This is a genomic window from Brucella sp. IR068, from assembly GCF_049065885.1.
GTDB lineage: Bacteria > Pseudomonadota > Alphaproteobacteria > Rhizobiales > Rhizobiaceae > Brucella > Brucella intermedia.
Map to the genome: position 1 here is coordinate 1 of NZ_JBAKHE010000021.1, position 44,245 is coordinate 44,245.

Here is a 44,245-nt window from a genome sequence, read left to right on the forward strand (position 1 = left end):
CGCGCCCACAACCGGAGCTTGCGGCAGGATGTAACAAATTCCGACGCTCCCTTTTCATTGTCCAGCGAGATTAGTCCCTCATCCATATCGGGTTCAATGCCCGCCTTTGCCAGTAGCGGCATCGCGCCTGCGGTAAACCCGATAAACTTACAATGGGCAAAGGCGTCGGCAACGAAATCCCGCGCCGCGGCTTCTCTGGTCAATCGATCAGCTGCCTCGTCGGACAGTACAAGTGCGACAGCGTCGAACAAGACGGATGGACCGCCATCGATCATATGATCGGCCTCTATCCAGTCGCCGCTGGAGGCCTCGAAACCTCCGACCGTCGGCGCAACCAGTTCCACCATTGCGCCTTCCTTCTCCGCGGCGTGCCGGATACCCTTGAGCACCTGCGCATCAGTGCCATTGGCAACAAGCACGCCGATCTTTCTGCCGTTGAAGCTGCCGGGTCCGTTCTCAATAATGCTGAGTGCAGGAGACGGAGCAAGATCGTCACGTACGGGCACCATCGCATCCGCAGCTTTCGGCATCTTGCGGATGCCAAGCTTGCCGGCGACCGCTTCCGCAAGGTTGGCATCGATGTTGAGCAGATTAGACACAATACGCTCGCGGATCACAGGCGTTTCCACCTTCGACAGTTCGAAGGTCAGCGCCATCGCTATATGCTTCTGCTCCGTCTCGGTCTGGCTCAGGTAGAACTGGCGCGCCTGGCTGTAATGGTCGGCAAAGCTTTCCGCCCGAAGGCGAACCTTCTGCCCATCTTCCTGCGAGGCCGCCTTCTGGAGATCACGCCAGCTTCCGGCATGACGGTCGATGCAAGCGATGCTCTGATTGCCGCTCTGGCAGCGGGCGCGGGCATTGGAATGTGCGCAACATTCGTCACGGCACCTTATGTGACCCGCGGCGAACTGGTGCCGGTGCTCTCGGACTTTGCTGTCGAGCGCCATAATATTACGGCGCTGTGGCCAGAAAGCCGACGCGCAAATCCTGCTGTCCGCGCGTTTCTCTCGATGCTTCAAGAGGCACTTTGAGAAAAATGATTGAAGCGGGAAAAGGCAGTCATTGGCGGCGGCAGATCTCGGACACGGATTGGCCCGACCAAGATGGCTGGGAAAAAACGGATAGCCATGAGAACTATATCTACTCCATATCCCTCCATGGCACTTCAAATTAGTGCAATTGTCGCATTGCAAATTGGGATGGTTGTTTTGCCTGTCTGCTTTTGGCCGACGAAGCCACGAAGGCGGCCCTGTCCAAGCGCGCCATGCTTCGGTGGTAGACCAGATTATCCGGCTCCTCCGGCTTTAGAGCATCTTCAGCACATTCCGACGCCTTGGGGCCGGTGGACATCATCAGCCAGTAGACCGAGTTTGCCGCATGCCCCTCTCCAAGCCAGATCTGCGGCATCAGACAGCGGCACTCGTGACTGATTCCTCGAGCTTGCCGACAAGCTCTTGTATTTCCAACCCATCCAGGGTCTCCTTCTCCAGCAGGCGGCGGGCGGTGCGCTCGAGCATGTCCCGGCGTTCCGCCAGCAGGCCGACGGTCCGCTCGAACGTCTCGTCGACGATCCGGCGCACCTCCTTGTCGACGGCGGCGGCCGTCTCGTCGGAATAGGTGCGTTCCTGCGGGCCATAATATGGCTGGTCGGTGGCGAGGAACGAGCGCCGGTCCTTCTCCAGTGCGATATGGCCGAGCCTCTCCGACATGCCGTAGCGCGTGACGATGGCACGGGCGATGTCGGTGACCTTGGCGAGGTCGTCCGCGGCGCCGGTGGACAGATGGCCGAACACGATCTTTTCCGCCGCGCGGCCGCCGAGGAGCACCGCCATCTTGTTCTCCAGTTCCTCCAGCGTCATCAGGAAACGGTCCTCCGTCGGCCGCTGGATGGTGTAGCCCAGCGCGCCGATACCGCGCGGGATGATCGAGACCTTGTGGACCGGATCGACGCCCGGCAGCGCCATGGCCACGAGCGCGTGGCCCATCTCGTGATAGGCGACGATCTCGCGCTCCTTCGGGTTGAGCAGCCGGTTGCGCTTTTCGAGACCCGCCACGATGCGCTCCACCGCATTGTTGAAATCCTCCATCGTCACCGCGCCGGCCTTGCGGCGGGTGGCAAGCAGCGTCGCCTCGTTGACGAGATTGGCGAGGTCCGCGCCGGTGAAGCCGGGGGTCAGCGCCGCGATCTTTTCCGGCTCGACGTCCGGCGCGAGCTTCGCCTTCTTCAGTCGCACGTTCAGGATCTGCACGCGGCCTTTTCTGTTCGGGCGGTCGACGAGAACCTGCCGGTCGAAGCGGCCGGCGCGCAGGAGCGCCGGGTCGAGGATTTCCGGCCGGTTCGTGGCGGCGAGCAGCACGAGGCCGGTCGAGGGATCGAAGCCGTCCAGCTCGACAAGGAGCTGGTTGAGCGTCTACTCCTTCTCATCGTGGCCGCCGGCCATGGGGCCGATGCCGCGGGCGCGACCGAGCGCGTCCAGCTCGTCGATGAAGATGATGGCCGGCGCCTTGGCCCGGGCCTGCTCGAAGAGGTCGCGCACGCGCGCTGCGCCGACGCCGACGAACATTTCCACGAACTCGGAGCCCGAGATGGAGAAGAACGGCACGCCGGCCTCGCCCGCCACGGCCCTTGCCAGCAGCGTCTTGCCGGTGCCCGGCGGGCCGACCAACAGCACGCCCTTTGGCATGCGCCCGCCCAGCCGGCCGTAGCCCTGCGGATCCTTGAGGAAGTCGACGATCTCCTTCAACTCGTCCTTGGCCTCGTCGACGCCGGCCACGTCCTTGAAGGTGACGCCGGTGTCAGACTGGACGTAGACCTTCGCCTTCGACTTGCCGATCTGCATGAGCCCGCCGCCGATGCCGCCCCCCATGCGCTTCAGCGCGAACATCCAGATGCTGACGATAAGGAGGACTGGCACGATCCAGGACAGCAGGTCGCGCAGGAAGGTGCTTTCGATCTGACCGGTGACCACCACGCCGCGCTCCTGAAGCTGACGTGCGAGGTCGGGCTCGACGCGGGTGGTGATGAACATTGGCCGGCCGTCGACCGGCTGCTTGAAGGTTCCCTGGATGAAGCGGTCGGATACCGCCACCTCCGCTATCCTGCCCTCGTCAAGGTAGGTCTCGAACTGGCTGTAGGGAATCTGCGTCACCTGGGTGGCGGTGGTGAAGAAATACTGGAACGCCATCAGGAGGAAGAAGGCGGCGATCCAGTACCAGATGTTGAACTGCGTTTTCTTGTTCATTTCCATTGTGGCCGCTCCCGGTTATCTCACGACCAGCAGAAGGCGGCCGCCATCGCGAAACAGTTCCAGCGCTAGGATGGCACGCTGGCGCGCGATCGCGCTGCGCAAATCAGCCAAGGAAGAAACAGGCGACCGGTTGACCGCAACGATCAAGTCGCCCGCTCGAAGGCCAGCACGCGCAGCCGGACTGCTCGGCGTGATGCTTTCAATCAAAATGCCTGGGGCGCCGGCTTGCCGCGCCTCGTTAACGGAAGCGGCGCGCATGTGCGCGCCATCGAGCGGGGTGCCGGATAGATCGGCGGATGCACCAGTTTCTGAAGCGATCTTAGCGCTGACGACCCGCTCGCTACTACCACGCTTGATTGTAAAGCTGATCGTGCTGCCGACTGGCGTGAGGCCGATGCGGTTTCTCAGGTCTGTCGCGCCCTGAACAGCACGCCCGCCGATCGCGGTGACCACATCGCCCACCTGCAAGCCGGCGCGCTGTGCCGGAGAGCCGGGCTCGATGCTGACGATCACAGCTCCGCGCAGTTCGCCAAGCTTGAGCGCCTCCGCGATATCCGGCGTAAGGTCCTGGATACCGACGCCCAGCCTGCCGCGCCGCACTTCACCGTGTTCGATCAACTGCTTCATGACGGTTACGGCCATGTTACTAGGCACCGCGAAGCCGATGCCGATGTTGCCACCCGCAGGCGTAAGGATCGCCGTATTGATGCCGACTAGCGTGCCGTCTAGGGTCACCAGGGCACCGCCGGAATTGCCCGGATTGATTGAGGCGTCAGTCTGAATGAAGTCCTCGTAGCCGTCATTGCTGATGCCGCTGCGACCGAGCGCGCTGACAATACCGGAGGTTACCGTTTGTCCCAGGCCGAAGGGGTTCCCGATCGCGACCACATAGTCGCCGACCTTGAGGCGATCCGAATCGCCGACCTCCTACGCGACGAGATTTCTCCTCTTGACCTTGAGCAGCGCGATGTCCGCTGCTTGATCGGAGCCGACAAGCTCGGCACGCAGGCGTTGCCCGTCCTTCAGTGTGACCGTGATCGTGCGAGCATTGGCCACCACGTGATGATTGGTCAGCACATGACCTTTGGCCGCGTCGACGATCACCCCGGAACCGGCGCTCATGCGCTGTTGCGGAGGCGGCGCATGCGGAAGATCAAAGAAGCGTCGGAAGTAAGGATCGTTGTAGAGTGGATTTGATGCCCCAGGTGTTTCTGAGACAACCGAGATGTTGACGACAGCCGGCGTCACCCGTTCCAGCACGGGGGCAAGGGTGGGAAGCTCTCCCGCAACGCCCGGCACGGCCTGCCCGATTGTCGCGCACGGCAGCCCCGCGAAGGCGAGGATGGCGCATAATGTGATGATGGGCGGACGCAGGGCTATGAGATTCCTGAACATGAGCGATCTCCGTTTGGCCAGTCTGTTGGCTCCTCTGTTCCGCCTGAGGTTAGACGGAGAGTGCAAGAAAATGGCCCGGCGCGTGCCGGGCCACGTTGCAAAATCATGCTGTCGAAAGAGGTCGGTTTGTCGTGGACCACAGGCTGACCGCAGCGAGCACGGCGACGACGAGGCCGGCGACCACATGCACCCACATCGCGGCTGGGAGGGCAGAGAAGCCCAGTGCCCAAGGCGCGATTACGGACCAAAGGCCGAGCGCCACGTTGGTCCATTCCTCGACCTGATGGAATGTGTAGAGCGCAGCGACCGCGATCAGCGTCACGGCAGCACCGACGATCCAGGCATTCCATGCGGCATAGGTTTCAGCCGCATAGCCGAGATACCAGGGCGAGAGCAGAAGACCGAGACCGGCAATGATGTTGACGACATCGAAAGCCGTCCGGTTATAGGAAGACAAAGACTTCAGCATCGTTCATTCCTCCGTGTCGGTTTGCTTGCCTCTTCAATGAACCGTCTTTCGCGAACGGGAGGCGGGTGCGGCGGCGCCTCCGACACCGCCATCACGAAGCTTGGAAGCCGGATCGGGCGGAGGCAAAAGCTGCCTTTCATCCGCCCCAGGCAGAAACGGTGCGAGTTCATCCCGCGTGAACACGCCCGCTGCGATCTCGTGCAGGGCAAGATCGCCCACGCTGCGATCGACTGCGTCGAGCCTCGGTTCCGCGCCCCGGGCGAGCGCCCGGATGCGGGAGGCAGCGGCAAGCGTTAGCGCGAACCGGTTCGGCAGAACCTTCTGGCAATCGAAAACGACATGCGTATCCATCGCCGCACCTCATGCTGCCTTTCGTGTGTCTGAATCATCCCGATCATCCGCAACCTCGCGTTCAAGCGCGAGCAGCGCCTGCTCGACCTCGTAGAGCCGCGACGGCCGGTCGTTCTCGGGCATGCCTTCGTTGGTGGCCTGGTCGATCAGGTACTCGGTCCAGGCCCAGTTCATCAGAATCGCGCGCTTCGCCTCTAGCGTTAGCTTCGGATCGCTGATCACCTTCATGGGCGTCGTCCAGCTTTCAGGACCGGACGGGTCGTTGCGGTTCACCGCGCCGTCGAGCGCACGCCCGTAGGTCTCCTGAAGGGCGGCGAGCCCGAGCCGGTCGAGGGTCGCGTCCGAGAAGGCGTGGGTTGATTTTCCTACATACGCCTGCTTCTCATCGGCGCGCTGGCTGCGGCCATTGCCTGTCTTCTGCCGGGGCGGTGTCTGGACCATATAGGTCAGACCCTGTCGCTCGGCATAGCGGATGGCCGATTGCAATGTCGGGAAGCTCAGCTCGACCTGGGTCAGCGTATCGTCGCCGCCCGTGTAGCCCATCAGCGGCTCAATGAAGGGCGCGGTGCGCCGCTCGAACACAAGTCGCCAGCCCTTCGTGCGGGCCTTGCCGGAGGTCGTCACCGCGCGGGACGGCTTGTAGATACGCGCAACCGCGCCATCCGGGAAGACCGAGCGCCCCATCGAAAGGGGCTTGTGCCGGTTGTCGTTCGACGGCCACTCTTGCGGAATTGAATTTCCAGTTGATCTGTTGATCTGTCTCGTCATCTCCATTGTTCATCCCTCCCTCTCTGGCGAAGGATGCAGCCGACGGCGGCCAGATGGCCCGCCGCCGGCGCCTGCCATGCGTCAGCTCTTGATGGCGATGCGCTTCACCTGCGACTGCGCCTTTTCGCTCTTGGGCAAGGTCACGGTCAGCACGCCGTTTTTGAACCGCGCGTCGACCTGGTCGTCCTTGACCTCGTAGCCGAGCGGGATGCGACGCTCGAAGCGGCCATAGAAGCGCTCGGAGAACTGTCGGTCCTTGTCCTCCGTCTCGGAGCGCTTCTCGCCCCGCAGCGTCAGCACGCCGTCGTCGAGCAGGACCTCGATGTCCTTCTCTTCGAGGCCCGGCACCTCAGCTGTCACCTTGATTTCCTTCTCGCCGTCGGAGATCTCCACGCTCGGCCAGCCGCCGCTGAAGGCGGAAGCTCCCACGATAGAGGGCAGGTTCGAGCCGACGCCGCGGAAGACGTCGTCGAACAGCCTGTTTACCTCGCGATGCAGCGAAAGGAACGGATCACGATCGCCATCGCGCAAGACACTGGGAACCTGATTGCCGCTGCTGCGGCCCCAGGGGATCAGATCACGGACACTCATTATTCTTCTCCTTTCTGTTCGTTCGATTGACAATGCTTTCCGTCGGCGCCCGGAAGTGCCCGGCACCTTGCGCGAATTACGCTGAGAGAGCTACCTCAGGCGGCCTGCTTGTCGGCCTCGATCTGCCTGGTCTCGACCTTGGGCAGTGCCTCGCCGGCCGCGATCTGGATCTTGCGCGGCTTCATCTCTTCGGGAATCTCACGCTTGAGATCAATCGTCAGCAGACCATTGACGAGGCTAGCGCCCACGACCTTCACGTGGTCGGCCAGTTCAAAGCGACGCTGGAATGTGCGCGCGGCAATTCCGCGATGCAGATACTGGCTGTTATCCTCGCCAGCCTTCTGACCGGACACCACGAGCATGTTCTGCTCCTGGGTGATGGTCAGTTCGTCTTGCGAGAAGCCGGCCACCGCCATGGTGATGCGGTAGTCGTCCTCGCCGGTCTTGGCTATGTCATAAGGCGGCCAGTTGTCGATGGTCTCGACACGGCTCGCAGCTTCGAGCGCGTTCAGCATTCGGTCGAAGCCGATGCTCGACCGGAACAGGGGAGTAAAATCGAAAGTGGTTCTCATAGCCACATCCTCCTTGTGAAGCAACATGGGTACAAGTTTCTATTTCCGTCAGCGATGTCATTCATCGTTCGACGGGCCAGACCCCGATGGGCGTCCGGCGACTGCGATTTAGGTTTGGCAATTTGCCTGTTCAAGAGGTCGCCGAGCGCACCTTAACACTTTTTTTCTGTGACCGCGCCGCTTATCTAATAGCCAGGTGAATGATCGGGATAGCACCCGAAATGCAGGAGGTAACTAAATGACGCTGGATGAAATTAGTTCTGTCCTGGGCCCGGTAGACTCCAGTCTTGTTGCGGAAATCAACCGAACCGGCGCGTCAGCGGCTGAACTCGCCGAAGCTTGGGCCTGATTTAATGCTGACGAAGCGTTGGCCAACGAGGGACGATCACTGCCGTCAGGAAGAGTCGCAGAGCTTGTTGGAATCCTGGAAGTGGCAGAATTGGCCGAGGATACCTACGGGGGGAAGGGCGCCGGAAGTTGATAATCTCCTTCGCGATCAGCGCTCGCTGTTTAACTGGGCTACGAGGTTTTTATTCGGCGCCTTTGAAGGCACTGTTACCTTAACCTAAGTGTAAACATCAGTTGCGATAACGGGTGATGACCGAACCTCGTTCTTCGCTTTACCGCCGCCATCGTTATCCATCTGAGATTATTGCAGAGGCGGTGTGGTTGTATTTCCGCTTTCCGCTAAGCTTTCGCATGGTTGAAGACATGCTGGCTTATCGTGGCATCTTCGTCACATATAAGACCGTGTACGAATGGGCGGAGAAATTCGCACGTGCTTATGCCAGTAATATCCGTCGCCGCACACCGCGGCTTGGCGATAAATGGCACCTGGATGAATGTGTAATATCTATCAAAAGTGAGCATCACATTCTTTGGCGAGCAGTTGATCAGGATGGTTTTGTTTTGGATGTTCTGGTCCAGAAACGCCGTAATACCAAGGCCGCCAAGCGCTTCATGCGCAAGCTTCTCTCTGCACAGGGCTGTGCACCCCGGATCATGGTCACCGATAAACTACGATCATATGGCGCTGCCAAACGAACGATGGGACTTAGCGTTTGCGATCATCGCCAGCATAAGGGTTTGAACAATCGGGCAGAGAATTCGCATCAGCCGATCCGACGACGAGAGCGGGTTATGAAGCGCTTTAAATCGGCGCGACATGTGCAAAATTTCACGTCGATACATGATCCGATCTACAACCTAAATTATTTCCCCGGAAACCAATTCAATGCCGCCGATCATCGTGAGTTACGACAAGCCGCCACTGACATGTGGCGCGAAATCACGTGCCTGAAATCCGCATGACAGATGCGCCAAAGAATACGTTACGTCTGCACTCTCGTTAAAGTAACAGTGCCATCTGCAGATGTGATGAAACCCGGTCCGCCTCCATCAGCGGGCAGACCTCCATCTCCTTGTGCGCCGGATCCTCCGGCCCCGTCTGCGCCCCAATTGCCGGAGTCCTGTTGCGTTACGCCATTATTATCGATGTGACTGGAACCGCCCCCTTGGCCATTGCCGACCCCTCCGTCGCCGCTGCGCCCGGGGACACCAAGGCCGCCTGGCGCACCACAGCCCGTAAAATCGCTCGGGCTACATATGCCAGCCCAGGATGGTGTGACCCCACCTGGACTAATAAGCAATACCTGTATGGGGAGGAGGGCAATGAGAAAAACGTTGGGAACAAATGCAGTTGAAGCAAACCAAAATGATTTTCGAGCACGCGGTAAAACCTGGTTTTGCGAAGATCTGGTTTTAGAAAAATTATGCCCCATTACTGGCCCCCTGTTTCGCAGTTAGCTACTACGTTGCAGCTTTATATATCAGCAACGACTTCATTGCCAACCGACCACATAAACAATGCAATATAAACAAGGATAGGACTTGATCATTAAAGTAGATGCATAGCTCTCTGGCGATTAAGCTGCGATGGAGGACTGGGTTTCTCGCGCTAATAGCCTCTACGCCTGTCCGCCGTGCCATTTGGAGATATTGCAATAGTCGAACCTCTCTGCGTATTGGTCGCCGTTGAGCGTTGGTTGCACTACGATGTTTAAGACAAGCCGGAAACCGGGCGGAAAGGCGTTGGCGAAACTGACGCCATTTCACAAGGAAAACCTCTGAGCATGACCAAACGCCCGACACGTTTAAATCTGTTACCTCTCTCCATCTGGGATCAAATGTTTAACTAACAGATGGTCGACACTTCGTTGACGAGCCAGTCGCGAAAAAGCTGCAGCGCCTGGTTGGTGGCAATGTTTTCTTGGGAGCATATAAACTTGTAGGATTCCTCGGGCTCGAAATAGCGCTCGGACACAATACACAGGCTTCCGCGCTCCACGTCGTTTTTGACCAGAGGTCGATGAGAAAAACCGATGCCCTGTCCGGAACGAGCAGCCGCCAACAATGTGTGTTGGTCGTCAAAAAAGAGGTTTGAATTGGCGGTTAGATCATCAAATCCGTGGTGGGATATCCATCTTTTCCAGTCCTTTACGTCCCGATAATGCAAGCGAGGAATGCCAGGGTCCACGAGAAGATCTTCTGGATTTGCCACATTGGCCAGAAGTAAGGGACTGCAGACAGGTACCAGTTTTTCTTTTAGAAGTTCGATGTTGTACATGCCTGCTGGCGGATGCAGACAATATTTTATCTGTGCGTCTTCTGTATCCTGAGCGATGGAATCTATGTCGATATTATTCAGGTGAAGCTGGATGCCTGGATTTTGCTTCAAGAAGCCAGCAATCCTGCTCGCGATCACTTCCATTGCGAAAAAAGGACCGGCGCGAACCCGGAGGATTTTGGTCTTGTTGTCCTGTCCGATCAGCGTCGCAACTGCGCCGATTTCATCAAATGCGCGAGCACAAACCTCCAGCAGCAGCGCGCCTTCTGCGGTAACGGATACACCGCGCGAGCCGCGAATAAGCAACTGACAACCCAACGACTGTTCCAGGAGTTTGATTTGATGGCTCACAGCGCCCTGACTGACTGCAAGCTCTTCTGCGGCGGCAGTGAAGCTTTGGCAATGTGAAACGGCCTCAAAAGCCCTTAAGGCTTTCAAGCTTGGGAGTTTTCGCCGCTTCGCCCTTGAAGTCATATCGTCATGAATTTTTCTAATACCATTGAATAGTTCTTTTGCATTGATCGACCCACGGCACAAGCATAATCGTCAATAAACAAAAAACGCCCTTGGGTATCATTTGGTTCTGGTCTCGCACTTCAGAGAGCATCTCAGATGTACCGGACAACGGCGTATAAAAGGAGAACGAAACGTGCTTACGCAAGCTAAAATGGGAATTGTTGCTGCTCTTGTTGCCGTATGTGGCGCGCTTCCGGCCCACGCTGAAGAAATCCGCATGGGAGCTGAAGGTGCTTATGCCCCCTTCAATTATCTGGACCCGAGCGGGCAGCTCAAAGGCTTTGATATCGACGTCGGCAATGCGATCTGTGAGAAGCTGAAAGCTGATTGCGTATGGAGCGCTAACGAGTGGAGCGGGATTATTCCGGCGCTTCAGTCAAAGAAGTTCGACATCATGGCTTCGTCAATGGCTATTACTGAATCGCGTATGCAGCAGGTCAGCTTCTCCGATCCCTATTATTACAACACCATGCGGTTTGTTGCTTTGAAGGAGCTTGGCCTCAAGGATGTGACGCCGGAAAGTGCCAAGGGAAAGGTCATAGGCACCCAGACAGGCTCTATCGCATTCGATGCTTTGCAGCGCTTTTTCCCCAATAATGAGGTGAAGCTCTATCCGACACTTGAAGAAGCCTTCCTGGATATCGAGAATGGCCGCATTGACCTCTTGCTGGAATCCAAGTTCGCTCTCAGCGATTGGATTAAGAAGGGTGCAGATTGCTGCGAATTTGTCGGCAACGAGTTCCTTCTGGATGGAACTCTGGGTGCCGGAATGGCCTTCCGCAAGGATGACGTTGAACTGCGAACGCGCGTCAACAAGGCGCTTGCGGAGATCATCCGAGACGGTAGCTACGACAAGATCAGTGCCAGGTACTTTGATTTCGACATCAGGGAAAAGCCGAAATTCGCGAGTGAAATCTTCGCGAAGTAGTTTGCTCCCATTGCCACCCAGAGTACCTGATTTGAGACACCACATCAGATCAGGTGCTCACTGCGTGTGGCATTGTCAGGTCAGCCATTTCGTTTCGACCAACACAGAGTGGTCTTCGCCGACAAAAGAAAGGTCCATCCGTGTCCTATCGCGTTGCGATCATTGAACTCATCAATGAAAGTAATACCTTCACGCAAAATCGCACGAGCATCAGTGATTTTCGGGCGTCGCATTATTTCAAGGGCGATGAGATTCCAGCCAATTTCCGAGGCACCGGCTCAGAGGTCGGTGGCGCGATAAAGGTTGCGGACGAAAAGAGCTGGACGCCTGTTTATATCACCGCAGCCCATGCGGAACCTAACGGACCGGTGCTTGAAACTGCGCGTCAGGAAATCACCGGCGAGTGCCTGCGGCGGCTGAAGGAAGCCGGACCTTTTGACGGCATATTTGTTGCTCTGCATGGTGCCATGGTGACGGAGACCGATCAGGATGGCGACAGCCAGTTCCTTCGGGAGATCCGGTCGGTGGTTGGTTACGCTGTGCCGATCGCCATCACCCTGGACCTTCACGCGAACATTTTTGATGAATTGGCTGATCTGGCGCAGATCGCAGTTTCATTCCGGACTTATCCTCATATCGATATGAGTGAGGTCGGAGTAGAGGCCTGTTCGTTGCTGGATCAAGCCATGAAAGGGGAAATCGAACCTGCGCTGGCCATTGGGCGCCCACCAATGCTTCTTGGTTGTGATGATGGTCGCACAACAGATAACGGTCCCATGTGCCGCCTGCTCGAAAGTGCATACGGTGAGATGCAACAACCGGGAATCCTTAATGTGGCGGTCAATGCCGGTTTTACCGATGCTGATGTCTGGGCGGCGGGCCCGAGTGTGATCGTCACCTTCGACTGTAAACGCGTTAGCCGACAAACCGCTTGCGATGTCGCGGACAAGATGTGCGATGAAATCTGGGCTTATAAGGATCAGTGGTCGCAGCCGATACCTCTCGATGAATGTATTCGGCAATTGAAGGAGGCCCGAGGGGCCGAAGGCACGATTGTCGTCGCTGATTTTTCCGATAATCCCGGTTCGGGGGCCTATAGCGATTGCACTGCGCTCATTGCAGCGATGCTTCAGGCAGGTGTGACCAATGCTGCCGCAGGCGCGATTCTCGACCCCGAAGCGGTGGCGGAGATTGCAGCCAAGGCGATAGGAGAGACTGTTACGGTAACGATCGGCGGCAAATCTGATCCATCAGTCGGTGGCGGTCCTTTGACCGTGACAGGTCGTGTCATGTCGGTCAGCGACGGTGCCTTCGTCTTTGAGGGGCCGATGTTTACGGGTTTGCCCGGCACAACCGGAAAAGCCGTGTGCCTCCGCGTCGAGGGGATCGATATCATGATTGTGTCGGAACGCATGCAGATGCTGGACCAGAACATTTTTCGTATCGTCGGCATCGAGCCGAAAGAAAAATCCATTCTGGCGGTCAAATCAATGCAGCATTTCAAAGGGGCGTTCGGCGCGATTGCGACACAGATCCTTGTCACCGATGCTGGTGGCCTGAGCTCGCCTGACCTGTCGAGACGGACTTATGCTCGCGTGCGGCGTCCGATTTTCCCCCTGGACACACTGCCGGATCAACATCACTAAGTGTGCTGGTGAAACTATTGGACTTTTGACAGCGAACAGGGAATTTAATTCGGTAGAGGGGAACAATCAGGATGACGTTTCGTCACCATCGAACTCCTGGACCAGATTGATCATTTGTACTCATGGATGGGGTGTCCGATGCACGCAGCGCCAATCTTCGCCGGGTTAAAAATCGAGGCGGCTGAAATACGTGTCATACGTTTGCCGCTGCTCGTGCCTTTCGTGATTTCCACCGGAACAATGACTGAAAAGATCATTCCGGTCCTCACCCTGCGATCTGGAGGACTGGAAGGATACGCCGAAGGCGTGATGGATCCGTTGCCGGATTATCTGGAGGAGACTATCTCCGGTTCGCTCTCTTTCCTGCGGGACGTCCTGCTGCCACAGATCGTTGGGAAACGCTTCTCCGGTCCGGCGGATCTGTCCGCAATTCTTGATCCGTGGCGCGGGCATAGAATGAGCAAGGCCATGGTTGAAATGGCCGTGTGGGACCTTTGGGCGAAAGCACTGAACCTGCCATTGAGCGTTGCGCTTGGCGGCGTTCGCGATGCTATCGATGTGGGTGTCAGCCTTGGGATTGCCGATATTCCAACGACGATTGACCGGGTCGCGGCCTCGCTCGATGCCGGTTACAAGCGCGTTAAGCTGAAGATCAGGCGCGGTCATGATCTCGCAATGATTCAGGCGGTCCGCGAGCGTTTCCCAGATGCCAAGCTGACAGTTGATGCCAATACGGACTACCGGCTTTCCGACTTGCCTCTTCTGAAAGCAATGGATGCTTTCGCACTCGATTATATCGAACAACCCCTGGCTTTCGATGACATTAGCGACCATGTCCATGTTCAGGAAAAGCTGCTGACTGCCATCTGCCTGGACGAGAGCATTCGGTCTTCGGTGGATGCGCGCAAGGCGCTTGTCGCAGGAGCTTGCCGTGTCATAAATATCAAGGTGGGTCGGGTCGGTGGACATAGTACGTCACGCGCGATTCACGATGTTTGCGCAGCCTTCGATGTACCTGTATGGTGCGGCGGGATGCTTGAAGCAGGCATTGGCCGGGCCCACAATATTCATCTGTCCACCCTGCCGAATTTCACCAAACCGGGGGACACATCATCCGCCAGCCGCTATTTCCCGCGCGATATTGTCAACGAGCCGCTGGAAGCTGAAAATGGACGAATGGCCGTTCCCAAGAACGGTCCGGGTATCGGTGTGACGTTGGACCATGCATTTCTCGATACGGTCACCAGCCACCGTGAGGATTTCGTCGCATGAGCGTAATATTGGTCCGCGAGCTCGCCTCTCTCCACGAGATGAAGGATTCGGAGACCGTTCAGCGGCTGGTGTGGGGAGAGGACGATCCTGTCGATGCCTCAGACCTGTTGCTTGCAATCCAGCACGAAGGCGGCCTTGTTGCCGGAGCGTTCGATGGCGGGAAGATGATTGGCTTCATCTTTGGTTTCCCAAGTGCAACGCCGGGCGTTCAGCATTCTCACCGTCTGGCGGTTCTTCCGGAAGCAAGAGGCTTGAAACTTGGCGCGCGGATGAAGTGGTTCCAGCGCGATTGGTGCCTTGCGAGAGGCATTACGCATGTGCGCTGGACCTATGATCCGATCCGGGCGGTCAACGCCAGTCTGAACATTGCGAGCCTTGGGGCCACATCGTCCACTTATCATATCGACTATTACGGCCCAATGGTCGGCATCAATTCTGGCTTGCCTTCGGACCGAATCGTGGCTGACTGGCAATTGGACGATCTGCGTGTAGAAGCTCGATCTCGCGGCCAGAAACTTGAGTTTCCCGCAGATGCTCGACGCGTGAAAATACCGGGCGATATCGATCACCTGCTTGCAATTGATCCGGCGGCTGCAATGAATGCAAGGGTGTCGCTTCGCCAACAGCTGCTGACTGCCTTCGACGAAGGTAAGCGTATTGTTGGCTTCGACCAGCAGGCCGCGACATATTTATTGGTTTAAAGCCGACAGTTGAAATTTCAGGCAAGCCGGATGCCTATCCGTGCGTTGGTACAGCCGTTTGACCAACAATCGGCCTTCTGTGTAGTCGGCGAGCACTGCTTCATGTTTGTAGCGTGGCTGATCTAAGCCGGGGTGTTCGGTTCGCTAGACCGCAGGCTTGTTAAGCAACCGTAAACAACCTTGACCGCGCAGACAGTGATCGTTCACAAGATGACGGATCAACAGAAGCTCCGGGAGTTTGTCCAAGAGCGTCTGGCCAAGGCGAATGGAAATAATCATGAATGAAATCATCTGCCCGCATTGCAACAAGGCATTCAAAATTGATGAGACGGGCTATGCCGATATACTGAGGCAGGTGCGTGACAGTGATTTCGAGAAACAGCTGCATGAGCGCTTGGAGTTGGCTGATCAGGACAAGCGTAACGCTGTTGAGCTTGCACAGGCTAAAGTTGCCAATGAACTGCAGAAGACTGCCGCAGCCAAGGATTCTGAAATCCAGGAACTGAGGGCGAGACTTGAATCCGGTGAAGTCGCGCAGAAACTCGCAGTTGCTGAGGCGCTGGGTGCTGTCGAAAAACAACGCGATACTCTTTTGTATGAGCTTGAGAAAGCAAGAAGGGAGCAAGAAACTGCATCAAAACTGGCCCAGGCGACGCTTATTGCCGAACTACAGAAAATAGCCGCTACTAAAGACGCGGAGATCCAGAGCCTGAAGGCCAGGCTCGATGCGGGGGCGCTTTCGCAGAAGCTCGCGGTTACCGAAGCCGTCATAACAGTTGAGAAAGAGCGTGACGAACTGAAGAATGGACTTGCTCGGATCACGCTCGAAAAGCAGCTTGCTGAAACTGCACTTAGGGACAAATACGAAACGCAGCTGAAGGATCGCAACGACGCAATCGAGCGTCTGAGGGATATGAAAGCGAAACTATCGACAAAAATGGTCGGCGAGACGCTGGAGCAGCACTGCTCAATCGAGTTTGACCGCATTCGTGCGACCGCTTTCCCCCGCGCGTATTTTGAGAAGGATAACGACGCGCGCAACGGTAGCAAGGGGGACTTCATCTTCCGCGAGAGGGATGATGCAGGTTCTGAAATCGTCTCGATCATGTTCGAGATGAAGAACGAAAATGACGAGACGGCTACCAAGAAGAAGAACGAAGACTTTCTCAGGGAATTAGACAAGGACCGGAGCGCGAAAGGCTGTGAATACGCCGTTCTGGTCTCGTTGCTTGAGCCTGAGAATGAGCTCTACAACACCGGGATCATTGACGTATCCCACCGCTATCCGAAAATGTACGTCGTGCGACCGCAGTTTTTCATCCCGATTATCACGCTGCTGCGCAATGCGGCGATGAACTCGCTCCACTACAAGAATGAGCTGGCACTGGTGAAGGCACAAAATGTCGACATCACAAACTTCGAATCCCAGCTTGACGACTTCAAAGCCGCATTCGGGCGCAACTGGCGTCTGGCTTCAGATGGCTTTGAGGAAGCAGTCAAACGCATCGACGAAGCCATCAAGGATCTGGAGAAAACGAAGGAAGCGCTTCACAAGTCTGCCAATAACTTGCGGCTTGCAAACGACAAGGCGGAAGACCTGACGGTCAAACGGCTCACCCGCGGAAATCCAACGATGGCCATCAAGTTTGCCGAACTCAAGCAGAACGGTATGGATGATAATTAATGAGCAAGTAAGCAGATTTTGGTGAAGCGCTGCCTATTCCCCGTCACGTCAAGAGATGTGCGATGACCTGCTCCTCTGAAATTTCCTCGCAGTTTGACTGCAGATGCCGGGCTTGCACGAGGGACGCTCTATCATAATGTCGGTGACAAGAAGGGTTTGCTGGCAGTGATCGTCGCTCCAGTCGACTTAAAAGTGGCACTGCGCGCGCAGCAGGCGGCGATAAGCGTGCCGAACGAATGTGAAGCCTTACTGCTGGAAGGCGCGATATAGGTTGAAATGGCGCTCGATCCTCGGATGCGCCGCACCGCCTCGTTCGTTGAACATGCTTTTCTTAGAGATCCGACGCAGTGGTCGACCCAGAACGCTTGCGTGGAAGTGACAAAGCAAACGATAGGCAGGCTGATAGCGGCGCAGCCCGTCAGGCGGGTGGACGTCGGAACAGCTGCCCGCCTGCTGTGCGGGACGACGGTGAACGCAGTCTTTTGGGTTGCGGCAAGTGAGGAACTGCGTTTTGTCCAGCCCAATCATCGGAACAAGCGTCATCGCCAGCACCATCATCAAAAAACTTCAGCAATGCAGACAGCAAGGACCACAATGCACAGGCTGCCGCTCTTGTGGTCGATATGCGGTCAATGGATAGTAGCCAGCAGGCTGCTGTGGCGCGCGAACTCAATCAAGACTAAGAGGCTTCCCGTTTCTATCGCTCTCAACGACATATATTTATGAGTAATAGAAGTCACCCCTATCCCTCACCGACGGTATTGTGGAGGAAATCCGTGCGCCAGTTTCCGTCATTCAAATCTGAATCTGGCAGTCCCGAGAGAAGATGCACGTAAAACGACTTTCTAAATCACCTCCAGCAGGCATGTCCTGTGCGCCGTGTTTGAGTGCGTTTTCGATAAGGCTTCGCGCCGGCTAGAATTAACTCAGCTGATGCATGATTTAGTGTTGAAAAGGCAGAGTTCGAGAGTGCTGCGTGCGCTGACCCCCAACATTTGAAATCTGGTGTGATCCAGTTTAAATCTGGTTGCGTATAATGCTGATGAACACAAAATTTTCGTTCCTCTCGCAATAGTGGCACATGGAAGCTCAGCATTAATTTACAGGTTCTGACTTCGCTACTTCTGAGCGGATGGGGTTTAATACGGATGAATGGACAGACCGCAACTGAAGATCAGCCTTCAATGGAAGAATTGATGCTGGCGGTCAGTTCCCGACGCGACGTGGACGCTTTCGAGGTGATTTTCAAGCATTTCGCACCCCGGGTGAAGGCTTATATGGCCAAACTGTCTGCTGATACGCAAACAGCGGAAGAATTAATGCAAGAGACTATGATTGCGGTCTGGAACAAGGCAGATCAGTTCGATGTTGCCAAAGGAGCCTTGTCCACCTGGATTTTCACCATTGCACGAAACCAGCGCATCGATGCAGTGCGACGCGCCCGGCGCCCGGAGTTCGACCCAACCGATCCGGCCTTTGTGCCCGATGAGGAACAGCTCGCTGACCTGAGTATTGCCGAGCGGCAATCCGCCAGCCAGTTGCGCGCTGCAATGGCCGACTTGCCGAAGGAGCAATCTGTCTTGCTTGAACTCGCTTATTTCGAGGAACGCACGCATAGCGCCATCGCAAAGAAGCTGAACCTCCCGCTTGGTACGGTTAAATCCCGCCTGCGGCTGGCATTCAACAAATTGCGCGCAGCGCTCGATAATTCGGGAGCGCACTGATGGATATCAAGCATCATTTGAGCGACGAACTCCTTTCAGGCTATGCTGCAGGCACGTTGGCCGAGGGTTGGAGCATCGCAGTCGCCACTCATCTTGCGCTCTGCCCGGCCTGCCGTTCAAGGCTCAAGCAGTTTGAACAGATTGGCGGACAGCTTCTTGACGCGGGTGAGCCGCAGAAACTCGAAGTATCCACATGGGATAGTTTCAAGGACAGGTTGCAGAAGACACCGCAATCAAGGGAACCTTCGGCACCGCGCTTCGAGATAAAGCAGCCTGCCGTGATACCGGAACCACTGCGATCCTACGTCGGTGGCGATTTGCCGGAGCTGAAATGGAAATCGCTTGGCCGGGGTGCCTATCAGGTGTCAATTGAAACTCGAGACAGCGAAACGCAGGTTCGACTTTTGCGAATTCCCGCAGGAAAGCCGGTGCCAGAACATGGGCATGGCGGTCGCGAACTGACATTGGTGTTGAGCGGCAGTTTCCATGATGGAACCGGGCTTTTTGCGCGCGGCGATATTGAGGAAGCGGATGCTGATCTCGTGCATCAACCGATTGCCTCATCGGATGGCGATTGCATCTGTCTTGCGGTGACTGACGCACCGCTCAAATTCCAGAGCTGGCTTATGCGGCTCATGCAGCCATTGATCGGCATCTAAAGAAAGGCGGCATATTTGCCGCCTTTTTCATTAGTTCAACACGACAATTGCCGCATTCAATGCTGTCGCCAGCGACAGCCATATGAGGTAAGGCACGAATAGCAGTGCCGAGATGCGATCTGGTCGCCATGCGCGAATGATAAACAAAAGCACGCAAAGCCAGACGCCGATGATTACGACAAGCCCCAGCACGGTCATGTGAGCGCCGAAGAAAATAGGCGTCCAGAGGAAGTTCAATACCATCTGGCCAAACCACGGTCCGCGCCGCTGCCAACCACGATCGTTTATCCATGTGCGCCAGCCTGCAGTGGCAATGAAGATATAAAGTATCGTCCACATGGGGCCAAAGGCAGCGTTAGGCGGGGTAAACCAAGGTTTTTGAAGCGCTGCATACCATTCGCCCGGCGGGAAACCGATACCGATTGCCATTCCTACGACAATGATGACGAGGACGACGGCGGCCAGAAGACCCCATTTTTGCATATTCTTACTCCAACCTAGCCGCTGATCCGTGACGTAACACAATAGCCAACATAGGCTGACGCGGTAGACAGGAGAGTGCCCCAGACCATGTCTGCGATTGTCAGGGTCCATGACCAGTTTTTCAAAGTGGCCTGATTGGTCAGATCATAAGTCGCATAAGCGACAAATCCGAGAAGCGCCCCGTGAACGAGTGTGACTGTACCACTACCGGCCAGAAGTCCGGGCTTGACCGCGAAGAAAACCAGTCCAAACACGAAAATCACATAGAAAACGACAGCTGGTGCGAGACGAAAACCCGGCGCAAGCATGTCACCCATGACAGGGCGGTAAAACACGTTCGCCATGTTGGACAACCAAACGGAGTCGATTGCCAGAAATGCAACCGCTGTCACTAAATAGGCTATGAGATAATCTTTCATCGATAGCTCGCTCTCTTACTTGATGCGGGTCCAGCCCACATTGCGACACAGGAGGCTAGCCAGAACGCAGCCATTGGTCGTCATAGTGTCGCCGTCGACTTTCACCCTGATCTTGTAGGTCAGGTTGCGTTGCGGATCGAAAGCCGTACCAGAATATTGCCCGTCCGCAGTTTCGTTAATGCTCATCACCAGCCGGTCGCCGGTTTTCTCTTTTGGTGTTCCGGGCTTGATCCAGGTGTTGGTCGCGCAGAGATCCTTGCCGCATCCCACAACTCTCACCCGCGCGTTGCCATCTCCGCGCGCCCAGTTACCGTTGATCTCAGCCGGCTGCGCCGAGAAAGGAAACAACACCATCATCGTGCCGACCGTCAGTATCCATTTCATCGACGCTTCCTTCGTTAGTAGGTGTGGAGTCTAAGCATGTTCAATCGTGTAGAGCCCAACGTTGATTGCTCCTTCCTCGAACCCACCTTCGCAATAGCAAAGGTAGTATTCCCAAAGCCGCCGGAATTTATCGTCAAATCCAAGCTTCTCGATTTCAGGCCAGTTGGCGATAAAGCGCTGACGCCATTCGGCAAGCGTAAGCGCATAGGAACGGCCGAAATGCTCGGTCTCCTTTAAAACCAGACCGGCCTTTGCAAGGTCGCGTTCAAGCACTTTATCCGACGGCAGAAAGCCTCCCGGAAAGATGAATTTCTGGATGAAATCGGCCTTGCGACGATAGTTTTCGTAGCGTGTTTCTTCTATCGAAATGACTTGCAGGACGGCTCGACCGCCGGGCTTGAGACAACGCTTCAGGGTTGCGAAATATTCCGGCCAATAGGTTTCGCCAACGGCTTCAAACATTTCGATTGATACAATGCGGTCGAACTGGCCCTGGACATCGCGGTAATCCTGCAAGCGAAGGTCAACGGCTTCGCTGAGCCCGACGTTTTCAACTGCGGCATTTGCCCAGGTGAGCTGCGACGGCGACAGGGTTATTCCTGTCACATGGGCATTACGACAGTTTGCGAGATAGCCAGCTAAGGCACCCCAGCCACAACCGATCTCCAGAATTCTTTCGCCGCCCTCAAGCGCCAGTTTTTCAGAAATATACTGCAACTTCTGCTCTTGGGCACTTTCAAGGCTATGGGTCGTCTCAGTCCAGATCGCTGATGAATAAAGCATCGAAGGGTCGAGCCACCGGGCATAGAAATCATTGCCGAGATCGTAGTGGGCTTCGATGTTGCGCCGGCTGCCGCGACGCGTGTTTGCATTGAGCAGATGTCCGATACGGTTCAGCGCTCGCGTCCAACCAGATCCGCGTAATGTGGATACAAGCGTATCGCGATTGCGCGCCGCAAAACGGATGACCGATGTGAGATGGGGCGATGTCCATTCGCCTTCGATATAGGCTTGGGCAAAGCCGATATCCCCGCCCGTCAGCAGGCGACGCAGGCTGTTCCATTTAACAATTGCAATTTTGGCTTCCGGTCCGGGCAATCGACCGTTAACGGCAATGACCTGACCGTCGGGCAGCGAAAGCACCAATCGCCCATGCTGAACCTGCTTCAGCAGCCGTTTCAACACGATAGCCGAGGGGCTGAAAGCCGGTCGTTCAGTCCGGCTTGATGCCGATAGTTGATGATATTCGTCGAGCTGGCTCATGCGGCCTTGTTCCTCTGCTGGGCGGTCTCGTTACGAACAGATGTGATGGAAATCTCAGGCGCTGCGGGTCGTTTGCGTAAACCGATGCCCTTCAACCATATTTTCAGCGCCTCCCAGTGAATGCCGCCAATCACTTTCAAGGTGAGAAACGGAATTGTAAGAAAGGCGCGTAGCAAGGCGGCGTCGCTCAATTCAACCCGGCGCGCCAGATGGCGAGCAGTCAAAAGCAGGCCTTCATCGTCAAAACTGTTGATCCGGATGGAAAGCCAGTCTGCGGGAGGCGTGACTTCAAACTCATATCGCAGCTTCATGTCCATGAAGGGCGAGACGTAAAAAGCCTTGTCGCAGCTTTGTACGATGCGTCCGTTAACGCAGTTATGGACCGGGATCATATAGCCGTGGCGCTGGCGGAAAGTATTATCAACTTCCCAAAGGATTGCCGCAAGCTCACCGCCACAATTATAGCAGAAGAAAACACTGAGCGGGTTAAATGCCCAGCCCGCAATACGCGGCATAGTGAGCAGGCGGATCGCACCGCCATCAGGCAGTATTCCGGCTGCCTCCATGGCATGTTCCACCTGCTTACGCAGCGGCAGAGCCGATCCATCGCCTCTGTCTTTCCTGTAGAAAGAAAACAGATTGAAACGGTCAAGTGAAAACAGCTTCAATTTGCGATCGAGGGCTTCCAGTTCATCAAGGTCGAGCAGGATCGAGTAGATTTTATAGGCCAGTTTGTGAACCTTCGGTCGTAACCGCGCATGGGTCACATGACCGGGAAACAGTGCCGACTGGAAGCTGTCGGTCATGCCAGTGCCCTTTCCCGGAGAGTCAAACTCTGGCGAACGATGCGCCCACTTTCCTGCTCGACCAGCCATGGGCGGCGCATACCGCCCAGATCTTCTGCCACGGCGAGACCGGCCTGAAGACCGTCCTCATGAAAGCCGGAGCCGAAATGCGCGCCGCAAAACCATGTCCGGCGCTGCCCTTGCAAGGACCAGATTTCTTTCTGCGCACGATCCGTTGCCATGTCGAAAATCGGATGTTCATAGATCTCGCGACGGATCACCAGTTCCTCGCGCGGTGCACGACAAGGATTGAGCGTAACAAAAGTCTCAGGCGCGTTGCCCAGCGGTTGCAGGCGGTTCATCCAGTAAGTAATGGATGGTTGCGTCGGGCCAGTGGCTGCGTTGGTAAGGTAATTCCAACTGGACCACGCCGCACGACGATTGGGCATCAGTGAAATATCGTTGTGCAGCACCGCTTCATTTCGTGAATATTGAAACGCGCCAAGAATGCGGCTTTCATCCCCGCTCCGATCGGCCAACATCCGCAAAGCCTGATCGGCATGCGTGGCAATCACAACATCGTCGAACACATGGGAAATGCCGTTTCCGTCGATCAACTCGACGGAATGTTCGGCACGTCGCACGGATTTGATCGGTGTTGAGAGCCTGATCCGGTCCGCATAGGGCTTTGTGATCCGCCTTAGATATTCCCGACTGCCGCCAGTTACCGTACGCCAGATTGGCCTGTCACGAAGAGCAAGAAGACCGTGATTGCAACAGAAGCGGACGAAGCTTGCAGCCGGATATTGCCCGACTTCCATGGCAGGGGTGGACCAGATCGCTGCCGCCATCGGATAAAGATGATCATCACGAAAAGCCCGGCCATAACCATTGTGTTCAAGATAATCATCAAGCGAAATACCGCCCATGATACTCAGGTCTTTTGGTGCATTGCGATAAAATCGCAAGAGATCGCGGATCATCGACCAGAAGCGCGGGCTGACCGGATTGGAGCGCTGGGAAAAGAGGCCGAGGCGGGTACCGCCGGAATATTCGTAAGCGCCGTTTCCGACTGAAACGGCAAACGACATGTTCGACGCGGCGGTTGGAACTTCAAGCGCGCGAAACAGGGCGGTCAGATTGGGATAGGTCACTTCATTATAGACAATGAACCCGGTATCGACGGCCACAGGACCATGACCGCTCTCAAATTCGACGGTGTTGCTATGACCGCCAATGCGGTCCGATGCTTCAAATAAAGTCACATCGTGGCGTTGCGAAAGCAGCCATGCAGCAGACAATCCGGAAATCCCGCTACCGATGATCGCGACGCTGAGATGCTTATGGCTGCCCGGACTGTTCGTGATATCCATAGTCCCTCTCTTCACCGCGAGTTGAGGCTGCGTGTGTGCTGCATTTTCATCGTTTTACGTTTTGAGAAGAAGTTTGGTTCAATCGGCGACCCAACTTTTTGATTTTTTTGAGCCGCTTAAGAAACCAAGCAGACAAACAGAACGTATTGCATGCGGAAAAGCAAACTCTCCAATAAAGGTCCGACATGCAACCCGGTCTGCTCTTAGTTGTTGCCATCAGCCTGTCTGCCATCATGGCATTTGCCTGGGCGCTTGAACGAAAGACCGGTAAAAGCGGCTGGATCGATGCCATCTGGTCGTTTTCGGTTGGGGCGGGCTCAATCATAGCCGTCATGTTTGCAGATGCGACCTGGCAACGGCGTTCAGTGATACTGATCCTCATTCTGGCGTGGTCTCTTCGCCTTGGCTTTCACATCGCCAAGCGCAGCATGCGCCATGGGGAAGACCCCCGTTATGCAAGGCTGATAAAAGAATGGGGCGAAAACGCATCCGTTCGCCTCTTCTGGTTTTTGCAGATACAGGCTCTCGCAGCCTTCATTTTGGTTGTGACTGTCTATCTCGCTGTGGTTGGTCGCCCCGGTTTTCCATATGTCGGGGATATGGTCGGGGTTGCAATCATCGCCATAGCGTTGATTGGTGAAGCGCTGTCTGATGCGCAGCTTGCGCAGTTTCGCATGACTCCAGAAGCCAAAACAGAAATTTGCGAAACCGGTCTTTGGGCTTTTTCCAGACATCCCAACTATTTCTTTGAATGGCTGTTCTGGTGCGCGTGGCCGTCGATGGCAATTACCGGATCGCCATGGAGTTGGCTGTCGCTGCTTGCTCCGATCCAGATGTATTGGCTGCTGGTGCATGTCTCCGGCATCCCTGCGCTTGAAGAACACATGCTGAGATCGCGGGGTGAAAAATTCCGTGCTCTGCAAGGCCGGGTCAACGCGTTTTTCCCTGGTCCCCGAAAAACACCGGGAAGATTACGGCGTTCGTCATGAATATGGTGAGATTTTTGCGTCTGAAAACATGTCCTGCAACCGTTTAACGAAGGATCAATGAATGATTGCCAAAGCGCTTGTATGGTTGCGCAACGATCTGCGCCTTGCTGACAATCCTGCCCTTCATGCCGCATTCAAGCTGGGTGGCGCGATCACGGCCCTTTTTGTGCATGAGTCCAATCCGCAATTGCGTGACCCGGGCGCTGCCGTCCGTTGGTGGCTGGAACAGAGCCTGGACTTGCTGGCAAGAAGTCTCAATGAACGAAATATAGAGTTGATTGTTGCCGACGGCGAAGCGCTCAATACCATCGAACAATTAATTGAGGAAAACAACTTTGATACCGTTTTCTGGAACCGTCGTTATGCTCCTCAAGAGCGAGAAGTCGATGCAGTCATCAAATCCGGCTTAAAGGACAAAGGACTGCGCGTGGAGTCTTTTGCAGGCAATCTGCTGGTGGAACCCTGGGAGATCAAATCCGGCAACGGCGGATCTTATCAAGTTTTTACACCATATGCCAAATCACTGCGCCAGCATGGTGTGAGCAGACCACTACCCTTGCCAGACCGAAGTGTCGAAACGACGACCGTCAAACACACGCCCAAGCAGAAAAACTACAAAGAGGCTGTCTGGTCCAGAAAGATGAGCGGTCTTTGGATGATCGGCGAAGCGGCTGCCATTGACCAACTGTATCATTTCTTCGATACAACTATTCGCGATTATGCCGGAGATCGAGATCGTCCCGATCTTGACGGCACATCAAAACTTTCGGCCCATTTGCGCTTCGGCGAAATTAGCCCGAGACAAGTCTGGCATGCTACTGTGTCACTTATGGATCAAGATCATAGTACTGTGCCTGGTGGTCAAAAATTTCTTTCTGAACTGATTTGGCGAGATTTCCATTATCATCAACTTTATTATCGTCCAGATATTGCTGAAATAGACATGCGCGACACTCTGGCCAATACTCGCTGGCAAAGCAATTCAGTGGGGATCAATTCCTGGAGGAGGGGTAAAACAGGCATCCCGATAATCGATGCTGGTATGCGTCAGCTCTGGGCGACAGGCTGGATGCACAACCGCGTGAGAATGTTGGTGGCATCGGCCTTATGCAAGAACATGCAAATCGATTGGCGCGAAGGGGAAAAATGGTTCTGGGATACCTTAGTGGACGCGGATGTCGCGAGCAATCCGGGGAACTGGCAGTGGGTAGCCGGTTGCGGGATGGATGCCGCCCCATATTTCCGGGTTTTCAATCCGGTCCTGCAAGGAGAAAAATTCGATACAAAAGGCGTTTATGTGCGCAAATGGGTGCCCGAGATTGCAGCACTACCGGATTGTTGGATTCATAAACCCTTTGCTGCGCCCCCGGCGGTTTTGCGCGAAGCCGGAGTGGTTTTAGGACAGACTTATCCACTTCCCATCTTCACCCCATCAAAAGCTTGCTAGCACTTTAGGTGTTTGGTCCCAGCATGTGTTGGTGTATCTTTGACGCCAATACAAAGGGAAGCTCTATGGGTCAATTTCCGCTCGGGAGCGCTCAGACACGGACGCCATTCGAGCAAAGCTACAGCGGTCGATAGCTCCGGTCGCGGAACTGCCGCGTCGCTATGGGATCAACGAAAAGACGGTAAGCAAGTGGTGATCCAGATCGGACATGATCGACGCGCCGATGGGACCCGAGGAACGTAAATGCACTATTCTTTCAGTGCTGGAGCTGAAACGAGACCTCAATGCCGCGCTCGGCAAAGAGGTCTTCAACGTCGCGAAAACTGAGCGGAAACCGATAATAAAGCCAAACCGCATGCGCGATGATCTCAGCAGGAAAACGATGGCGGTGATAGTGAAACTGGTGTTCTTCGGTCATGCCCAGCCTTATCATCCAACTACGCACATTTCCGTTAAGGCGACCCCACCCTTCGAAGTTGAAAAATGCCGAACTTGTTTTCGAATTCTTCGAGTGAGTTAGAAAGTCGAAGCACTTTTCAGGCAAGTCTCCTCCTAAATGACTTCAAAACCCATGGCTCGCCCCGGGGGATTTTGACGTTCTACCATTTGGGAAGTGCGTTCGCGTTAGAAATGAAAATTGGACGCCTTTTCACCAATCTGCCTAAACCCGAGATGCAGCGCCTCCACCACGTTTCCAAACTCGCCTCTTGAAAACGTTCCAAGTGCCAATTTAAGAGCTTCCTGCCATGAGGGGCCTCTGTGCCAAGCTTCCGAAAACGCTGTTGCCAGATCGCCTTCTCTGCGGGTCTGAATGAGGGCGTCAATTAAGGCTTTCGACTGCATCAGATCCTTATCCCGCTTCGAATAGCCTGCCGCATCCGTTCGCCTGCGGGTGCTGACTATCAACTTATGCACGGCAAAGCGTTCTGGAGCCGGAATCGTGACAGGCACACCGCTTTTATGGAGCATTACGGTTCGGATCGGCTCATGGATCAAGAAATCCAGAAACCGCAACGGCTGAGCACTCGCACCCCCAAGGGCAGGCATTGGCGAAGCATGTCCCGACAGGTCATCACTGCCACGATTTGGCGTCAAGAACTCGACCTTGTAGCGTTTCGAATTTTCATATTGTGTGGTGTATCGGCCGTCATTGTGATGGGGGATTTCCCTGAACGTTTCATCAAGCTGCTTCAAAAGATCGAGCATCGGCGGCAGACTGTCCCCCACAGCAACCGACACAGAATGGAATTGGGCGAAATCAGTATCGCCTGTCTGCATAGCACTGATCGGCAGCTTGATCCCCAGAAGACCTGAATAGCATTGAAATGCGACCGTCCCTACCAAGACGCCGTGCAGCCGGAAGAAGCCCGCGTTGCCGAGGGCCTCGACAACATCACCGGTGAAATTCTCCGGCTTCGGCAAGCCTGCATTTCGGGTCAAGGTCGAAACGAGTTGCCGACGTGATTTGAGATCGTTCTTGATTTCATTGAACGCCCGAACGCGTTTTGTGATCTCCTCGTCTGAGATCGGTCCAACATATTTTCGGTGGGCTACACCATCCGTTCTGATTTGGAAATACCAGAATTCTTTGTCTTTAGATGTCTGCCTGACAAAATTGCCATCGGTCGAGAACTCTGTCGCAAACGATGCATCCAGGGATCGCTGTTCGAGCTCCGAGAACATGGTTTTAAACGTGATGTCGATCTCTTTCATCGGGCGTTGTACCTCTTCCGCAATTTGTGTACAACCGATAGCACAGACTTAGTAATGGAGCAAAGGTTATAAACAATTCGCAATTTGTGTATAACAAAATTCCGGCCAGTGAGGTGGCGTCGCCTTAACGATCTCCGGCGTAGATAGTGCGTATATGTGGAATGTTCGGACGGCACTGTCCCATGCGATATCACGCTGTCAATCGGCGTTTAAACGGGACCCCTTATCGGCGTCCAAAAAGTACCCCTCCTTTAGGTTGCAAGGTATAGCGTGCGCGGGCCCGGAACTTTAAATTTAGTGCAGGGTCTGCGCGCGCGGATCGTTAGCGTTCTTCGGCTTTAGCTTTGAGAGCGATTTTTGAAGCGCCACGATTCATTTCCCGTTTCAACGATCTCGCAATGATGGGTAAGCCGGTCGAGCAGAGCGGCGGTCATTTTTGCATCGCCGAAGACTGTCGGCCATTCGCCGAACGTCAGGTTTGTGGTGACGATGATTGAAGTCCGCTCGTAGAGCTTACTGATGAGGTGGAACAGCAACTGTCCGCCGGCCTGGGCGAACGGAAGATAGCCAAGCTCGTCCATAATGACGAAATCGAGCCTGGAGATAAAGTCGGCAAGACGCCCCTGCTTACCATTACGCGCTTCCGTTTCAAGACGATTGACGAGATCGACGACGTTGTAGAAGCGCGCGCGCGCGCCGTTGCGGATCAAGGCACGGGCAAGTGCGATGGACAAATGGGATTTTCCAGTGCCAGTTCCTCCAACGAAAACGATATTGTGCTGCTCGGCAAGGAAAGCTCCGCTCGCAAGCTGGCGCACCAGTCCTTCATTGACCGGCGTGTCAGGTCGCCGACAATGCGCGGTGGTTCGTGCTGGCGCTTGATGCCAGAGGCCATGATCTCGTCATAGGCGCTGCGCATGCCGTAAAGCTTCAGCGTGCTCATCATGTCGAAGATTTGGGATCGTTCCATATCAGCTTGCCCTCCTGAGGCTGTCATAACGTGCGCAGTCTGCCACAGGCTCATGGGTCAGGCGCAGCGCATCGGGGATGGAAAGAATGGCGGCGGGCTGTGGGTCTCGCTTGCGAGCCAGAATGTTGATGATCACAGCGGCGGAGAATACGCCTTGATCAAGCGCCTCCTGGCAGGCCGCTTCGACTGCAGGAAGGCCGTCGATACTGACACATTCCAGGATCGACACCATCTGCCGGTCCCCATCATGCATGGCCTTGAGCTTTCGCCGAACATGCTCCATGGAGGCTGGCAGGACCCAATCAAGGAATGGTGCACCGTTCCTCAGTGCTCCCGGCTTGCGCGTCAGGACCGGAACATAATGCCATGGATTATAAATCGTCTCGCCACGGCCGAAGCAGCGTTCATGCTGGCCGATCTCGACACCATTTTGCCGTATGACGATGCGGTCGGCATAAGCATGTATCTCGGCCGGGCGGCCAACGGCAGTCGATAGCACCGAATATTTGTTGTTGTCGAAACGCACGAGGCAGGTCTTGCCGATCGAGGCCTGTATTGCGTGGAAGCCATCGAACTTGCCGGGATAACCGACCAGATGAGCCTTCTCCTCTTCGAATACCTCCCAGATCGTGCGCTCCGTCTGATCGACATGCTTATGAGCGCGCGCGTAGCTGATGCATTTATCCAGTAGCCAGCCGTTCAACTCATCGTAAGATTTGAAGCGTAGCCGTGGCGTGAAGAAGCGTTCCCGGACCAGATTAACTTGGTTCTCGACCTGACCCTTCTCCCAGCCCGACGCCGGTGTACAGGCCACTGGCTCGACCAGAAAATGACTTCACATTTGCTGAAAGCGTCGATTGTATTGCCGCTCTTTACCGACGAAGACCGTTTCCACTGCGGTCTTCATATTATGGGATGGACGCCTCCCTCCGAACCTTCAGAATGAAAGGCCAACCAAAGGAGGAAGTCATGACATTCGAATTGCTCGCAATCGATCTCGGAAAGTCGTCGTTTCATCTGCACAGCATTGCTTCAGATGGCGCTATTCTGTCGCGCAAGGTCAGCAGATCGAAGTTGGCCGAGACTGTTAACGCACTCGCACCAAAGACGATTGCTATGGAAGCGTGCGCCAGTGCGCATCACTGGGGACGGCAATTCAAAGATAATGGGCGAGAGGTCCTGCTTATCAACCCTCGCTTTGTGAAGCCCTTCGTTCGCGGCTCCAAAAACGACGCCGTAGATGCTGCGGCAATTTATGAAGCGGCGACCCGGCCGACCATGCGATTTGTGCCGGTCAAATCGATCACACAGCAAGACGTTCAGTCGCTGCATAGAGTTAGAGAACGTATGATCATCCAGCGTACATCGCTGATCAATCATGCACGCGGTCTTCTCGCCGAATATGGCATCGTGTTGCCGCAAGGAGCATGGCGTTTTGTATCCCAGGCACCCGCGGCTGTTGAGAGCGCTGATCTCTCCGATCTCGGGCGCGAGCTATTCCTCGAACTACTCGACCAACTCACCGATGTGAATGACCGAATTGCCAAGATTGATAGGAAGATTAGCGAGATTTGCCGCGATCGAGAGGATTGCCGTCGTTTGTCCGAACTGCCAGGCGTCGGTCCGATCATTGCAACGGCACTCGTTGCTAGCGTTGAGGACGGACGTCACTTTAAATCCGGGCGAGAGCTGGCGGCTTGGATCGGGCTGGTCCCGCGACAATACTCGACTGGCGGCAAACCACGCCTTGGCGGAATTGGCCGCCGAGCGAACCATTATCTACGTCGCCAGATGATTCATGGCGCACGTGCAGTTATCAGCCGACTTGCCAGTCACGATGATCGTCGATCTCAATGGCTGAAAGAGCTCGTCTCTCGCCGGGGTTATAACAAAGCGATCGTAGCGCTTGCCAATAAGACCGCGCGGATAGCATGGGCCCTGCTCACACGACAGGAGCGATACGCCGCACAATAGTCATTTGCCAATCGTTGCCGATGAGGCAATGATGAATGCGGGGTAAGAACTGATGGCGTAACGGCACGGACCGCAGCTTCGGATCCTGATTTACGACAAGGCCATAAAGGTCGATCATGTTATGAGGACAGAGGTAGCGGACTCCCATCAAGGCCAGGAGCGTGATCGCTCCAGCGATAGGCCGGATAGATTCACGCATCCAATGCCGAGTTGCCGCCAAATGTTCTTCTCGCCCGGGAGGCGTCCATAGATTGTCGTAGATGCCGCGCGTGCAGGACCCGCCAAAAAAGGCGAATGCCCGGTCATGGGCGTCGAAGACCATCTCCTGCGTCTCGCGCGGATAGGCCCGCACATACATCATCCGGCTGTGGCAGAGCCGGACATGCGCAACCTTCACGGTCGTCGTCACACCGCCCAGAACAACAATCTCGTGGCTCCAGTCGAACTGGTAAGCTTCGCCCGGTGCGTAATAAAGTGGTACATAGGCTTCCGCCGTTACGGCCCCACGCTCTTTCAACCACGAGCGTGCATAACGCCGGACCGTATCATAGCCACCCGTGTAACCCAGATCGCGTAGATCTTCGAATATCCGGATCAGTGTCAGGCGTTCGCGCGAGGCCTTCGCCTCATTAGCTAGCAGTATTCCATCAAGATGGTCACGCCAGGGACCGAGCTTTGGCTGTGGTTGACGGCTGCGCTCCTATTTGAACTCAGTTTCTTCACTGCGCAGAACCCTCCGCACAACTTTGCGCGAAACGCCCAGTTCCCGACAGATCGCTTTGATCGTTTTGCCCTGCACATGAACAAGACGTCGTATCTTCGAAATAGTCTCCACAATAAGCATCCAATAGAAAACCTCCGATTGAAATCGAAGGTCATGTTACCCTTTAAATAAGGGGTCCCGTTTGGATGCCGATAACCCCTCAAATGGGGTCCTTATTCCATGCTTAATGACATCCTACGAAATGCAGCAAAGATGGTGCTTGGCAGAAGCGCGGGCAGGGCCTTCACCGCTGCCAGTTGCTCTACGCTGTTGCGCGCCACGGCATCATCAACCCCGTACAATAGAGATTCCGCACGATCAGCGGTGTCCGATCACTTTGACCAGCGCCTCCACATACTCATCGAACGCGCTTGCCCGCCCATCGTCCATCCTCTCCATGTCGCTCATCCATCGCTGTGAATCGGCAGCGTATCACACCACGCCATGGGCGAATCCCCGGACCAAGATTTCGTGACGCATTAAGACTATAAGCGTGAAGGTTTTTGGTAGGCCGCCCGCAACTGATTGTCATGCTGCTTCACGCGTTTCCGTTTTATGCACAAGCGGTAGACGAGTCGGTCGACTTATCCAAATTGTCCACCGGACTATTGACAAGCCGGGTTATGCTTTCCATGCTCGACGGACACAATTCGAACATAATTTATGAGGGAAAGAGGCGGTTATGACATTTGGAATATTTACCCGGCGCGGGATGATTGCAGCGTTTGCAGGGGCTGTGGCTCTAGGCGCCGGTATCGCGTTTGCACAGGCTCCTGCCTTTTTCCGCATCGGTACCGGCGGTACGGCCGGTACTTATTATCCCATCGGCGGCCTGATCGCGAACGCGATCTCCGGCGCGGGCGACAAGGGTGTGCCGGGCCTGGTGGCGACGGCGGTGTCCTCGAACGGTTCGGTGGCGAACATCAACGCGGTGCAGTCGGGCTCGCTGGAATCGGGGTTCACACAGTCGGACGTAGCCTATTGGGCCTATACGGGAACGGGACTCTATGACGGCAAGGGAAAGGTGGAAGACCTCCGGCTTCTTGCCACGCTCTATCCCGAAACCATCCATCTGGTCGCGCGCAAGGATTCCGGCATCAAGTCGGTTGCGGATCTCAAGGGCAAGCGTGTTTCGCTTGATGAGCCGGGTTCGGGCACGATCGTCGATGCGCGCATCGTTCTTGAAGCCTATGGCCTCAGCGAGAGCGACGTAAAGGCGGAACATCTCAAGCCCGGCCCTGCGGGTGAACGGCTGAAAGACGGCGCGCTCGACGCCTATTTCTTCGTTGGCGGCTATCCGACCGGGGCGATTTCCGAACTTGCCACCTCCAACGGTATCGCTCTGGTTCCGATCAGCGGCCCGGAAGCCGACAAGATTCTGGAGAAGTATTCATTCTTCACGAAGGATACCGTCCCCGCCGACACCTATAAGGACGTCGGCGAAACCCAGACGCTTGCTGTCGCTGCGCAATGGGTGACGAGCGCCAAGCAGCCGGATGAACTCGTCTACAACATCACCAAGGTGCTGTTCAATGAAGCCAGTCAGAAGGCCCTCGATGCCGGCCATGCCAAGGGCAAGCTGATCAAGCTCGATACGGCCACGGCCAGCCAGGGCATTCCGCTGCATCCGGGAGCGGAACGCTTTTATAAGGAAGCGGGTGTCCTGAAATAATTCCAGGAAACTTCCTACCGTTTTCATGAAAGAATCGAAGCATGTGGGACGGCAACTCAGAGATTGAGCGGCCGTCTCCCAATTTCTTATTTGGCCCAGTCAGAACGGGCGACATGGAGTTGAACCGACATGTCTGAGGACCAGAACGTAAAACTCGCGCCGATGGAACTGGACGAGGTCAAGGCGCGCGAACTGGAAGAGCAGTTCGATACCGAAATTCGTTTCCGCCCGCTGGCTCCGCTCTCTGCCCGCATCGTTGGCGGCCTTCTGATCGTCCTGTCGCTTTTTCATTACTACACGGCCGGCTTCGGTATCCTGTCGGAAATGGTGCACCGCGGCATCCATCTCTCGTTCGTGCTCGGCCTCGTGTTTCTCGTCTTTCCTTTCTCCCGCACGGGTTATGACAAGCCGGCGGTTTCCTCGCTGCTGCGGCCGCTCGGCATATCGATCATCGACTGGGCGCTGGCGATTGTCGCGGTCGTGGCTGTTCTCCATGTGCCATTGATCCCGCTTGACGATCTGGCTTTCCGCGTCGGCAATCCGACGACCACCGATGTGGTGCTCGGGGGCCTCCTGATCCTCATTCTTCTGGAAGCGACGCGCCGATCGGTGGGTTGGCCCCTGCCGATCATCTCTATCCTGTTCATGCTTTACGCACTTTACGGACCGTCCATGCCGGGTATTCTTGTTCATCCCGGCGCCACGGTCAGCCAGTTGGTCAATCATCTTTATCTGACCACACAGGGCATTTACGGCATCGCGCTCGGCGTCGTCGCAACCTATGTCTTCCATTTCGTGCTGTTCGGCGTTTTCGCCACGCGCATCGGCCTTGGCCAGTTGTTCCTCGACTGTGCAGCCTGGGTGGCAGGGCGTTTTGCGGGCGGTCCCGCGAAAGTGTCGATTTTCGGCTCCGCGCTGTTCGGCATGATTTCCGGTTCCTCGGTCGCCAACACAGTCACTGTCGGATCGCTGACCATCCCGGCCATGATCCGGCTCGGCTACAAGCGCCATTTCGCGGCCGCCGTAGAATCCGCATCCTCGACCGGCGGTCAGATCACGCCGCCCATCATGGGCGCTGCCGCCTTCCTGATGATAGAATTCCTCAATCTGCCCTATACGACGATCATTCTGGCCGCCATTGTTCCGGCCTTCATGCATTTCTTCGGCGTTTTGATGCAGGTGCATTTCGAGGCCAAGCGCAACGGCCTGCGTGGCATGACCCGCGAGGAACTGCCTGATCTGAAGGAAGCGTTCAAGCGCGACTGGCCGACCGTCATTCCGCTGATCGTGCTGATCGGTGTGCTTCTGTCCGGCTATACGCCCTATCTCGCGGCCTTCTGGGGCATCACGCTGTGCATCGCGGTAGGGTTGCTCAATCCGCGCAAGCGTATGACCGTCAGCGAAATCTTCGATGGTCTGCGCGATGGTGCGAAATATGCGCTTGCCGTCGGCGCGGCTGCCGCCACGGTCGGCATCATCGTTGGCGTAGTGACGCTGACCGGCGTGGGCTTCAAGATCTCCTATATCGTCACATCCACCGCAGGGCAGCTTGCTGCCTTCTTCGGTACCGTTCTGCCGGCAAGTTGGTTCGGTCCGCAGACGCTCACCCTTCTGTTCACGCTCATCATGACCGGCGTCGTCTGCATCCTGATGGGCTGTGGCATCCCGACGACGGCCAATTACATCATCATGGCCACCATCGCCGCTCCGGCCCTCGGCCTTCTGGGCGTCGAGCCGATCGTCGCGCATTTCTTCGTCTTCTATTACGGCGTTCTGGCAGACATCACGCCGCCCGTAGCGCTGGCGGCTTATGCGGCCGCGGGCATGGCGGGTGCGGACCCGTTCAAGACGGGCAACACCGCATTCCGCCTCGGACTGGGCAAGGTGCTGGTGCCGTTCGTCTTCGTCTTTTCGCCGTCTTTGCTGCTGGTAACGTCGGGATTCAACTGGGCGGATTTCCTGCTGGCATTTCTCGGCTGCGCCATCGGCATCACCGCACTGGGAGCTGCACTTTCCGGTTTCTTCCTCGTGCGGACCAAAGCGTGGGAAAATGTGCTGATGATCGTCGGCGCGATGCTTCTGGTCGCACCGGAGATTTACTCGTCGGCCGTAGGTCTGCTGCTGTTGGTACCCGTTCTGATCCGCCATCTTGCAGCGCGGAAAGAGCCTGCAGCAATTTAAGGCGAGCGTGAATTCGGCAGCAGCTTTGTCGGAGGCCGCTATCTCTACTTATTCAGGCAGTCGGCGCGAGCCGACGTGCCTGTTTCGAAAGACTGGCTTCTCGCGCAGGCTGCAACATTCCTTTTTGCGCCGTTATCGCGTCTTAGTCACACGACCTGATATGGATCGGCTCTGCTTCCGCCTCCTTGCCCAGGTCGGTACAGGTCTGGCCGGCGCACAGGGTCCAGCCGCCACCCGTCTTGCCGGACGCAGCGAGGACGATATCTCTTCGCGGCGGGATGTGCGGATGGTAGCTGTACCAGCCGTTCCGCAAGACCGCGTCTTCCGGTGGCTCCATCCCGGCTCCCGATCCCTTGATGCGCGCCTCGGTGAGCACCAGCCCCTGATCCGTGACCGACCAGTGTTCCTGCCAAGGAATTTTTTCCACGCTATGGGTCCATGAGAGGACGAAGCTTGCGGCGGCGATTTTCATGAGGCCGCCGGCCGTCGTGATGCAGATCGCCATCAACCCGACGACGCGACGACGGATGGCCGCGACCTCCAGAAATGCCATATGAGGAAGGCCGCGCAGGCCGCAAAGCCCAGTTCGTCGCTATAGGGATAGGTGGCGAGCATCAGCGCGATTGCTACAAATGCCCAGATACGCTCCCATAGCTGGAGGGGCGTGCGCAGATGTCCGATGGCCGCCGCGCCCCACAGAAGAATGCTCAGCAGCGCCTTGACGAGCATATACGCGAAGGCCAGCCAGAAGCCGTATTTTTCGGTAAGGGGCCCGCCTTCCTGAAGCATGATGACCGGCTCATAGACGGCCATGAACGGCACGGCGAAGCCTGCCACCGCGATGCGGATCGCCTGCATGCCGATCTTCATCCCCGATTCCCGCGCGATGGGCGCGGCGGCGAAGGCGGCCAGCGCCACCGGCGGCGTGAGGTCCGCCATGATGCCGAAATAGAAGACGAACATGTGCGAGACGAGAAGCGGCACTTCTAGATGCAGAAGCGCCGGGCCGGCGATCGAAGAGGTGATGATATAGTTCGGAATGGTGGGAATGCCCATGCCGAGCACGAGGCAGGCGAGCATGGTCAGCACCAGCGAGAAGAACAGCGAGTTTTCCCCCACGCTGACGATGACGCGGGCAAATGTCGAGCCGGCTCCGGTCAGCGCGAGAATGCCGATGATGACGCCTACCAGCGCACAGGCGATGCCGACCGGCAGCGCGTTCTTGGCGCCTTCCGCAAGGCTTTCCAAGCAAAGGCTGAGCGTTTCCCGACCTCCGCGCACCGCGAAATTGATCGCTACCAGAAGGGCGACGAGGAGAATGATCAGCGTGATCCCGCGCAGCGCATAACCGAAGATGTTGAACGTGGTGCCGAAGGCGGCGGCGGACATCACGCCGAGCGCGATCCAGAACAGAACCCGCAGCGGCATCGACAGGCCACCCGACACCGGCACGCCCAGTATGATGAGCGCGGTGAGGCTGAGACCGACCGTGCCGGCGAAAAGCGGTGTATAGCCGGAGAAGAGAAGCCAGACCAAAGCGGCCAGCGGCAGGATGAGGAACCAGCGCCTGCGGATTGCTTCCAGCGCGCTCGGCATTTCGCTTTTGTTGAGGCCCTTCATCCTCAGGCGTCGCGCTTCCAGATCGACCATCACGAAGACGGTGATGAAATAGAGGATGGCCGGCACGATGGCCGCCTTGACGATCTCGACATAGGGCAGGCCGAGCGTTTCGGCCATGATGAAGGCGACGGCCCCCATCACCGGCGGCATGATCTGACCACCCATCGACGCCACGGCCTCCACGCCCCCGGCAAAGGCCGGGCGGAAGCCGGAGCGCTTCATGAGCGGAATGGTGAAAGCGCCCGTCGTCACCACATTGGCGACGCCGGAGCCGTTGATCGTGCCCATCAGCGCGGATGAGATCACCGAAACCTTGGCAGGGCCGCCCCGCGACGCGCCAACTGTGCCCATGGCGATGTCATTGAAAAGCTGGATCATGCCGGCGCGCTCCAGAAACGCGCCGAACAGGATGAACAGGAAGATATAGCTCGACGACACATAGATCGGCGTGCCGTAAATGCCCTCGGTTCCCAGAAACAGGACCTCGACCACCTGCTCGAAATCATAGCCGCGGTGATTGAACGGATGCGGCAGATACTGGCCGAACAGGCCGTAGGCCAGAAAGATCAGACAGATGAGCGGCAGGGTCCAGCCCATCATTTTCTTGCCGGCCCAGAAGACGAGCCCGACGGCGAGGACCCCGATCACGATATCGGTGTGGCTGGGCTCGCCCGCCCGAATCAGGAGGTCTTCATAGAAGATCCAGTGATAGAGACTGAGCGCGAAGGCCACGACCGCCGCCAGCCAGAACACGGTCCGTCTGGCGGCGTCCGTCGCCGCATTGGCGTAGAGGCCGAACAGCAGTAAAAGCAGAAATCCGACATGGACGGACCGCACGACCTGGCTCGGCAGGGGCGAGTAAGCCGAGGTCCAGAGCTGGAAAACGGAGAAGGCCACGGCGATGGCGAACAGGATCCTTGCGCCTGCGCCTGAACCCCAGCCGGGAATATGTTCAGCCGATTCGATAGCCGTTTCGGCAGCCGTTTTTTCGCTCTGCGCCATGAGGAACCTTCACCAGATTATGCATTGGGGGGAACGGATGGATGCCCGGATGTGTCGTCCGGGCATCTGAGCATTGGGCGAGGCGGCAGGCCTCGCCGATCTGCCGGCGATCTATTCGATCCCCTTTTCCTTGAAATAGCGCATTGCGCCGGGATGGACCGGAACGGGCGAGACGATGGTGTTCTTGTCGAGCTTGATCGCCTTGGCGGAAGCGTGCGCTGCCGCAAGCTGGTCGAGATTCTCGAACAGGCCCTTGGTCATCTGGTAGACCAGTTCTTCATCCATGTCGGGGCGCACGATCAGATAGTTGATGACCGAGGCGGTCACGACATCCTTGTCCTGCCCAGTATAGGTGTTCGCGGGAATCGTGTTGACCTGATAGGGCGCACCGATCTTCTCGATAACGTCCGAAGGGATCTCAACGACATTGATTTCAACCGAATTGGCGAGATCGCGCAGCGAGGCGACGCCGAGGCCCGAAGACTGCAGGGTGGCGTCAAGCTGGCGGTTTTTCATCAGTTCGACCGATTCCGCGAAGGGCAGATATTCGATCTTTCCCAGATCGTCGTAGGAAAGGCCCGCCGCTTCCAGAATGGTGCGCGCATTGAGTTCGGTGCCGGACTTCGGCGCGCCGACGGAAAGGCGCTTGCCCTTCAGGTCGGCCAGAGTCTTGATGCCCGATTCCTTCGAGGCGACGATCTGGACGTAATTGGGATAGATAGCCGCCAGCGTGCTGAGCTTGGTGAGCTTCGTCTTGAAACCGGCGGCTTCATTGCCCTCGTAGGCATCGCGCAGGGAATCGCCCAGTGTGAAGGCGACTTCACCACGGCCGCTGTTGATCAGATTGATATTTTCGATCGATGCCTTCGTGGCCTGAACGGAAGGCCGTACGTCGGGGATGCCGGAATAGATCTTTTCCATGGCAACGCCGAGTGGATAATAGACCCCGCTGGTGCCGCCGGTCAGGATATTGACGAATTCCTCGGCACGGGCCTGCGCCGCGCCGAGAACAAATCCAAGCGCTGTCGCCAGAGAAACGGCCGTCTTCTTGTCCAGGAATTTCATGTTTCCTCCTCCCTTTCATAGATATCGCTGTGCCGCGACAATCTGCTGCGAAGCAGGGAGATTCATGAAGATCATTTCCCTCACCACGTTCGCAAATTTCCTCCCTTGGAACGAGAGAAAAACGCTATAGCATTCCGGAGAAAATCCCAAGTGCTTTTGGACGTTGTTAGACGGAAGAATAATTTCCTCCCGCGCCAGGCGGGTTTGACTATATAATTCTTGGGGACAGTTCGAGCAGCGAAGAGCGCGATCTGCCTTGGATCAACTGTCGCACATAGTATGCAAGGAGGGTCGGGTGTTCCGGCACATGGAAATCTGCCGGAATCGCGCCTCACGATATAAAACGCCCGTCAGCGCGTTTCGATAGTCTCAGCACGATATAGCCAGCCAGGCCGGCGATCAGAGAGCCGATCAGAATTCCTATTTTTGCTTCATCCTGAAGGAGCACGTCGTTGAAGGCGAGCAGCGAGATAAACAGGCTCATCGTGAAGCCGATACCGCAAAGAAGTGTCGTTCCCAACATCTGCTGCCAGCTTGCACCGGCAGGCAGATCGACGATGTCGCTCTTTACAAGAATCAGAACCGCGCCAAAAATCCCGATGAGCTTACCAAGTGCCAGCCCCGCTGCCACACCCATGGTCACCGGAGCAAAGACTGCATCGATACCCAGACCTGTAAAGTTCACGCCTGCATTGGCAAAACCGAAAATCGGAACGATAACGAAAGATACGGGTTTGATCAGGCTATGTTCGAGGAGGTGTAGCGGGCTTTCGGAAATATGGGCCTCGGGTGCGGCGGGTGTTCGTTTGATCGGCACCGTCAACGCCAGCAGGACACCTGCAATCGTTGCGTGGACGCCGGAGCGATAGGTGAAGATCCAGAGGAGGAGTCCAAGGATCAGATAGGGCAGGAGACGCTTCACACCCGTAAGATTAAGGACGAGAAGAATCGCAAAGACCAAGGCAGCCAGTCCGAGATCAATTGCCGAGACGCCAGTGGTGTAGAACAGGCCTATGATGACCACTGCACCGAGGTCGTCGATAATGGCGAGAGCGGCGAGAAAGACCTTGAGAGAGGTTGGAACCCGCGGGCCGAGCAGAGATATGACGCCAAGCGCGAACGCGATGTCGGTGGCGGCGGGAATGGCCCATCCGTGAGAAGCGCCGCTGTTCAGGTTGAAGGCGAGATAGATGACTGCCGGCACGGCCATCCCGGCCATTGCGGCTGCACCGGGCAGAATGCGGCGGGGCCATGACGAAAGATGCCCGTCAACCATTTCACGCTTGATCTCGAGGCCGACCATCAGAAAGAAGACCGCCATCATGGCGTCGTTGACCCAGTGCTGGACAGAAAGGGGCCCCAGATGGAAATGCAGTACATGGAAATAGGAATCCGCGACCGGGGAATTCGCCACCATCAGGGCGGCGATGGCCGAGGCGATCAGAAGCAGGCCACCTGCGGATTCGCTGTCGAGAAAATTGCGGATAGTATTCTGGATGCGGCCAGCCATGGGCAACTCCCTGTCAGAAACGGTTAAAAACAGTCTCCGTAGTCAGGGCATTCCCTGGGCGCACGCAGCACACGCCGTACCACCGAAAGTAATCACCTGACATAAAAGTTCAAGGCCTTGTGATATGCGAACGACTTGAACGCCGAAGTCGCGCTTCATCACTTCGTTGGAAGCGGTTGCCTCAGCCGACGCGGCCTCGTAGTCTGCTTCCGTTTGAAGATTGATAGACTCTGTCATCATAGTTCGCCTCAATGTTCGTAACTATGATGGTTTTTCTCCAATCGTTATCCGTCCGTGGTGCTGGAATACCTCCCAAATTTCACCAACCTAGCGGCTGATCCTAAAGGAGAAAGGCAAAGAGCCATGATATCTTGTTTCTAAACAGGTACTTGCAATGAATGTCGGCATCGGTGGTTGCACACCCCCGCAACCACGCTATAGCACGCTACGATATCCAAAGCTACGATCCTGTGCGCCAGATAATTTGCTGCTTGCGGCTATGATCCAGTTTGAAATGATTATGTTCCGGTTTTATGAAACCGGAACAGCTGGCAGGTCCGCCTTCAGCGCACTGACGTCATCTGGTAATTCGGAAGCAGGCAAAACCATGGGAGAAATAGAGCACAAATGCGGCCATTTTCCCAACCATTACACCATCATGATTCATCTTGCCGCAGGCAGGTATCAGCCCGTCAGCAACGGTCGCCGGACCTTGGCTGGACGGATCTTTTTCCAATCCATTCCGGCCAGAAGCGCCATCAGTTGTGAATGGTCGAGACGCACCCGCGCCGCCGATATGCCCGGCCAGCAGAAGCTGCTCTCTTCCAGGGTTTTCGAGTAGAGGCAGACCCCGCTGCCATCCCACCAGACAATGCGGACACAGTCCGCCCGTTTCGACCGGAAGACGTAAAGCGCGCCATTGAACGGGTCGAGGCCGCCATCCCGCACCAACGCCATCAACGATGCGGCTCCCTTGCGGAAGTCGACCGGTTGGCAAGACACGTAAACCACAACGCCGGAAGCAATCATGCCTTGCGCACCGCGCCGATAATGCCCGCCAACTGGTCCGGATCGATATCACCGCGTACCCGCATGACGACATCGCCAATCACGATCTCCACCGTCGCGCCGCCGCTCGCCTCAAAGCGCGTGAACTTCGCCGGCTCGCTTTCCATCATGGTTCGTCCGCCCAATCGCACCGTCAATGGCGCCATCGCCCCCCTGGAAAGCGCCTTCCTGCGCCACGCATAAAGTTGCGACACGTCCAGTTCATAGGCGCGCGCAACCTCCGCCACCGTGCCTGCCGGCGAAAACGCTTCCGCTACGAGCCGCGCTTTCTCGTCATCAGACCAATGCCGCGGCGAACGTCGCGACGGCGTCGCCGTCAAAACTTCGAATGTCCGAACCTGATTCACCTTGTCGCTCATATGACTCTCCGCATGATTCATGCAGAAAATGAGCTTCCAAGCACAAACGCGCTACGTGGGATCGCCTACACGCTTACATTTATTCTGATCTCATCATTCTTGATGAGCTCGGATATCTACCATTCGTGCATCCGGTGGCGCGCTTTTATTCCACCTGCTCAGCAAACTTTACGAGCGCACGAGTGTCATAATCACCACCAATCTCAGCTTCAGTGAATGGGCAAGCGTGTTTGGAGACGCCAAAATGACGACTGCATTGCTCGACAGGCTCACCCATCACTGCCACATACTGGAAACCGGAAATGAAAGCTTCAGGTTCAAAAACAGTTCCGCTCAGGAACCAAAACGAGCAAAGGAATACACGAAACTTGACCGTGAATAAAAACCCGAACATTAATTAAAAGGCGGGTCAATTCTCGGCTCTGACGCAGATTTGCTGAAGTAGAAGCCCTATGATGTACCAATCAGCCGTGCTTGCAGAAGGTCGATTTTTGCGCGCCCGTACATCTGGCGTTTGATCAGTTTCAGGCGGGTAATTTGGCCTTCTGTTTGCCCGTTCGACCAAGGGGAGACGATAGCATTTCGGACTGCATCGAGGTCCTTTTCAACGCCGCCTACAAAGGACCCAATCAAACTGTCCCTGGCGGTTTCAAGCCAGCCTTCAAGTTTCGCCGCTGACTTTGAACGGATCATAGATTGAAAGTCCCCAATGGCCTTGCGGGCAGCAACCAACTCCGGAACGTTCACTTCGATTGCCGCGACAAGGATAGCCTCGGATTTTGCCAGGTCATCGCGTGCGGCGGTCATCAGTCGAGCAATAACCCGCGACGATGGCGTGCGCGCAAATCCGCTCTGGCCTGCCTTCTCAGCCAAACGTCGACGTTGTGCCCATTGCGAGACAACACCGCTCTGTCCTGGGAAGCCTTTTGCTTTCATCTCGCGCCACAGCGCCAAGGCGTTTCGCGCCCCTTCTTCCCAACGGTTGTTAAGCCATGGCAGCCAGTTATCCAGCGAACTCGGCTTCGTTCGGAATACATCGAGGCGTTGACCACGCAGGACATCGCGAACCAGTTTTCGACTATGACCGGTTTGCCGGACAATCTGCCGAATTGATATTCCCTTCTTGGCCAATCCTTGTATCGCCTCATTGGTCTCCTGACGGCGCAGATATCTAAACTGAACCGTACCGGGTTTGCCGGAGGCTCCAACTTCTGAGAGATTGGGGCCACTATGAGCAAAACAACGAACAAGTTTTCACCTGAAGTGCGTGAACGTGCCATCCGTATGGTGCTGGATCACGAAGCAGAGCACCCTTCTCGGTGGGCTGCCGTTTCATCAATCGCTACCAAGATTGGTTGTTCGCCAGCCACCCTGCATGAGTGGGTGAAGAAGACCGAGGTCAACACTGGTAAACGAGCAGGCCTGCCGAGCGATGTCGCCGAGAAGATGAAGGCTCTTGAGCGAGAGAATCGCGAGCTTCGTCAGGCCAATGAGATATTGCGCAAAGCGTCTGCTTATTTTGCCCAGGCGGAGCTCGACCGCCCCTTCAAACGATGATTTCATTCATTGACGAATACCGTAGCGTGTTTGGGGTCGAGCCGATCTGCAGATTATTGCCGATTGCCCCGTCAACCTAATACGAGAACGTCGCCAAGCGCCTGGACATCAACCGGCTGTCGGTCCGCACCCGCAACGATATCAGTCTGAAGATCGAGATACGTCGTGTCTTCGAGCAAAACTTCTGCGTTTATGGCGTTCGCAAGGTCTGGCGGCAATTGAAGCGTGAGGGGTTCGATGTCGCCCGCTGCACTGTGGCTCGACTTATGAGGTCTATGGGTCTTCAAGGCATCATTCGTGGTAAGCCAGTCATGAGGATGGTGTTGCAATATCGCACCCGGTCTTCATAATGGATCGGACACGCGGCGAAAACGGCACGCTGGTCTCGCATGTTGCTGCATCCAACGATCATGTTGAGTTTCTGAAACGTGGCCTGCCATCAATTGCAATCCTGATGGATGCTGGTCATTATGTGTCATCGTCTTGGTATCCGGGTTG

Annotated in this window: 38 protein-coding genes, 11 pseudogenes and 1 other annotated feature; of the genes and pseudogenes, 21 read left to right on the top strand and 28 right to left on the bottom strand. The window is 56.1% G+C overall.

The features are described 5' to 3' along the window. Positions 1 to 773, bottom strand: a pseudogene (locus ACOWVS_RS21635) (catalase-related domain-containing protein); the annotation flags it as partial. Here ACOWVS_RS21635 and ACOWVS_RS21640 point away from each other — a divergent pair. Beyond that, a pseudogene (locus ACOWVS_RS21640) lies at positions 774 to 1,031 on the top strand (LysR substrate-binding domain-containing protein); the annotation flags it as partial. Between the two features lie 139 nt (positions 1,032 to 1,170). Here ACOWVS_RS21640 and ACOWVS_RS21645 read toward each other — a convergent pair. From ACOWVS_RS21645 to ACOWVS_RS21680, 8 genes and pseudogenes are all read right to left on the bottom strand, one after another. Next, the gene (locus tag ACOWVS_RS21645) at positions 1,171 to 1,407 is read right to left on the bottom strand and encodes a hypothetical protein (protein ID WP_006469964.1); all 237 of its coding nucleotides are present in this window, start codon (positions 1,405 to 1,407) and stop codon (positions 1,171 to 1,173) included. Next, positions 1,407 to 3,248 (bottom strand): annotated as a pseudogene (gene ftsH, locus ACOWVS_RS21650) (ATP-dependent zinc metalloprotease FtsH). Before ftsH ends, ACOWVS_RS21645 begins: the two are co-directional and overlap by 1 nt. A gap of 15 nt (positions 3,249 to 3,263) precedes the next feature. Further along, a pseudogene (locus tag ACOWVS_RS21655) lies at positions 3,264 to 4,643 on the bottom strand (DegQ family serine endoprotease). A 103-nt stretch (positions 4,644 to 4,746) separates the two neighbouring features. Continuing rightward, positions 4,747 to 5,112, bottom strand: a complete 366-nt coding sequence (locus ACOWVS_RS21660) for an SPW repeat protein (RefSeq protein WP_006469967.1) — start codon at positions 5,110 to 5,112, stop codon at positions 4,747 to 4,749. 33 nt (positions 5,113 to 5,145) lie between these two features. Then, entirely contained in the window at positions 5,146 to 5,463 is a 318-nt protein-coding gene (locus ACOWVS_RS21665; protein ID WP_006469968.1) for a DNA-directed RNA polymerase subunit omega, read from the bottom strand. Between the two features lie 9 nt (positions 5,464 to 5,472). Further along, the gene (locus tag ACOWVS_RS21670; protein ID WP_006469969.1) at positions 5,473 to 6,237 is read right to left on the bottom strand and encodes an ETC complex I subunit; all 765 of its coding nucleotides are present in this window, start codon (positions 6,235 to 6,237) and stop codon (positions 5,473 to 5,475) included. Positions 6,238 to 6,312: 75 nt separating this feature from the next. Further along, positions 6,313 to 6,822 (bottom strand): Hsp20/alpha crystallin family protein, encoded by a 510-nt coding sequence (locus tag ACOWVS_RS21675; protein WP_006471530.1) that lies wholly within the window; start codon positions 6,820 to 6,822, stop codon positions 6,313 to 6,315. Between the two features lie 95 nt (positions 6,823 to 6,917). Continuing rightward, positions 6,918 to 7,394, bottom strand: a complete 477-nt coding sequence (locus tag ACOWVS_RS21680; protein WP_006471531.1) for an Hsp20 family protein — start codon at positions 7,392 to 7,394, stop codon at positions 6,918 to 6,920. 597 nt (positions 7,395 to 7,991) lie between these two features. Between ACOWVS_RS21680 and ACOWVS_RS21685 the strand changes: the two genes are divergently transcribed. Together ACOWVS_RS21685 and ACOWVS_RS21690 are read left to right on the top strand one after the other, a co-directional pair. Next, positions 7,992 to 8,705 (top strand): IS6 family transposase, encoded by a 714-nt coding sequence (locus ACOWVS_RS21685; RefSeq protein WP_006471532.1) that lies wholly within the window; start codon positions 7,992 to 7,994, stop codon positions 8,703 to 8,705. A 360-nt stretch (positions 8,706 to 9,065) separates the two neighbouring features. After that, positions 9,066 to 9,200, top strand: a complete 135-nt coding sequence (locus ACOWVS_RS21690; protein ID WP_262076465.1) for a hypothetical protein — start codon at positions 9,066 to 9,068, stop codon at positions 9,198 to 9,200. Between the two features lie 388 nt (positions 9,201 to 9,588). Here the strand turns inward: ACOWVS_RS21690 and ACOWVS_RS21695 are convergent, their stop codons facing one another. Next, positions 9,589 to 10,557 (bottom strand): LysR family transcriptional regulator, encoded by a 969-nt coding sequence (locus ACOWVS_RS21695; RefSeq protein ID WP_006469976.1) that lies wholly within the window; start codon positions 10,555 to 10,557, stop codon positions 9,589 to 9,591. Between the two features lie 40 nt (positions 10,558 to 10,597). On the opposite strand from ACOWVS_RS21695, the gene ACOWVS_RS21700 reads away from it, so the two are divergent. The 9 genes from ACOWVS_RS21700 (at position 10,598) to ACOWVS_RS21740 (ending at position 19,150) form a co-directional block, all read left to right on the top strand. Continuing rightward, positions 10,598 to 11,464, top strand: a complete 867-nt coding sequence (locus ACOWVS_RS21700) for an ABC transporter substrate-binding protein (protein ID WP_006469977.1) — start codon at positions 10,598 to 10,600, stop codon at positions 11,462 to 11,464. Positions 11,465 to 11,604: 140 nt separating this feature from the next. Beyond that, positions 11,605 to 13,110 (top strand): M81 family metallopeptidase, encoded by a 1,506-nt coding sequence (locus tag ACOWVS_RS21705; protein ID WP_039853460.1) that lies wholly within the window; start codon positions 11,605 to 11,607, stop codon positions 13,108 to 13,110. Positions 13,111 to 13,248: 138 nt separating this feature from the next. Beyond that, the gene (gene menC / locus ACOWVS_RS21710; protein ID WP_006471161.1) at positions 13,249 to 14,382 is read left to right on the top strand and encodes an o-succinylbenzoate synthase; all 1,134 of its coding nucleotides are present in this window, start codon (positions 13,249 to 13,251) and stop codon (positions 14,380 to 14,382) included. Positions 14,383 to 14,390: 8 nt separating this feature from the next. Next, complete coding sequence (locus tag ACOWVS_RS21715; protein WP_235691699.1) at positions 14,391 to 15,083, top strand: GNAT family N-acetyltransferase; 693 nt, start codon at positions 14,391 to 14,393, stop codon at positions 15,081 to 15,083. A gap of 277 nt (positions 15,084 to 15,360) precedes the next feature. Further along, positions 15,361 to 16,767 carry a DUF2130 domain-containing protein gene (locus tag ACOWVS_RS21720; protein WP_006471162.1) on the top strand — a complete coding sequence of 469 codons (1,407 nt, stop codon included), beginning with the start codon at positions 15,361 to 15,363 and terminating at the stop codon, positions 16,765 to 16,767. Positions 16,768 to 16,860: 93 nt separating this feature from the next. Further along, positions 16,861 to 17,037, top strand: coding sequence for a hypothetical protein (locus tag ACOWVS_RS21725; RefSeq protein ID WP_006469982.1), 177 nt, complete (start codon positions 16,861 to 16,863; stop codon positions 17,035 to 17,037). Positions 17,038 to 17,061: 24 nt separating this feature from the next. Next, on the top strand, positions 17,062 to 17,493 hold the full coding sequence (locus tag ACOWVS_RS21730; RefSeq protein ID WP_368649847.1) for a hypothetical protein: 432 nt from the start codon (positions 17,062 to 17,064) through the stop codon (positions 17,491 to 17,493). A gap of 458 nt (positions 17,494 to 17,951) precedes the next feature. After that, positions 17,952 to 18,491, top strand: coding sequence for a sigma-70 family RNA polymerase sigma factor (locus ACOWVS_RS21735; RefSeq protein ID WP_063620341.1), 540 nt, complete (start codon positions 17,952 to 17,954; stop codon positions 18,489 to 18,491). Next, on the top strand, positions 18,491 to 19,150 hold the full coding sequence (locus tag ACOWVS_RS21740; protein WP_006469985.1) for a ChrR family anti-sigma-E factor: 660 nt from the start codon (positions 18,491 to 18,493) through the stop codon (positions 19,148 to 19,150). The genes ACOWVS_RS21735 and ACOWVS_RS21740 overlap by 1 nt, the downstream gene beginning before the upstream one ends. 30 nt (positions 19,151 to 19,180) lie before the next feature. Here ACOWVS_RS21740 and ACOWVS_RS21745 read toward each other — a convergent pair whose 3' ends face one another. From ACOWVS_RS21745 to ACOWVS_RS21770, 6 genes are read right to left on the bottom strand one after another with little or no spacing between them, the layout of a single operon-like run. After that, positions 19,181 to 19,633, bottom strand: a complete 453-nt coding sequence (locus tag ACOWVS_RS21745; protein WP_006471165.1) for a TspO/MBR family protein — start codon at positions 19,631 to 19,633, stop codon at positions 19,181 to 19,183. Between the two features lie 14 nt (positions 19,634 to 19,647). Then, complete coding sequence (locus ACOWVS_RS21750) at positions 19,648 to 20,052, bottom strand: DUF2177 family protein (RefSeq protein ID WP_006469987.1); 405 nt, start codon at positions 20,050 to 20,052, stop codon at positions 19,648 to 19,650. Positions 20,053 to 20,067: 15 nt separating this feature from the next. After that, positions 20,068 to 20,436, bottom strand: a complete 369-nt coding sequence (locus tag ACOWVS_RS21755) for a DUF2147 domain-containing protein (protein WP_006469988.1) — start codon at positions 20,434 to 20,436, stop codon at positions 20,068 to 20,070. Positions 20,437 to 20,466: 30 nt separating this feature from the next. Then, a complete protein-coding gene (locus ACOWVS_RS21760; RefSeq protein WP_006469989.1) occupies positions 20,467 to 21,699 on the bottom strand; it encodes an SAM-dependent methyltransferase in 1,233 nt (410 codons plus the stop codon). Next, the gene (locus tag ACOWVS_RS21765) at positions 21,696 to 22,505 is read right to left on the bottom strand and encodes a DUF1365 domain-containing protein (RefSeq protein WP_006471166.1); all 810 of its coding nucleotides are present in this window, start codon (positions 22,503 to 22,505) and stop codon (positions 21,696 to 21,698) included. Before ACOWVS_RS21765 ends, ACOWVS_RS21760 begins: the two co-directional genes overlap by 4 nt. Beyond that, positions 22,502 to 23,857, bottom strand: a complete 1,356-nt coding sequence (locus tag ACOWVS_RS21770) for an NAD(P)/FAD-dependent oxidoreductase (RefSeq protein WP_075042215.1) — start codon at positions 23,855 to 23,857, stop codon at positions 22,502 to 22,504. Before ACOWVS_RS21770 ends, ACOWVS_RS21765 begins: the two co-directional genes overlap by 4 nt. Positions 23,858 to 24,042: 185 nt before the next feature. On the opposite strand from ACOWVS_RS21770, the gene ACOWVS_RS21775 reads away from it, so the two are divergent. From ACOWVS_RS21775 to ACOWVS_RS21785, 3 genes and pseudogenes are all read left to right on the top strand, one after another. Beyond that, positions 24,043 to 24,846, top strand: a complete 804-nt coding sequence (locus ACOWVS_RS21775; protein ID WP_006469991.1) for a DUF1295 domain-containing protein — start codon at positions 24,043 to 24,045, stop codon at positions 24,844 to 24,846. Between the two features lie 61 nt (positions 24,847 to 24,907). Beyond that, a complete protein-coding gene (locus ACOWVS_RS21780) occupies positions 24,908 to 26,293 on the top strand; it encodes a cryptochrome/photolyase family protein (protein WP_006469992.1) in 1,386 nt (461 codons plus the stop codon). A gap of 73 nt (positions 26,294 to 26,366) precedes the next feature. Continuing rightward, positions 26,367 to 26,561 (top strand): annotated as a pseudogene (locus ACOWVS_RS21785) (hypothetical protein); the annotation flags it as partial. Here ACOWVS_RS21785 and ACOWVS_RS21790 read toward each other — a convergent pair. The 4 genes and pseudogenes from ACOWVS_RS21790 to ACOWVS_RS21805 all read right to left on the bottom strand — a co-directional run. After that, positions 26,562 to 26,711 (bottom strand): annotated as a pseudogene (locus tag ACOWVS_RS21790) (IS6 family transposase); the annotation flags it as partial. Between the two features lie 206 nt (positions 26,712 to 26,917). Beyond that, on the bottom strand, positions 26,918 to 28,006 hold the full coding sequence (locus ACOWVS_RS21795) for a nucleotidyltransferase family protein (protein WP_006469994.1): 1,089 nt from the start codon (positions 28,004 to 28,006) through the stop codon (positions 26,918 to 26,920). A 338-nt stretch (positions 28,007 to 28,344) separates the two neighbouring features. Further along, positions 28,345 to 28,976, bottom strand: a pseudogene (istB, locus tag ACOWVS_RS21800) (IS21-like element helper ATPase IstB). Next, positions 28,909 to 29,886, bottom strand: a pseudogene (locus ACOWVS_RS21805) (Mu transposase domain-containing protein); the annotation flags it as partial. The pseudogenes ACOWVS_RS21805 and istB, both read right to left, overlap by 68 nt. A 59-nt stretch (positions 29,887 to 29,945) precedes the next feature. Here ACOWVS_RS21805 and ACOWVS_RS21810 point away from each other — a divergent pair. After that, positions 29,946 to 30,950: an IS110 family transposase gene (locus ACOWVS_RS21810; RefSeq protein ID WP_006471171.1), complete on the top strand. Its 1,005-nt coding sequence runs from the start codon at positions 29,946 to 29,948 to the stop codon at positions 30,948 to 30,950. Between the two features lie 241 nt (positions 30,951 to 31,191). On the opposite strand, the pseudogene istA reads toward ACOWVS_RS21810, so the two are convergent. Continuing rightward, positions 31,192 to 31,794 (bottom strand): annotated as a pseudogene (gene istA / locus ACOWVS_RS21815) (IS21 family transposase); the annotation flags it as partial. A gap of 601 nt (positions 31,795 to 32,395) precedes the next feature. Between istA and ACOWVS_RS21820 the strand changes: the two are divergent. Both ACOWVS_RS21820 and ACOWVS_RS21825 read left to right on the top strand, forming a co-directional pair. Further along, positions 32,396 to 33,385, top strand: coding sequence for a TAXI family TRAP transporter solute-binding subunit (locus ACOWVS_RS21820; RefSeq protein WP_006469996.1), 990 nt, complete (start codon positions 32,396 to 32,398; stop codon positions 33,383 to 33,385). 129 nt (positions 33,386 to 33,514) lie between these two features. Next, positions 33,515 to 35,566 carry a TRAP transporter permease gene (locus tag ACOWVS_RS21825; RefSeq protein ID WP_006469997.1) on the top strand — a complete coding sequence of 684 codons (2,052 nt, stop codon included), beginning with the start codon at positions 33,515 to 33,517 and terminating at the stop codon, positions 35,564 to 35,566. 142 nt (positions 35,567 to 35,708) lie between these two features. Here the strand turns inward: ACOWVS_RS21825 and ACOWVS_RS21830 are convergent, their stop codons facing one another. The 6 genes from ACOWVS_RS21830 to ACOWVS_RS21855 form a co-directional block, all read right to left on the bottom strand. Beyond that, entirely contained in the window at positions 35,709 to 36,071 is a 363-nt protein-coding gene (locus ACOWVS_RS21830) for a DUF1850 domain-containing protein (protein ID WP_022569761.1), read from the bottom strand. Next, entirely contained in the window at positions 36,071 to 38,188 is a 2,118-nt protein-coding gene (locus tag ACOWVS_RS21835) for a TRAP transporter permease (RefSeq protein ID WP_006469998.1), read from the bottom strand. The genes ACOWVS_RS21830 and ACOWVS_RS21835 overlap by 1 nt, the downstream gene beginning before the upstream one ends. A gap of 111 nt (positions 38,189 to 38,299) precedes the next feature. Next, positions 38,300 to 39,253: a TAXI family TRAP transporter solute-binding subunit gene (locus tag ACOWVS_RS21840; RefSeq protein ID WP_006469999.1), complete on the bottom strand. Its 954-nt coding sequence runs from the start codon at positions 39,251 to 39,253 to the stop codon at positions 38,300 to 38,302. A 331-nt stretch (positions 39,254 to 39,584) separates the two neighbouring features. Continuing rightward, on the bottom strand, positions 39,585 to 40,763 hold the full coding sequence (nhaA, locus tag ACOWVS_RS21845; protein ID WP_039853465.1) for a Na+/H+ antiporter NhaA: 1,179 nt from the start codon (positions 40,761 to 40,763) through the stop codon (positions 39,585 to 39,587). Positions 40,764 to 41,447: 684 nt separating this feature from the next. Continuing rightward, positions 41,448 to 41,792: an IS66 family insertion sequence element accessory protein TnpB gene (tnpB, locus tag ACOWVS_RS21850; protein ID WP_006470002.1), complete on the bottom strand. Its 345-nt coding sequence runs from the start codon at positions 41,790 to 41,792 to the stop codon at positions 41,448 to 41,450. Then, on the bottom strand, positions 41,789 to 42,190 hold the full coding sequence (locus ACOWVS_RS21855; RefSeq protein WP_006473258.1) for a transposase: 402 nt from the start codon (positions 42,188 to 42,190) through the stop codon (positions 41,789 to 41,791). The genes tnpB and ACOWVS_RS21855 overlap by 4 nt, the downstream gene beginning before the upstream one ends. Positions 42,191 to 42,267: 77 nt before the next feature. On the opposite strand from ACOWVS_RS21855, the pseudogene ACOWVS_RS21860 reads away from it, so the two are divergent. Further along, positions 42,268 to 42,572: pseudogene (locus tag ACOWVS_RS21860) on the top strand (ATP-binding protein); the annotation flags it as partial. Between the two features lie 68 nt (positions 42,573 to 42,640). Here the strand turns inward: ACOWVS_RS21860 and ACOWVS_RS21865 are convergent. Continuing rightward, positions 42,641 to 43,321, bottom strand: coding sequence for an ISL3 family transposase (locus ACOWVS_RS21865; RefSeq protein ID WP_006470005.1), 681 nt, complete (start codon positions 43,319 to 43,321; stop codon positions 42,641 to 42,643). A gap of 99 nt (positions 43,322 to 43,420) precedes the next feature. On the opposite strand from ACOWVS_RS21865, the pseudogene ACOWVS_RS21870 reads away from it, so the two are divergent. Further along, positions 43,421 to 44,070, top strand: a pseudogene (locus ACOWVS_RS21870) (IS3 family transposase); the annotation flags it as partial. Next, positions 43,702 to 43,818 (top strand) — a sequence feature (AL1L pseudoknot). It overlaps the preceding pseudogene by 117 nt. A 26-nt stretch (positions 44,071 to 44,096) precedes the next feature. Continuing rightward, on the top strand, positions 44,097 to 44,245 hold a 149-nt coding region (locus ACOWVS_RS21875; RefSeq protein WP_420973143.1), incomplete at its 3' end, for an FMN-binding negative transcriptional regulator.

Bases quoted from the DNA above. Each gene is read 5' to 3' on its own strand.
- ACOWVS_RS21645 (WP_006469964.1), bottom strand. From the start codon at position 1,407: ATGCCGCAGATCTGGCTTGGAGAGGGGCATGCGGCAAACTCGGTCTAC.
- ACOWVS_RS21660 (WP_006469967.1), bottom strand. From the start codon at position 5,112: ATGCTGAAGTCTTTGTCTTCCTATAACCGGACGGCTTTCGATGTCGTC.
- ACOWVS_RS21665 (WP_006469968.1), bottom strand. From the start codon at position 5,463: ATGGATACGCATGTCGTTTTCGATTGCCAGAAGGTTCTGCCGAACCGG.
- ACOWVS_RS21670 (WP_006469969.1), bottom strand. From the start codon at position 6,237: ATGGAGATGACGAGACAGATCAACAGATCAACTGGAAATTCAATTCCG.
- ACOWVS_RS21675 (WP_006471530.1), bottom strand. From the start codon at position 6,822: ATGAGTGTCCGTGATCTGATCCCCTGGGGCCGCAGCAGCGGCAATCAG.
- ACOWVS_RS21680 (WP_006471531.1), bottom strand. From the start codon at position 7,394: ATGAGAACCACTTTCGATTTTACTCCCCTGTTCCGGTCGAGCATCGGC.
- ACOWVS_RS21685 (WP_006471532.1), top strand. From the start codon at position 7,992: ATGACCGAACCTCGTTCTTCGCTTTACCGCCGCCATCGTTATCCATCT.
- ACOWVS_RS21690 (WP_262076465.1), top strand. From the start codon at position 9,066: ATGAGAAAAACGTTGGGAACAAATGCAGTTGAAGCAAACCAAAATGAT.
- menC (WP_006471161.1), top strand. From the start codon at position 13,249: ATGCACGCAGCGCCAATCTTCGCCGGGTTAAAAATCGAGGCGGCTGAA.
- ACOWVS_RS21720 (WP_006471162.1), top strand. From the start codon at position 15,361: ATGAATGAAATCATCTGCCCGCATTGCAACAAGGCATTCAAAATTGAT.
- ACOWVS_RS21730 (WP_368649847.1), top strand. From the start codon at position 17,062: ATGCGCCGCACCGCCTCGTTCGTTGAACATGCTTTTCTTAGAGATCCG.
- ACOWVS_RS21735 (WP_063620341.1), top strand. From the start codon at position 17,952: ATGGAAGAATTGATGCTGGCGGTCAGTTCCCGACGCGACGTGGACGCT.
- ACOWVS_RS21740 (WP_006469985.1), top strand. From the start codon at position 18,491: ATGGATATCAAGCATCATTTGAGCGACGAACTCCTTTCAGGCTATGCT.
- ACOWVS_RS21745 (WP_006471165.1), bottom strand. From the start codon at position 19,633: ATGCAAAAATGGGGTCTTCTGGCCGCCGTCGTCCTCGTCATCATTGTC.
- ACOWVS_RS21750 (WP_006469987.1), bottom strand. From the start codon at position 20,052: ATGAAAGATTATCTCATAGCCTATTTAGTGACAGCGGTTGCATTTCTG.
- ACOWVS_RS21755 (WP_006469988.1), bottom strand. From the start codon at position 20,436: ATGAAATGGATACTGACGGTCGGCACGATGATGGTGTTGTTTCCTTTC.
- ACOWVS_RS21760 (WP_006469989.1), bottom strand. From the start codon at position 21,699: ATGAGCCAGCTCGACGAATATCATCAACTATCGGCATCAAGCCGGACT.
- ACOWVS_RS21765 (WP_006471166.1), bottom strand. From the start codon at position 22,505: ATGACCGACAGCTTCCAGTCGGCACTGTTTCCCGGTCATGTGACCCAT.
- ACOWVS_RS21770 (WP_075042215.1), bottom strand. From the start codon at position 23,857: ATGGATATCACGAACAGTCCGGGCAGCCATAAGCATCTCAGCGTCGCG.
- ACOWVS_RS21775 (WP_006469991.1), top strand. From the start codon at position 24,043: ATGCAACCCGGTCTGCTCTTAGTTGTTGCCATCAGCCTGTCTGCCATC.
- ACOWVS_RS21780 (WP_006469992.1), top strand. From the start codon at position 24,908: ATGATTGCCAAAGCGCTTGTATGGTTGCGCAACGATCTGCGCCTTGCT.
- ACOWVS_RS21795 (WP_006469994.1), bottom strand. From the start codon at position 28,006: ATGAAAGAGATCGACATCACGTTTAAAACCATGTTCTCGGAGCTCGAA.
- ACOWVS_RS21810 (WP_006471171.1), top strand. From the start codon at position 29,946: ATGACATTCGAATTGCTCGCAATCGATCTCGGAAAGTCGTCGTTTCAT.
- ACOWVS_RS21820 (WP_006469996.1), top strand. From the start codon at position 32,396: ATGACATTTGGAATATTTACCCGGCGCGGGATGATTGCAGCGTTTGCA.
- ACOWVS_RS21825 (WP_006469997.1), top strand. From the start codon at position 33,515: ATGTCTGAGGACCAGAACGTAAAACTCGCGCCGATGGAACTGGACGAG.
- ACOWVS_RS21830 (WP_022569761.1), bottom strand. From the start codon at position 36,071: ATGGCGATCTGCATCACGACGGCCGGCGGCCTCATGAAAATCGCCGCC.
- ACOWVS_RS21835 (WP_006469998.1), bottom strand. From the start codon at position 38,188: ATGGCGCAGAGCGAAAAAACGGCTGCCGAAACGGCTATCGAATCGGCT.
- ACOWVS_RS21840 (WP_006469999.1), bottom strand. From the start codon at position 39,253: ATGAAATTCCTGGACAAGAAGACGGCCGTTTCTCTGGCGACAGCGCTT.
- nhaA (WP_039853465.1), bottom strand. From the start codon at position 40,763: ATGGCTGGCCGCATCCAGAATACTATCCGCAATTTTCTCGACAGCGAA.
- tnpB (WP_006470002.1), bottom strand. From the start codon at position 41,792: ATGATTGCTTCCGGCGTTGTGGTTTACGTGTCTTGCCAACCGGTCGAC.
- ACOWVS_RS21855 (WP_006473258.1), bottom strand. From the start codon at position 42,190: ATGAGCGACAAGGTGAATCAGGTTCGGACATTCGAAGTTTTGACGGCG.